The following is a 50912-nucleotide window of genomic DNA, read 5'->3' as shown; positions in this document are numbered from 1 at the left end:
GCGCGCGGGGCGGGGGCGCGGCTCTCGCCGCCGGGGCGGGTGCGGGCGGGCGGGGGGACCGGGGCGGGCGCGGCCTCGCAGCGTTGGAGCGCGGTCTCGGGGGTGACGCCGCGCTCGGCCAGCGCCGGGGGGATGGTGCCGGAGAGGCGGAGGGTGCCGTCGCGCCGGACCTCGACGACGCGCGGGGTGCCGCCGCGGGGGACGAGGAAGACCTGGTCCCCCTGCGGGCCCTCGTGGCCGTAGATCTCGTAGCCGGACTCGCCGGGCAGGGGCCGGCCGCCGAGGAGGAGGCCGCGGCCGAGCCAGGTGAGGGTGGGCTCGGCGCAGGTCGTGAGGGCGTAGCTCTCCTGCAGCAGGGCGGGGAGGGCCGGGGACCAGAAGGCGCCGGCGGGCAGGCCGGGGGCCGGGGCGGGCGCGGGGCGCGGGGGCTCGGCGGCGGCGGCGGTGCGGGCGTCGAGGAAGCCGCTGGGGGGGAGGCCGGCGGCGCGCTGGAGGGCGGCGATGGCCTCGCGGCGGCGGGCCGGGGGCTCGGCGGGGATGCCGCGGGCGGCGAGGCGGCGGTCGAGGGCCTCGGCCTCGGCGGGGTCGCGGTCCGCCTCCTCGCGGGCCTCGGGCAGGAGCCAGCGGCGCAGGTCCTCGCGCTTGGCCGCGTGGGCGCGGGCGAGGCAGGCGGCGTCCGGGCCCTCGCGGGCGCAGGTGGCCGCGAGGAAGGCCGCGAAGGAGCGCGCGTCGGCCTCGAGGCCGGGCTTCTGGGCGGGGGGGAGCTGGTCGTGGAGGACGCGGTAGGCCTGGGCGCGGCGGCGGTCCGCGAGGCGGGCGGCGGGGTCGGCGCAGAGGGCCGCGGCGAGGGCGTCGGGGGGTGCTTCCGCTCCGGAGAGGGACGCGGGCGGGGGGCAGGCCGTTGAGGCGCCGGGATCGGAGGGAGCGGCGGCGGGGGTGAAGCTGGGGAGGGGGGCGGGCGGGGCCGGGTCGGGGGCCTCGCCGGCGGGGGGCATGGCGGGCTGGGCCCGGCCGGCCGGGGGGGCGAGGGCCAGGGCGGTGCCGAGCGCGAGGCCGAGGGCGGTGGCGAGAGAGCTGCGCGGCGGCCGGTTGATCACGGCCGGAGTGTCCCGGCGGCGGGCCGCCGGGTCAATGCCGGCGGGCGGCCCTCCCGGGGGAGGTCCGCCCGCCGGGGCGGCGCGGTCAGTAGCGGTAGTAGCCGTAGCCCGGGCGCGGCGCGTAGTAGCGGGGCGGGGGCGGCGGGACCGGCGCGTAGTAGACCGGCGGCGGCCGGTGCCAGTAGCGCGGGCGGTAGTAGGCGGGCGGCGGGGGCGGCGGCGGGCCGTAATAACGGGGCGGCGGGACGTAGTAGTACTGGACCGGCGTGGCCGTTAGCGCGGCCGGCGCGGGCAGGGCCGCGGGCGCCGCCGCGGCGGGCGCCACCAGGGCGGCGGCCCCGAGCAGGGCGAGGGCGCCGAGGGCCGCGGCGCCGGGCCGCGGGGCGGCGGCCGGGCGGGAGCGGTTGCGGGTGGGTTCGGTCATGGTTCCGGCCTCCTTCCTGCGCCGCCCTTCTGGCGGGATCGGCGCGACGTTGGGCTCGCTTCCCGGCAGAACGGTGGCGGGGGGCGCCGCATTGCGGCGGCCGGGCTTCACGCTTCCGCGAAGACGCGGGCGAGGGTGTCCCGGACATGGGTGAAGTCGCGGGCCGGGTCCATGACGCCGTCGAGGTCGGCGGGGGCGATGAGGCGGGTGACGGCGGGGTCCTGGAGGAGGTTGTCGCGGAAGCTGCGGCCGCCGGGCTGGCCGAGGTTCTCCCAGGTGGCCATGGCCGAGCGCTGGACGGTCGCGTAGCTGTCTTCCCGCGACATGCCGGCCTGGGTGAGGGCGAGGAGGACCTTGCCGCTGTGGACGACGCCGCCGAGGCTCTCGAGGTTGGCGCGCATGCGGTCGGGGTAGACCGTGAGCTTGTCAACCATGCCGGCCGCGCGGGTGAGGGCGAAGTCGAGGGCGATGGTGGCGTCGGGGCCGATCACGCGCTCGACGCTGCTGTGGCTGATGTCGCGCTCGTGCCAGAGGGCGACGTTCTCGAGCGCCGGCATGGCGTAGCCGCGGACGAGGCGGGCGAGGCCGGTGAGGTTCTCCGACAGCACGGGGTTGCGCTTGTGGGGCATCGCGGAGGAGCCCTTCTGGCCCGGGTGGAAGTACTCCTCGGCCTCGCGCACCTCGCTGCGCTGGAGGTGGCGGACCTCGGTGGCCAGGCGCTCGAGGCTGCTCGCGATGACGGACAGCGCGCAGAAATAGGCGGCGTGGCGGTCGCGCGGGATGACCTGGGAGGAGACGGGCTCGGGGCGGAGGCCGAGCTTCGCGGCCACGTGCGCCTCCACGGCCGGGGTGACGGAGGCGAAGGTGCCGACAGGGCCGGAGACGGCGGCCGTCGCCACTTCCTCGCGGGCGGCGAGGAGGCGCTTCCTTCCGCGCGCGAACTCGGCCCAGTGGCCGGCGAGCTTGAGGCCGAAGGTGGTGGGCTCGGCGTGGATGCCGTGGGAGCGGCCGATGGTGGGGGTCAGCGCGTGCTCCTCGGCGCGGCGGCGGAGCGCGGCCAGCAGCGCGTCGAGGTCGGCGAGCAGCAGGTCGGCGGCGCGGACGAGCTGGAGGTTGAGCGCGGTGTCCAGCACGTCGGAGCTCGTCATGCCCTGGTGCATGAAGCGGGCGTGCTCGCCCATGCCGGAGCCGTCGGGGCGGGTCTCGCCGAGCCAGGTGAGGAAGGCGATGACGTCGTGGCGGGTGACGCGCTCGATCTCGTCGATGCGGGCTAGGTCGGCCTCGGTCATGGCGGCGATGCGGGCGTCGCCCTCGCGCCGGATGGCGCGCGCGGATTCGGCGGGGATGGTGCCGCCCTCGGCCATGGCCTCGGCGGCGAGCGCCTCGATCTCGAACCAGATGCGGAAGCGGGCCTCGGGGGACCAGATGGCGGCCATCTCGGGGCGGGTGTAGCGCGGGACCATCGGGGCGTTCCTGGCGGGGCTTGCGGGCGGGGCTTGGGGCGGGGTTTGGGGGCGGCGGGGCGAGGGCGGCCGGTATCCGGGGGGCGTCCCGGCGTCAACCTCGCCGCGGCGGGCGGGGCGGGGCGGGCATCGAGTGTTGCCGTGGCATTGCGAATTGTTTAAGCGCGGCCTGCCGGGGCGGTGCTCCCGGCAGGCCGCGAGGGCGCGGCCGGCGCGTTGCCGGTCCGGCGGGCCGGGCTGGCGGGCGCATCACTCGGGACCGCGCCCGCGACGGGGCGGATGGGAGACGCAGCGGCGATGGGAGCGGATTGGTTGATCGCCCTCGGGCAGGTCCTTCTGATCGACCTTGTTCTGGCCGGCGACAACGCCATCGTGGTCGGCATGGCGGCGGCGGGGCTGCCGGCGGAGCAGCGGCGCAAGGCGATCCTCTGGGGGATCGGCGCCGCGACGATCATGCGCATCGGCTTCGCGGCCATCACGACGCAGCTTCTCGCGATCGTCGGCATCACGCTCGCGGGCGGCGTGCTGCTGCTCTGGGTGTGCTGGAAGATGTTCCGCGAGCTGCGGCGCCCGCACGGGCACGCGGAGGACCACGGCGCGCACGCGCCGGCCGCGCTGGCCGACGGCGAGGCGGCGGAGGCGGGGCCGCGGAAGAAGACGCTGCGCCAGGCGATCGTGCAGATCCTCGTCGCCGACATCTCCATGAGCCTCGACAACGTGCTGGCGGTGGCCGGCGCGGCGAAGGACCACCTCGAGGTGCTCATCGTCGGGCTCGCGATCTCGGTCGTGCTGATGGGGGTGGCCGCGAACTTCATCGCGCGGCTGCTCGAGCAGTACCGCTGGATCGCCTGGATCGGGCTGCTGATCATCCTCTACGTCGCGGCCGACATGATCCTGTCGGGCACGCACGAGGTGACGCAGAAGGTGCCGGACGCCTACGCCTACCTGCTGCTGCCGCTCGGCTACCTCGCGCTGCCCGGGACCTTCCCGGCCTGGCTCTGGGTGGGGGCGACGATCCTGCAGATCGTGGTCTTCTCGGCGGTGGTGGCCTTCATCACCGACCTCGTGCGGGGCGCGACGCGGGGCGGGGAGGCGGGACGGCCGGGGACATGACGCCCTGGTTACAGTTCATCCATGAGGCCGGGGGGCGCCCGCGCGGCGCCCTTCGGTTGCTTTGCCCCGCGGGTCGGCTGATCTAGGTTCCGCCGCGCCGGCCCGTGCCGCGCGGGAGCGTCCCGCGGCGGCGGGCCACTGCCTTGCGGGCGGCGATCGCCCAAGGGCCCTAGTCAACGAGAGGCCCCGGCCCGCGCGCCCCCCGGCGCTGCGGGCCGCGTTGCCCGCGCGTGGAGAGGTTCATGGAAGAGATCACCGGTGCGCTGCCGCAGCTCCTAGAGATCATGTGGCTCAACATCATCCTGTCGGGCGACAACGCGGTGGTGATCGGCCTCGCGGCGGCGGGGCTGCCGGAGAGCCAGCGGAACAAGGCGGTGCTCTTCGGCATCGCGGCGGCGGCGGTGCTGCGGATCGTCTTCTCGCTCATCGCGCAGCAGCTTCTCGCGCTCTGGTGGATCGACATCGTGGGCGGCCTCGCGCTGCTCTACATCGCCGTCAACTTCCTCATCGAACTGCGCAAGTCGGCCAAGGAGGAGGAGACCGAGGGGCACGCGCACCACGACAAGACGCTGATGGCGGCGCTGTGGCAGATCATCGTCGCGGACGTGTCGATGAGCCTCGACAACGTGCTCGCGGTCGCCGCCGTCGCGCGGTCGAACGTGACGCTGCTGATCGTCGGCCTCGCGATCTCCATCGTGATGATGGGGCTTCTCGGCGGGCTGCTGGCGCGGGTGCTCGATCGCTACAAGTGGATCGCCTACCTCGGCGTGGCGCTCATCGCCTATATCGGGCTCGAGCTGCTCTGGGAGGGGCTGGTGATCTCCAACGCCACGCTGAACCTCGGCCTGCCGCTGCCGGCGCCGCACAATGCCGCGGCGCACTGAGGGGATGAGCTTTCGCCCCGCCGGGAGCGAGGGCTTCCGCCCCGCCGGGGGCCTGCTCGGGCTGGCGGGCGCGGCGCTGATCGCGCTCGCGGGCTGCGCGGTGCCGGAGGGGCCGGCGGCGCCCTCCACCCGCGCGCCGGCGGAGGCCGTGCTGGCGCGGCTGCCGGCGCAGGCCGCGGGGTTCGACCGCTTCGGGGTGCAGGACGTGGCGCCCGAGGACCCCGGCGCGGGGAAGGTGGTGGAGTACGCGACGGCGCGGCGCGTGGCCGTGGCGCAGGTCTTCCTCTACGACCTCGGCCGGCCCGCGGTGGAGCCGGCGGATCTCGGGCCGGAGGCGGAGCGCGCGGTCTCGGAGGCGACGGCGCTGCCCTTCGACCGGACGGGGCGGCAGCTCGCCGTTGCGTCCCGCTCGCCGCTGGCGGTTCCGGGCGGGGACCTGTCCTGCGCGCTGCTGACGGGCACCTTCGGGCGGAACCAGGTGGAGCGGCAAGTCTGCGTCGGCGTGGTGGCCGGGCGCTTCCTGCGGGTGCAGGTGACGATGCCGCGGCGCGGGGCGCCGGTTGCCGATGCCCGCGCCTTTACCCAGGAGGTGGCCGCCGCGGCGCGGCGGGGCTGAGGGGCGCGCCTAGCCGAGGCAGCGGAGGAAGAGGACGGAGGGGTGGACGGCCTCGCCGACCTCCACGGCCGTGTGCGGGGCGCCGCTGCTGGCGGTGCGGGGGCGGACGCGGTTCTCGCGGAGGAAGCCGAGGACCTCCTCTCCCTTCACCGCGAAGTTCACGTTCTGCGGGATGTCGCCGATGCGCTGGGCCACGCGCTGGGCGTTGAGCTTGCTCGTGATGATGCCGACCACGTTTCCCGCGAGGTCGAGCAGCGGGCCGCCGGAGTTGCCGGGCTGCACGGGCGCGCTGATCTGGAAGTGCATGCGGTTGTCGGCGAGGCCGGCGAGCGCCGAGACGTCGCCGGTGGTGAGCGTCGGGCCCGAGGCGAGCATGCCGGCGAGCGGGAAGCCGTAGGTCATCACCGCCTCGCCGCGCCGCACGTCGGGGCCGCTGCGGAAGGTCAGCGGCGGGCCGGCGGCCTCGCGGAACTCGAGGAGGGCGAGGTCGCGGTTGGCGTCGCGCACGCGGACGGTGACGGGGATGTCGCGGCCCTCCGCGTTGCGGGCGCGGATGGAGCGGCAGTCGCGCACGACGTGGTCGTTGGTCAGCGCCTGGCGGTCGCCGATGATGAAGCCGGTGCCGGAGGAGACCTCGCGCTGCGGGGCGCCGGGGCGCTCGCCGGGGGCCAGCGGCGGGGGCTTGCCGGCGGGCGGGCGCGGGGCGGGGTCGCTGCCCGGCTGGGCGCCCGAGGGGGGCGCCGAGGGCGGGCCGGGGCGGGCGGGCGCGGGGTCCGGCAGGTCGTAGAGCGGCGGGGGCTTGCCGGCGAGGCCGGGGGGCTGGCCGGGGATCTGGCCCGGAATCTGGCCCGGAATCTGGCCCGGAGGCGCGGCGGTGGGCGGCGGGGCGCCGCGCGGGCCGGCCGGGGCGGGCTTGCCGGGGTCGGGCACGAGCTGGGCGAGGCCCGGCGCCGCGGCGAGGAGCAGGGCGGGGAGGACCACGGCGGAGAGGGCGCGCATGGTGGAAGGGTGGGGGCGCCTCCGGGGCTGGTCAATGCCGTCAGCGTAACGGTTAGAGGAGCCCCTCGCGGCGGAAGGAGACGTGGCGGCCGTTGCCGATGATCAGGTGGTCGTGGACGACGATGGAGAGGGTGGCGGCGCCCGCGCGGATCTCGCGCGTCATCTCGATGTCGGCGAGCGACGGCGTGGGGTCGCCGCTCGGGTGGTTGTGGACGAGGATGAGGGCGGTGGCGCCGAGCTCGAGCGCGCGCTTGATGACCTCGCGCGGGTAGACGGGGGCGTGGTTGACCGTGCCGTGGGCGAGGACCTCGTCGGCGATGAGGCGGTTGCGGCTGTCGAGGAAGAGGACGCGGAACTGCTCCACCGGCGCGCGCGCCATGGCCGCGGAGAGGTAGGCAATGAGGCGGTCGGGGTTGTTGAGCACGGGCTCGTCGCGCACCTCGGCGGCGAGGAGCTTGAGGGCGGCGGCCTGGACGAGGAGGAGGGCGGCGACGGCGGCCTCGCCGATGCCCTCCACGGCGCGCAGGTCGGCCTCGCGCGCGGCGACAGCGCCGGCGAAGCTGCCGAAGCGGGCGAGGAGGCGGCGGGCGTGGGGCTTGGTGTCCACGCGCGGCAGGGCGAGGAAGAGGAGCATCTCGAGCAGCTCGTAGTCGGCGAGCGCGTCGGGGCCGGCGCGGAGGAGCTTGGCGCGGAGGCGGGCGCGGTGGCCCTCGGGGCCGGCGGGCGCGGCCTCAGCGGGCTTGCGCGCGGCCGGGGATTTCGCGGGGGTGTCGGTTTCGGCCCGGGAGTTGGCGTCGGGGTCGGCGCAGGGATCGGCCTGCGCGTCGGACGGCGCGGGCGGGGTGCGGCGCGCGCGCGGAGGGCGCGAGAGGCCCTGTGTCTCCGGCAGGAGGTCGAAGCCGCCGCTCGCTTCCTCAAGGCCACGGCGGCGGGGCAAAGGAGTCTCTCCGTTACGGTTCATGGGAGAATGTGGGGCGGTCGCGCGGTTGTCCACGGGGGAGGGGCGTGTTTCGGACGGCGCGGGCGGGTTGCGCGGGGGCGGCTGGCGTCCGGGGGGTGGGGCGCGTCGGGGCATCGGTCCCGGAGCGTCGACCGGATGGGTTAGGAGGACGTTAACAGGGATCAAGCCGGCCTGGTGCCCGATGGGGCATGAGGCCGCGGGCCCGATCCGGGCGAGGAGAGATGGACGATGGCGGCCAGCACGCCCACCCGCACGCCGACCCTTCCGAGGATGGACCCGGCGACGCTGAGCGGCTCGCTCCGGCGCAACATCCGGGCGCTGGAGGAGCGGCGCCAGGCGGAGTTGGCGGCGGCGACGCGGGAGGAGCGGGTGGCGGCGGCGATCACCGCCTTCACCGGCAGCATGCGCTTCGTCTACCTGCACCTCGCGCTCTACGGGGCCTGGATCCTTGCGAACCTCGGCGCCGTGCCCTGGGTGCCGCGCTTCGACCCCTCCTTCGTGATCCTGGCGATGGCCGCCTCGGTGGAGGCGATCTTCCTCTCGACCTTCGTGCTGATCAGCCAGAACCGGATGTCGGCGGCGGCGGACAAGCGGGCGGACCTCGACCTGCAGATCAGCCTTCTGGCCGAGCACGAGCTGACGAAGCTGTCGGAGGTGGTGGTGGCGATCGCCGAGCGGCTGGAGATCCGGGTCGCGGGGGACCCGGAGATGCAGGAGGTGGGGCGGGACGTCTCGCCGGAGGCGGTGCTGGACGCGATCGAGGCCGAGCACCGGGAGTGAGGGGGCGGCGCTAGTCCGCGAGGGCGGCGAAGTTGCCGCTCGCCTCGTCGAGGACGCAGAGGGTGCCGTCGGCGACGTCGAACCAGAGGCCATGGAGCGTGAGGTCGCCCGCGGCCTCGCGGGCGGCGAGCCAGGGGAAGGTGCGGAGGTTGGCCAGCGACTGTCGGATGGCCGCGCGCTCCATCGCGGTCTGGTCCTGCAGCGGGTCCACGCCGTCGCAGGTCAGCGCCAGGCGGGTGGCGGGGGCGGCGATCTCCATCCAGCGGGCCACGAAGTCGCCGTCGCGGATGTCCACGTCGCCGAGGTGGTTCTGGCGGAAGGCGTTGATGCCGCCGCAGGAGGCGTGGCCGCAGACGACGATGTGGCGGACCTTGAGCTGGCGGACGGCGAACTCGATGGCGGCCGAGGTGCCGTGGTAGTTCGCGTCGGGCTGGTAGGGCGGCACGAGGTTGGCGACGTTGCGGACGACGATCATCTCGCCGGGGTCGGCGTCGAAGACGACCTCGGGGGCGACGCGGCTGTCGACGCAGGCGATCATCAGCGTGTCGGGCTGCTGCCCGGCCTCCGCAAGGCGGGCGTAGTGGTCGCGCTCGCGGCGGAAGCGGGTGTGGCGGAAGCCGCGGTAGCCCTCGGCGAGGCGGGGCGGGAGCTCGGCGCTCACGCCGCGTAGGGGGGCTTGTGCAGGCCGGCGGGGGAGAGGGTGAAGACCTCGCAGCCGGTCTCGGTCACGCCGACCATGTGCTCGAACTGGGCGGAGAGGGAGCGGTCGCGCGTGACGGCCGTCCAGCCGTCGTCGAGCACCTTCACCTCGGGGCGGCCGGCGTTCACCATGGGCTCGATCGTGAAGAACATGCCGGGCTTGAGGACGGGGCCTTCGCCCGGGCGGCCAAAGTGGAGGATGTTCGGCGGCGCGTGGAACTTGCGGCCGACGCCGTGGCCGCAGAAGTCGCGCACGACGGAGAAGCGGTGCTTCTCGACGTAGCTCTGGATGGCGTGGCCGATGTCGCCGAGCGTGTTGCCGGGGCGGACGGCCGCGATGCCGCGCAGGAGGCTCTCGTAGGTGACGTCCATCAGCAGGCGCGCCTTGGTGGAGGCGGTGCCGGCCACGTACATGCGCGAGGTGTCGCCGTGCCAGCCGTCGAGGAGGGGCGTCACGTCGATGTTGAGGATGTCGCCGTCGGCGATCACGCGGTCGCCGGGGATGCCGTGGCAGACGACGTGGTTGATGCTGATGCAGGAGGACTTCGTGTAGCCGCGGTAGCCCAGCGTGGCCGGGGTGGCGCCGCGCTCGACCATGAAGTCGTGGCAGAGTTGGTCGAGGGCGCCGGTGGTCACGCCGGGGCGGACGTGGGGGGCGATCATGTCCAGGCACTCGGCCGCGAGGCGGCCGGCGCGTCGCATGCCCTCGAAGTCCTCGGGCGCGTGGAGGGGGATGCGGCGGGATTCCCCGGCGGACTGGTCCATGGGCCGAAAATGCGCGCGCGGTCGGGCGGTTGCAAGACATGCCGGGCGGGCGGGGGGCGGGGTTGCGCGCGGCGCGGATGTCGGTCGCGGGAGGGGCGGTCAGGTCGCGAGGGCGGCGCGGACGGCGGCGGCGGCGAGGGCGGCGGTGGCGAGCAGGCGCTCGCGGCCCTGGCCGGCGCGGGCGGCGGTGGAGAGGCCGGTGAGGACGGCGACCGCGTAGTCGGTGAGGGTGTCGGCCTTGTCGGGGTGGCGGGCGGCGACGAAGGCGTGGATGGCCCCGACCGCCGTGGCGTTGAGGGCAGCGGCGGCGTCGCGGGCGGCAGGGTCGTTGCAGCGCTGGCCCTCGATCACGAGGCAGCCGGCGGCGCCGGGGTCCGCCGCGCCCGGGTCGGCGGCGCCGGCGGCGTAGCGGCGGGCGGCTTCCTCGAGGAGGGCGGCGAGGGCCTCGCCCACGGGGCGGCGGGGGTCGAGGAGGGCGTCGAGCGGCAGGCCGTCGCAGCGGCTGTAGCGCTCCAGCACGCGGGCGAAGAGGCCGGCCTTGCTGCCGAAGGCCGCGTAGAAGCTCGGCGGGTTGATGCCGAGCGCCTCGGTGAGGTCGGCGACGCCGAGCGCGTCGTAGCCCCTCGCCTGGAAGAGGCGCTGGGCGGTGGCGACGGCGGCGTCGGGGTCGAACTTGCGCGGGCGTCCCCGGAGGCGTTGCGGCTGGCGCGATGGGGGGCTCGGCAAATTTGTAGTCATGAATACAAAATGCCTTGACGGGTCGGGCGGGCGGTTTATGTAGCGCCCACTACATCCGAGATCAAGGAGAGGGCCTATGGCTGGACTAGGTGGAAAGCGCGCGCTGGTGCTCGGCGGAAGCCGGGGGATCGGGGCGGCGATCGTGCGGCGCCTGGTGGCGGAGGGGGCGGCGGTGACCTTCACCTACGCCGGCTCCCGGGAGGCGGCGGAGCGGCTGGCGGCGGAGACCGGCGCCGCGGCGGAGCGGACGGACAGCGCGGACCGGGACGCGGTGATCGCGCGGGTGCGCGACAGCGGGCCGCTCGACGTGCTGGTGGTGAACGCCGGCGTCGCGCTGTTGGGCGACCCGCTGGAGATGGACCCGGACGTGGTGGACCGGATGTTCCGGGTCAACGTCCACGCGCCCTATCACGCGGCGGTGGAGGCGGCGCGGCGGATGCCCGACGGCGGGCGGATCCTCGTGATCGGCTCGGTCAACGGGGACCGGGCGGGGTTCCCGGGGGTCGCGGCCTACGCGGCGACGAAGTCGGCGGTGCAGGGGATGGTGCGCGGCCTGGCGCGAGACCTGGGGCCGCGGGGGATCACGGTGAACGCGGTGCAGCCGGGGCCGTTGGACACCGACATGAACCCGGCGGACGGGCCGCTGCGGGACATGCTCTACGGCCTCATGCCCATCCGGCGGCACGGGCGGCCGGAGGAGGTGGCGGCGATGGTGGCCTATCTCGCGGGGCCGGAGGCGGGCTTCGTCACGGGCGCGATGCACACGATCGACGGCGGCTTCGGGGCCTGAGGCCGAGCCCGCCGGGGCGGGGTTTTTGGCGCCCGCCCCGCCGCGCAGGGTTTCCCGCGGGGCGGGGCGGGCGCAATACGGACCCTGTTGAGGCGCGGCCCGGTGGCCGGGCGGCGCGCGGGGGCGGCGGGGTGGCGGTTTCGGGGTTGGACGCGGCGGAGGGCGTGGCCGCGGCGGGCGGCCCGGGGGCGGTGCCGCGGCCGCCGACGAACACGCGGCTGGTGGCGGTGATCGTGGCCTCGGCCCTGCTGATGCAGAACCTCGACTCGAGCGTCATCGCGACGGCGCTGCCGACCATGGCGCGGGAGCTGGGGACGGAGCCGCTGCATCTCTCGGCGGCGATCACCTCCTACCTCGTGGCGCTGACGGTGTTCATCCCGGTCTCGGGCTGGGTCGCGGACCGCTACGGCGCGAAGCGGGTCTTCATGGTGGCGATCGCGGTCTTCGCCTTCGCCTCGATGCTGTGCGGGCTGTCGCGCGGGCTCGGGGAGCTGGTGGCGGCGCGGGTGCTGCAGGGGGTGGGCGGCGCGATGATGGTGCCGGTCGCGCGGCTGCTGCTGATGCGGCGGATCCGGCCGGAGGAGATGGTGCGGGCGACGACCTGGCTGTCCATGCCGGGGCTGCTCGGGCCGATCCTCGGGCCGCCGGTGGGCGGGCTGCTGACGGACAACGTGTCCTGGCGGGCGGTGTTCTGGATCAACCTGCCGATCGCGGCGATCGGGCTGCTGATGGTCTGGCGCTTCGTGCCGGCCTCCGACGAGGCGCGGCCGCCGCGGCTCGACCTGGTGGGGGTGACGCTGATCGGGGCCTCGCTCGCCTGCCTCATGTTCGGGGCGGAGACGGTGGGGCGGGGCGTTGTCGCGGAATGGCTGCCGGTGCTCGGCTTCGCGATCGGCGCCGCGCTCGGCTGGGCCGCCGTGCGCTGGGCGCGGCGGGCGCCGCACCCGGCGCTGGACCTCGGGCTGTTCTCGATCCCGACCTTCGCGGTGGGGGTAGGGGCGGGGAGCCTCTTCCGGGTGGGGGCGGGGGCGGCGCCCTTCCTGCTGCCGCTGTTTCTGCAGCTCGGCTTCGGGGCCTCGGCGACGGTGTCGGGGATGGTGACGCTGGCCACCGCGCTCGGCGCCTTCCTGATGAAGCCGATGACGACGATGGCGCTGCGGCGCTTCGGGTTCCGCAACGTGCTCATGTGGAACGCGGTGGTGGTGGCGGCGACGCTCGCGGCCTGCGCGGCCTTCGACCCGTCCTGGCCGCTGGCCGCGGTCTTCGTCGTGCTGGCGGCGGGGGGGCTGGCGCGGAGCCTGCAGTTCACGGCGTCGAACGCCATGAGCTACGTGGACGTGCCCGGGGGGAAGCTCTCAGCGGCGACCTCCATCGCGGGGACGGCGCAGCAGCTCTCCATGGCGCTCGGCGTGACCTGGGGGGCGTCGTGGCTCGCGGCCTCGGCGGCGCTGGCGGGGCGGGCGGCGCCGGGGGTGCCGGACTTCGCCATGGCCTTCCTCGGCGCGGCGCTGCCGCCGCTGCTGGCCGCGCCGATCGCGGGGCGGCTGGCGCGGGACGCGGGGGCGGCGGCCTCGGGGCACGGGGCGGGGGGCGGGGCCGCTCGCTGAGGGCCGGTCGCCGGGGCCCCGGCGTCAGGCGGGGCGGCGGAAGGCCCGCAGGATGGCGGCGGCGGCGAGGATGACGAGGGCGTCCTCGACGAGGCCGGTCCGCGTCTGGCCGTGGCGGGGGATGGCGGCGATGCGGGCGCGCCAGCCGGGGTAGGAGGCGAGCACCGCGGTGGTGCCGCCCAGCGCGGCGGCGAGCCAGCGCTGCCGGCGCGGGGCGAGGGCGGCGCCGGCGATGGCCGAGGTGGCGAAGCGCGCGGCGAGGCCGACCGGGACGATGCGGTCGGGGGCTGTGCGCATCTTGTCGCCGGCCAGCTCGGCGGCGGCGAGGGCGAGGGCGCCGGCCGCGGCCAGGGGGCTGGCGAGGAGGGAGGGCGCCCCGTTGCCGGGCGGGAGCGCGCCGCGGGCGGCGGCGAGGGAGACGGCGGCCAGCGGCGTCAGGGCGCGCTGGCCGCCGACGAGGCCGATGAGGAAGGAGGCGAGCATGCGGATCGTCCGGAAGGGGCGGCGGGGCAACTCGCGTCGCCCAGAGTTGGTTTCCGGCGCCGGTTTCCGGGCGGCTCAGTCCTGGGGCGGCAGGGAGCGGAGGTAGGCGAGGACGTCCCCGAGGTCGCCGGGGGTCATGCCTGCCCAGACGGGCGCGCGGGCGCCCATGGGGGCGGCGAGGGGGCGGCCGTCGGCGGCGACGCCGCGGGTGATGGCGGCGATCACCTGCTCGTCGGTGCGGCGGCCGATGCCGTGCTCGGGGTGGCTGCTGAGGTTGGCGGCCTGGACCACGCCCCAGGGCCCCTCCAGCACGAGGCCGCGGGCGCCGCGGCCGTTGGGGTCCGCGCGGCCCTCGGAGAGCTGGGCGGAGTGGCAGTCCATGCAGTGGGCGAGGTTGACGGCGATGTAGCGGCCGCGCGCGACGGGGGTGTCCTCGGGCGGCGCGACGCTCGCCACGGGGCCGCCGTGCGGGCTGAGGGCGAAGGGGTAGGCGGAGCGCTCGGCGACCGCGTGGCGCACCGGGGGCACGGTGCGGAGCCAGGCGACGAGGGCGGCAAGGTCGCGGTCGGCGATGCCGCGGTAGGATTCGACGGGCATGGGCGGGCCGATGAGGGAGCCGTCGGGGCGGTGGCCCTCGCGGATGGCGGCGGCGATCTGCGCGTCGGTCCAGTCGCCGATGCCGGTCTCGCGGTCCTGGGTGATGTTGGGGGCGACGGCGCGCATGCCGCGCTCGGCGAAGACGCGGCCGCCGGCGAGCTCCATGCCGGCGATGGGCTGCATGCGCGGGCCGAAGGCGTGGTGGCAGCCGCCGCAGAAGGCGACGGTCTCGCCGAGGTAGCGGCCGCGGGCGAGGAGGTCGGGGTCGGGCGGCGGGGTTTGGGCCTGGGCCTGGGCCGGGGAGCGCGGGGAGAGGGCCGCGAGGAGGGCCGTGAGCAGGAGCGCCGGAAGGATCGGGCGCGCGTGGCGTGGACGGCGCATGGCCGTTCTCCCGGTTCGTGCGGGGGTGACGCTAGGCAATGGTTGCGGGCGCCGTTGTAACGATTGCGTGATGACGATGGGGAAGGGCCGTTCCGGTAGGCGGCGCCGGGGGGCGGGCGGTGAAACGGGGCGGGGGCTGTGCCAGGGTCGCGGGCAGACAGCCCTCGGATGGTTCCATGCGCGCGATCGGTTTCCTGGCGGTGCTGCTGGCCCTGCTGGGGGCGCCCGGGCCGGGGGCGGCGCAGGATTTCGGGCTGCCCGGGCTTTCGGCCGAGGCGTCGCGCTACGCCTCGGGGCTCGCGCGGCGCTTCCCGGCGGGGGGGACGCCGCAGCAGCGGGCGGCGGCGGAGGCGCGGGCGGGGCAGGCGGAGGCGCGGGGCGACGCCGCCGCGGCCGCCGCGGCCTGGGAGGAGCGTCTGGGCATGGGCGCGGCCCGGCCGGAGATGTGGCTGTCGCTGGCGCGGGCGCAGATGGCGCGGGTGCCGCCCGATCCCGCGCGGGCGCTCTTCGCGGCGCGGCGGAACTTCGATTCCGTGGAGGCCGGGGCGGCCGAGGTGCCCTCGCTGCGGCTGATGGCGGACGCGCTGCGGGCGCAGGAGCGCTGGGCGCTGGCGATCGGCGTGCTGGAGGCGGTGGCCGAGCGGCTGCCGGGGGACGCGGGCGCGCGGGCGCAGCTGGCGGAGGTGCGGCGCGCGGCGGGGATGCTGCTGCGGGCGGTGCGGACGGAGCCCGAGGCCGAGCCGGCGCGGGCCTGCCTTTCCTTCACCGTGGCCCCGCAGGCGGGCGGTCGCTGGCAGCCGGAGGACTGGGTGCGGGCGGAGCCGCCGCTTCCGGGCCTGGCGGTGACGCGGGAGGCCGACGGGCTCTGCGTCGCGGGGCTGCCCTGGGGGCGGCGGACGCGGCTGGTGCTGCGGGCGGGGCTGCCGGGCGAGGACGGGGCGAATCTCCGCGCCGACCTGCCGGTGGAGGTCTCGATGCCCGACCGGGCGTCGCGCATCGCCTTCGAGGGGGGCGCCTTCCTCCTGCCGCGGGGCGCGGCGCCGCGGGTGACGGTGGCGACGACCAACGTGGAGCGGCTCTCGCTGCGCCTGGTGCGGGTGAGCGAGCGGAACCTCGTCCCGCTGACGCGCGACGTCCGGCTGGGCAGCGCGATGAACGGCTACCTCGCGGAGGAGCTGCCGGAGACGCGGGGGCGGGTGGTCTGGGAGGGGAGCGCGGAGGTGCCGGGCTTCCGGCGCAACGCGACGCAGCGGGTGGCGCTGCCGCTGCCCGACGCGCTGACGGGCTCCGGGCCCGGGCTCTTCGTGCTCGTTGCGCGCAACGCGGCGGAGGGGCGGGGGGGCGAGGCGGCGGCGCTGCCGGTGATGGCGACGGACCTTGGCCTCACGGCCTGGCGGGGGGCGGAGGGGCTGGCGGTGCAGGCGCGGGGCCTCGGGGACGCGCGGCCGCGGGCGGGGGTGCGGGTTTCGCTGGTGGCGCGGAACAACGACGTGCTGGGGGAGGCGGAGACGGACGCGGCGGGGCTCGCGCGCTTCGTGGGGCCGTTGCTGCGGGGCGAGGGGGGCGTCGCGCCCGTCGCGCTGCACGCGCAGGCGGGGGAGGACCTCGTCTCGCTCGACCTCGAGGCGGCCTCCTTCGACCTCTCGGACCGGGGGGTGACGGGGCGGGCCTGGCCGGGGCCGGTGGACGCCTTCCTTTGGCTCGACCGCGGGGTCTACCGGCCGGGCGAGACGGTGCGGCTCTCGGTGCTGCCGCGGGATGCCGCGGGGCGGGTGGTGGAGCTGCCGATCCGGCTGCGGCTGCGGCGGCCGAACGGGCAGGTGGCGCTGGAGGCGGTGCCGGAGCGGGGGCCGGAGGGGGTGGTGCTGTGGTCGCCCACGATTTCGCCCGGGGCGCCGGCGGGGGGCTGGACGATCGAGGCGCTGACCGACCCGAACCGGCCGCCGGTCGCGAGCATCGCCTTCCAGGTCGACGCCTTCGTGCCGGAGCGGCTGGAGGTGACGGCGGGGCCGGCGCCGGGGCCGCTCTCGGCCGGGGCGCCGCTGGTGCTGCCGGTGGGGGCGCGCTTCCTCTACGGCGCGCCGGGGGCGGGGCTGACCGGGAGCGCGGAGATGCGGCTGGCGGTCGATCCGGAGCCGTTCGAGGCCTGGAAGGGGTGGCGCTTCGGGTTGGCGGAGGAGCCCTTCGACGGGGGGCTGCAGGCCTTCGAGATCGGGGAGACGGACGCGGCGGGGCGGGGCTCGGTCGCGCTGGCGCTGCCGAACCTGCCGGACGCCTCGCGCCCGCTGCGGGCGGAGGTGACCGTGACCATGGCCGAGCCGGGCGGGCGGGGCAGCAAGGCGGCGGCGACGGTGCCGGTGCGGTCCGCCTCCCCCTTCGTCGCGCTGCGGCCGGCCTTCCGGGACGGGAGCGTGGACGACGGGGCGGAGGCGGTGGTGGAGGCGGCGCTCGTCTCGCCGACCGGCGAGGCGCTGGCGGGGACGCTGCGGATGCGGCTGGTGCGGGAGCGCCCGTCCTGGCGGATGGCCGTGGTGGGGGGTGCCGCGCGCTACGAGACGGTGTGGCGGGACGAGGCGGTGGACGAGGCGGCGCTGGCCGTGGCGCCGGGCGCGCCGGGCCGCTTCGCGCGGCGGGTGGGCTTCGGGCGCTACCGGCTGGAGGTGTCGCAGCCCGGCGGGCTCGCGATCGCCTCGATCCGCTTCCGGGCGGGCTGGACGGGCTCGGACGACCCGGCGGTGCCGGACAAGGTGGACGTGGCGGCGGACCGGCGGGCCTTTGCCGCCGGCGAGGTGGCGCGGCTGCGGGTGAGCCCGCCCTTCGCGGGGCGGGCGAGCGTCGCCGTGCTGACGGACCGGGTGCTCTCGGTGCGGGAGGTGGAGGTGCCGGCGGGGGGCGCGGAGCTGGAGGTGCCGGTGGAGGCCGGCTGGGGCGCCGGGGCCTGGGTGGCGGTGACGGTGTTCCGGCCCGGCGATACGGCGAGCGCGGGGCCGCGGCGGGCGCTGGGGCTGGCCTGGGTGGGGCTGGACCCCGCGGCGCGGCGGCTGGAGGTGGCCCTGGAGGGGGAGGCGCTGCTGCGGCCGCGCGGGCGGGCGGAGGTGCCGGTGCGGGTCATGGGTGCGGCGGGGCCGGCCTGGCTGACGCTGGCGGCGGTGGACGAGGGCATCCTGCGGCTCACGCGCTTCGCCTCGCCGGACCCGGCCGCGCATTTCCTCGGGCGGCGGCGGCTCGGGCTCGACATCCGCGACGACTACGGGCGGCTGATCGCGCCGGCGGAGGGGGAGCCGGCGGTGCTGCGCCAGGGCGGCGACGACAACTTCGACACGGCGGGCGTGCAGCCGCCGCAGCGGATCGTGGCGCTGTTCTCGGGCGTCGTCGCGCTGGGGGCGGATGGGCGGGCGGTGGTGCCGATCGACCTGCCGGACTTCAACGGGGAGCTGCGGCTGATGGCCGTCGCCTGGTCCGGGGAGCGGGTGGGCTCGGGCGCGCGGGCGGTGACGGTGCGCGACCCCGTGGTGGCGGAGGCGCTGCTGCCGCGCTTCCTCGCGCCGGGGGACGAGGCACGGCTGCCGGTGCTGCTGCACAACCTCGACCTCGGCGCGGGCGGCGTGCGGGCGGCGGTGACGGCGGAGGGGCCGCTGGCGGTGGACGGGGGCGCCTCGCTCGGCGGGGAGCTGGCGCCGGGGCAGCGGGCGCTGCCCTTCGCCACGCTCCGGGCGACCGGGGCGGGGGAGGGGGTGGTGCGGGTCTCGGTCAGCGGGCCCGGCGGCTACGCGGCGGTGCACGAGAGCCGGATCACGGTCCGCTCCCCCCGGCCGCTGGCGCGGGAGGTCGTGACGGCCTCGCTGCCGGCGGGCGGCGCGCTGGCGGTGGCGCCGGACCTGTCGCGCTTCGTCCCGGGCACGGCGGTGGTGCGGGCGAGCTGGGGGCAGCCGGTGCGCTACGATCCCGCGGCGCTGATGCGGGCGAATGTCGACTTCCCCTTCCTCTGCGCGGAGCAGTCGGCGAGCCGGCTGCTCTCGCTGGTGGGGTTCGAGGCGGAGCCCGCGCGGGCGGAGGGGATGCAGCGCGCGGTCGCGCAGCTTCTCGACAAGCAGCGCTACGACGGGGCGCTCGGGCTCTGGAGCGCCAGCGGGGAGGCGGACGGCTTCGTGACGGCCTATGCCGCGGAGGCGCTGCTGCGGGCGCGCGCGGCGGGCGTGACGGTGCCGGAGGCGCCGCTCGAGGCCCTGCTGCGGAACCTGCGGGAGGAGGCGGACAACGGCGCGGTCTCGGAGCCGCTCGAGCGGGCGGTGCAGGCTTATCGGCTGCACGCGCTGGCCTTGGCGGGGCGCGGGCTGCCGGGCGCGGCGCGGCGGCTGTTCGAGGAGCTGGAGCGGCTGCCGACGCCGCTGGCCAAGGCGCAGCTCGGCGCGGCCCTCGCGCGGATGGGGGACGCGGCGCGGGCGGAGGAGGCCTTCGCGCAAGCGCTGGCGGCCCCGGCGCGCCGGCCCTGGCACGAGGACTACGGGAGCGCGGCGCGGGACAGCCTGGCGGTCGCGCTGCTGTTGAAAGAGAGCGGGGTGCTGGCGGGGCGGGTGGCGGAGGCGGTCGGGCGGGTGCCCGGGCCGGAGCTGACGCCCGAGGCGGCCTCGACGCAGGAGGCGGCCTGGGGGGTGCTGCTGGCCGGCGCGCTCGGGCGCGACGGGCGGCCGGTCAGCGTCTCGCTCGGCGGGCGGGCGCTGAGGCCGGCGCCGGTGGTCTCGGCGGCGGTGGAGGGGCGGGCGGAGGCGCGCAACCTCGGGGAGCGGGCGGTCGCGCAGTCGGTCTCCGTCACGGGGCTGCCGGTCGTGGCGCCGCCGGCGGGGCGGGCGGGGATGCGGGTGGCGCGGCGCTTCTTCAACCCGGACGGCACGGCGCTGAACCTCGACGCGCTGCGGCAGAACCAGGTGTTCCTCATGCAGGTGGAGGCGCGGGCGGAGACGGGGGAGACGCACCGGGCAATGATCCAGCAGGGGCTGCCGGCGGGGTGGGAGATCGTCGGGCGGCTGCCGGAGGGGGCGGTGCCGGGGATGGCGTTCCTCGGCGAGCTGACGGCGGCGGAGTCCTTCCCGGCGCTCGACGACCGCTTCGCGGCGGCGGCAGTGCTGACGCCCGAGGCGCCCGTCGCGCGCTTCGCGGTGCGGCTGCGCGCGGTGACGGCGGGGCGCTTCGAGCTGCCGGGGGCGGAGGCGCGGGACATGTACCGGCCGGGGGTCTTCGCGCGGCAGAACACGGGGCGGGTCGTGGTGGCGCCGGCGCCATGAGGAGGGGGCGGCGCGGCGCTTGCTTGGCGTCCCCGCGGCAGCGATGGAGGGCGCGATGAGCGCGACGGGGGCGGCGCCGAAGCCGCGGGAGATGATGCATCTCGGCGCGCGCTCCGACGCGCGCGGGACGGCGCGGGCGGCGCTGCATCTCGGGCTGGTGGCGGCGAGCGGGGCGCTGGTCGCGGCCTCGCCCCCGTGGCTGGTGGTGCCGGCGATGGTGCTGGCTGGCGTGGTGCAGGCCGCGCTCTTCGCGCCGCTGCACGAGACCTGCCACTACACGGCCTTCAAGTCCCGCCGCGCGAACGCGGTGGTGGGGTGGCTGGCGGCGCTGCCGGCGCTGCGGAACTGGCACTTCTACCAGGCCTTCCACCTCGCCCATCACAAGCACACGCAGGACCCGGAGCACGACCCGGAGTTGTCTCCGCCGCCGCCGGGGACCCTTCCGGCCTACCTGCTGCGGGTGGCGGGGCTGCCCTATTGGCGGGCGCAGCTCCTGGTCTGGGCGCGGGGGTGGCGGGGGGACCTCTCGGCCTATCCCTTCGTGCACCCGGCCGCGGCGCCGCGGGTGGTGGCGAGCATCCGGGCGGGGTCGGCGCTGACGGTCGGGCTGGCGGTGGCCGCGGGGCTGGCTTTCGGCTGGTCCTGGGTGCTGCTGCTCTGGGTGGGGCCACAGCTTCTCGGGCAGCCGCTGCTGCGGCTTTACCTGCTGACGGAGCACACGGGCTGCACCGAGGACGCGAACGGGCTGACCAACACGCGGACGATGCTGACGGCGGCGCCGGTGCGGCTGCTGATGTGGGAGATGCCCTTCCACGCGGAGCACCACCTCTACCCCTTCATCCCCTTCCACCGGCTGCGGGACGCGCATCTCGTGCTGCGGGACCGGCTGGCGCATGTGGGGACGGGGTATGCGGCCTGGCACGCGGGGCATGTGCGGGCGCTGCGGCGGGCGCCCCGGGGGTGATGCGCGGGTGACGCGGGCGGGTCAGGCCGGCGGGCTGACCGCGGGGAGCCAGGCGGCGATGGGGGCGGGGGGCGGGCCGGCGTCGCGGATGTCGTAGAGGCCGGCGGCGCCGAGCTGGACGCGGCAGACGGTGAATGCCTGGCGGGGCCCGCGGCTGTTGTCGGCGAGGATGGCGGCGTCGGCGACCCGGATGGCCTCGGCCACCGCACGGCGGGTGCGGGGGAAGCGGCGGCGCAGCGTCTCCTCGTCGATGCCGTGGCCGCCCCCGGCAACGCGGGTCTGGACGCGGAGGATGGAGAGCTCCGGGCTGTCGAGGCCGACGAAGAGGAGGAGCACGAAGTAGCCGGCGCGCTGCATGTCGCGGACGAGGTCGACCTTGGAGGCGATCGTGCCGTCGGGGCGCGGCTGCCAGTGGGAGAAGACGGTCTCCATGGCGAAGGGGACCTTCGCGCCCATGGCCTGGGCGACGAAGGCCTGCACGCCCTGCTGGGCCACCGCCATCCAGCCGCGGTCGGTGTCGCGCAGCGCCGCGGCCCAGGGGGTGAGGTGGCCGTCCGGGCCGGGCTCGGGGAGGATGGAGAGCATCAGCCGGTCGGCGTTGACCAGCGGGAGCTGCAGCCGGTCGGCGAGGTGGCGGTACCAGAGGGTGGACTTGCCGGAGCCGTTGTGGCCCGCGAGGACGACGGCGAGGGGCTTCCTCGTCCGGGCCTGGGCGAGGCGGACGAGCTCGGTCGCGGCGCGGAGGGAGGCCAAGCGGCGCGGTCAGTCCGTGACGGTGAAGCGCCCGCCCTCGAGGACGCCGCGCTCGGTCCGGCCGTTGAGGGTGCGGAGGAAGCGGCCGGGGTTCTCGGGGTCGGCCTGGAAGAGGGGGACGTCCTTGCGGGCGGGCAGGCGGATGCCGGGGCGGGCGAGTCGCTCGCCGGCGCGGCGGAGCGCCTCGGTGCTGGCCTCGACGGCCCGCTCGGCCTCGGCGCGGGTGGGGCGGCGGGTGGTGACGGTCGCGCTGCCGAAGGTGACGCGGGCGGCGCGCTCCCGCGCGGCCGGGGGGCGGCCGCCCTCCGCGCCGGGGGATGGCTGGGCCGGCGGGCGGAGGCGGGTGGCGCGCGGGGGCGCCTTCGCCGGCTTCGGCGGGGACGATGCGGCGGGGTGCATGTCCGGGGGCGTCATGGGGGGGAAGATAGGCGCGCGCGGGGCGGGGTGCCAGGGCCGAGATGCGGGGGCGGGTGTTGGGGCGGGACGCGCGGAAGGCTTTGCAGGGGCGGCGCGGCTGCGCGACGCTGCCGGCGGTCCCCCGCGGCGCGCGGGCGTCCGGGGCCGGTGCGGGAGGAAGCGATGGCCGAGAGCGCGATCCGGTTCGAGGACGGCGGCGCCTACGAGCGCTCCATGGGGGTCTGGAGCCGCCTGGCGGGGGAGGTCTTCCTCGACTGGCTGGCGCCGGCGCCGGGGCTCGGCTGGGTGGATGTCGGCTGCGGGAGCGGGGCCTTCACGGCGCTGGTCGCGGAGCGCTGCGCGCCGGCGGAGGCGGAGGGGATCGACCCCTCGGCGGCGCAGGTCGCCTTCGCGCGGGGGCGGGCGGCGGGGCCGGCGCGGTTCTCGACGGGCGACGCGATGGCGCTGCCCTTCGCCGACGGGCGGTTCGACGCGGCGGTGATGGCGCTGGTGATCTTCTTCGTGCCGGAGCCGGCGCGGGGGGTGGCGGAGATGGCGCGGGTGGTGCGGCCGGGCGGGCTGGTCGCGGCCTATGCCTGGGACATGCTGGGGGGCGGCTTCCCCTACGGCCCCGTGCAGGCGGCGCTGCGGGAGATGGGGATCGAGCCGCCGCTGCCGCCGAGCGTGGAGGCCTCGCGCGCCGAGGCGCTGCGGGCGCTCTGGGAAGGGGCGGGGCTGGTCGGCGTGGCGGGGCGGGAGATCCGGGTCTCGCAGCGCTTCGATGACGTCGACGCCTATCTCGAGACGGCGCGGATGTCGGGGAGCGTGTCGCAGCCCCTGTCGCGCCTCGGCCCCGCGGAGGCGGCGCGGCTGCGCGAGGGGGTGCGGGCGCGGCTCTCGCCGCTGCCGGGCGGGGGCGTCGGGTGGGAGGCGCGGGCGAACGCGATCCGGGGGCGCGTGCCGGGCTAGGGGCGTGCCGGCGTTGCTGCGGGGCCGCCGCTGGGCGCGGGGGCTGCTCGGGCTCGCGGGGGGGATCGTCGCTCTCGCGGGCGCGCTGCTCGCGCTCGACCGGGCCCTGCCGCCGGACCTGTCGCGGCTGGAGGCGGTCGGGCGGGTGGTGGTGGACCGGGAGGGGCGCGTGCTCTCGGCCCTGCCGGCGCCGGGGGGCGTCTGGCGGCTGCCCGTCTCGGCGGAGGAGGTGCCGCGGGCGCTGGTGGACCTGCTGGTGGCGGCGGAGGACCGGCGCTTCCGGTGGCACCCCGGGGTGGACCCGCTGGCGGTCGCGCGGGCGGCGCTGGGCGGGCTGCGGGCGGGGCGGGTGGTCTCGGGGGCCTCCACGATCTCGATGCAGGCGGCGCGGCTGCTGGAGCCGCGGCCGCGGACGCTGCGGAGCAAGGCGATCGAGGCTGCCCGCGCCGTGCAGCTCGAGTGGCGGCTGGGCAAGGCGGGCGTGCTGCGGGCCTGGCTGACGCTCGCGCCCATGGGGGGGAACCTGGAGGGGGTGCGGGCGGGGTCGCTCGCCTGGTTCGGGCGGCCGGTGGAGCGGGTGGGGGTGGCGGAGGCGGCGCTGCTGGTCGCCGTGCCGCGCCGCCCGGAGGCGCTGCGGCCGGACCGGCACCCCGCCGCGGCGCTGGCGGCGCGGGACGCGGTGCTGCGGCGGCGGGGGGCGGCCGCGCTGCCGGTGGCGGAGCGGGAGGCGGCGCGGGCGGAGGCGGGGCGGGCGGGCGATGGCGCGGTGCCCTGGGCGCGGCGGGCCATGCCGGGGCTCGCGCCGCACCTCGCGCGGGAGGTGGCGGGCGGGCCGATGGCGGGCGCGTCGGCCGGGGTGGTGCGGACCTCGCTGGACGCCGGGCTGCAGCGGGGGGTGGAGGGGGTGGCGGCGGCGGTGCTGGCCGGGCTGCCCGCGCGGGGGTCGGTGGCCGTGGTCGTGGCCGACCTGCGGACGCGGGAGGTGCGGGCGCTGGTGGGCGGGGACTGGCTGGCGGAGGGGCGGGCCGGCGCGATGGACCTGACGCGCGCGGTGCGCTCGCCGGGCTCGGCGCTCAAGCCGCTGCTCTACGCCATGGCCTTCGACCGCGGGCTCGCCGCACCGGGGACGGTGATGGAGGACCTGCCGCGGCATTTCGGGGACTGGGCGCCCGAGAACTACGCGCGGGGCTTCTCCGGCCGGGTGACGGCGGCGGAGGCGTTGCGGGGGTCGCTGAACCTGCCGGCGGTGGCGCTGATGGAGGCGCTGGGGCCGCTGCGCTTCGCCTCCGCCCTGAAGGCGCTGGGCGCGGTGCCGCGGCTGCCGCCGGGCACGGGGCCGGCGCTGCCGCTGGCGCTTGGGGGGGTGGGGATCACGCTGCGGGAGCTGGTGGGGGTGACGGCGGCGATCGGCGACCGCGGGCGGGCGGGGGCGCTGCGGGTGCTGCCGGCCGGGCCAGGGGGTGAGGGCGCGGCGCCGGTGCTGCGGGCCGGGGCGGCGGAGGCGGTGGCGGGGATCCTCGTGCAGGGCTTCCCGGGCGGCGGGCCGGCGGGGGTGGCCTGGAAGACCGGGACCTCCTGGGGCGGGCGGGACGCCTGGGCGGTGGGGTTCGACGCGCGGCACGTCGCGGGGGTCTGGGTGGGGCGGCCGGACGGGACGGCGATCCCGGGGGCGACCGGGCGGGGGACGGCGCTGCCGGTGCTCGCGCGGGTCTTCGCGCTGCTGCCCCCGGCGCCGCGGCCGGGGGAGGCGGGAGAGCGCGCGGTGGCGCGGGCGGGCGTCGTGGACGGGCTGCGGCTGCTGTTCCCGCCGGCCGGGGCGGTGATCGGCGAGGGGGCGGTGACGATCCGCGCGGTGGGGGGGCAGCGGCCGCTCGTCTTCCTCGTGGACGGGGTGCCGGTGGCGGCCGGCGGCGCGCGGCGGGAGGCGGGCTGGGTGCCGCCGGGGCCGGGCTTCTATCGGGTGACGGTGGTGGACGCGGCCGGGGCGGCGGCGAGCGCGCCGGTGCGGGTGGGCGGGGTGCCCGGGGTGGAGTAGGGGGGCGGAGTAGGGCGGCGGCGGGGGGCTCAGGCGGCGAGGGTGCCGTCGACGCAGGTGACGCAGGCGCCGCCGAGGCTCACCCGGCCCTCGGCGTCCACGCGCACCGCCACCTGCCCGTCCCGGCCGACGCGGCGGCCCTGGGTGGCCTGGTAGGCGGCGCCGCCCGGCGGCAGCAGGCCGGCCTCCCGCCGGAACACGGCCACGGCGCCGTTGCCGCTGCCGCAGACCGGGTCTTCCTCGATCCCGGAGGAGGGGGCGAAGGAGCGGACCTCGATGGCGCCGTCCTTCCCGGCCTCCGCGCCGCGCGGGCCGAAGACGGTGACGCCGGTGAGGCCGTGGCGCCGCTCGAAGGCGGCCGAGCGGGCGAGGTCGGGCTCGAGGCGCAGCACGGCGGCGGCGTCGGCGAGCGGAGCCACGGCCCAGACGGCGCCGATGTCCACGATGGCGGGGGTGGCGCGGGGGTCGAGGGGGTGGCCGAGGAGGGCCTCGAGCGCCGCGGCCTCGGCGGGGGGCAGGGGCGTGACCCGGGCGGGCGGCAGGTCGAGGGTCAGGCGCCGCGCCGGGCCCTCGCCCTCCACGGAAAGGCCGACGAGGCCGACGCCGCATTCCTGGACGAGGCGGCCGGCGCGAGGCGTCGCGCGGCCGGCCTCCAGCATCGCGTGGGCGGTGCCGAGGGTGGGGTGCCCGGCGAAGGGGAGCTCGGCGCGGGGCGTGAAGATGCGCAGGCGGTAGTCGGCCCCGGGCGCGGTCGGCGGGAGGACGAAGGTCGTCTCGGAAAGGTTGGTCCAGCGGGCGAGGGCCTGCATGGCGGCGGCGTCCAGGCCCTCGGCGTCGAGGACCACGGCGACGGGGTTGCCGAGGAAGGGACGGGACGAGAAGGCGTCCACCACCTTGTACGCGCGGCCCATGCGGTTCCCCCTCCGATGCAGGGGCGGAGGCTAGCGCGGTTTCCGGGGGCGTGCAGCCAGGGGGCTCGCGGACCGGCTAGGGGGCGGAGTCCCGTCGTCCGGGGCGGGAGCGGAGGGTGCTCCAGGCCTCCTCCAGCCGCGCGGCGTCGCGCAGGCGCGGCAGGAGCTTCGCCGCGACGCCGATGGCCAGGAAGTAGAGGGGCAGCCAGAGGGGCGCGAGGAGCACGATCAGGACGGCCGCGACCAGCCGCCCGCCGCGGCCGACGCCCGCCCTCTCGAGGAGGGAGGGCGGGGGCCAGGGGGCGGGGCTCTCCGGGGGAGGGGTGCCGGGGGCGGGTGAGGCGGGGCCGTTGTCCGTCATGTCGCCTCGCGGGGTGGGCCGGGAGCAAGGGTCGCACGCGGGCGGGCGGGGCGCGGGCACGTTCCCGCGAGGGGGCGGTCAGGCGAGGCGGCGGGGGCCGTCGCGCCGGACGTGCCCGTGCCCGCGGGCGGCGGCGGCGGCGCGGTCAGCTCATCGGCGGCGCGATGTGCTCCTGGAAGGCGGGGCGTTCCTCCAGGCGGGCGTACCAGGCCTCGACGCGGGGGATGGCGGGGCCGCCGGGCATGTCGATGCCGAACCAGCGGCGGGCGTAGGCGCCGAGGACGATGTCGGCGAGGGTGAGGTCCGGCCCCTCGACATAGGGCATGCCGTGGCCGAGCTGGGCCTCCACGATCGCCCAGAGCGCCGCCGTCGCCTCGAAGGAGGCGATGATGGCCTTGTGGTCGCGCCGCTCCACGGGGGTGCGGACCATGCCCCAGAAGAGGTTCCGCTCGGCGGGCTGGAGGGTGGAGAGGGTCCAGTCCAGCCAGCGCTCGACCCGCGCGCGGGGGGCGGCGCCGGCGGGGTAGAGGCGGGCGGCCGGGCCGTCGGGCGCGGCCTCGAGGGACTTGAGGGCGAGGTAGCGCAGGATCGAGTTCGATTCCCAGAGGACGACCTCGCCGTCCTCCAGGGTGGGCACGCGGCCGTTGGGGTTCATGGCGCGGTAGGCGGGGGTGTCCACCACGCCGTGCTCCATGCCGGCTTCGCGGCGCTCGAAGGGGAGGCCGAGCTCGCCAGCGCCCCAGAGGACCTTCTGGACGTTGACGGAGTTCCGGCGGCCCCAGATGCGGAGGGTGTTGCGGAGGGTGTCGGCCATGGCCCGGCCCTCAGGCCGCCGCGTCGGCGGGGAGGTCGAAGGCGTCGGGGTAGCCGAAGAGGCCGACGGCGCCGCCGGTGTGGATGAAGACGACGTTCTCGCCGGCCTTGAAGTGCCCGCGGCGGACGAGGTCGATCAGCCCCGCCATGCCCTTGCCGGAGTAGACGGGGTCGAGCAGCAGGCCCTCCTTCTCGGCGACGAGCTTCACCGCGTCGACCATGCCCTGGGTGGGGATGCCGTAGCCCTGGCCGACGTAGTCGCAGTTGGCGACGACGTGCTCGGCGCGGACGGTGCCGGCGGGGAGGCCGAGGTGGTCGGCGGTGCGGGTGGCGAGCGCGAGGACGTTGGCCTCCTGCTTCTCCCGCGGGGCGCGGACGCCGATGCCGAGGACGGGGATGGCGCTGTTGAGGCCGACGAGCCCGGCGACCAGCCCGGCCTGGGTGCCGGCGCTGCCCGTCGCGTGGACGACGTGGTCGATGCGCAGGCCCATCTCGGCGGCCTGGGCGACGAGTTCCAGCGCGCAGCCGACATAGCCGAGGGCGCCGGTCGGGTTGGAGCCGCCGCCGGGGATGACGTAGGGGCGGCGGCCCTCGGCGCGGAGCGTCCCGGCCAGGGTCTCCATCTCGGCGGCCATGTCGGCGCCGCCGGGGCGGCGGGAGACGGTGGCGCCGTGGAGCTTGTCCATCATGACGTTGGCGGACTGGGTGTAGGCGGGGTCGGTGTAGCCGGTGCGGTCCTCGAGGAGGATGTGGCAGGCGAGGTTGAGCTTCGCCGCGGCGGCGGCCGTCTGGCGCGCGTGGTTGGACTGGGTGGCGCCCTGGGTGATCACCGTGTCGGCGCCCTGGGCCATGGCGTCGGCCATCAGGTACTCGAGCTTGCGCGTCTTGTTGCCGCCGGTGGAGAGGCCGGTGCAGTCGTCGCGCTTCACCCAGAGGTTGGGGCCGCCGCCCGGGGCCGTCATCTCGCCCGCGAGGTGGCGGGAGAGGTTCTCCATCGGCTCGAGCGGGGTCGGCAGGTGGCCGAGGCGGATGCGGGGGAAGCGGGCGAGATTCATGCGGTTCGGGGCCTTGCCTGGACGTGCGGCGCGCAGGCTAGGACGGATCGGGCGGGAGCGGGAGGCGGGGGGGCGTCGCGGCCAGGGGCGCGCCGCAGCGGGCGAAGGCGGCGGCCATTTCGGGCGGCACGGGAGCCTCGGCGGCGAGCGGCGGGTCGAGGGGGAGGGCGATGGCGCGGGCGAGGAGGTGCATCGGGCCGCCCCTTTCCCGCCCCGCGCCGTAGAGGGGGTCGCCGAGGATGGGGCAGCCGAGGAGCGCGCAATGGACCCGGAGCTGGTGCGTGCGGCCGGTCTCGGGGCGGAGCTCGAGCCAGGAGAGGGGGCCCTCCCCGGTTTCGGCGCCCCCGAGGAGGCGCCAGGCGGTGCGGGCGGGCTGGCCCTCGGGATGGGCCTCCATGCGCCAGCCGGCCTCCCGCGTGCTGACCTTGCGGAGGGGGGCGTCGAGGGTGCCGGCCGCCGTCCTGGGGCGGCCGGCGACGACGGCCCAGTAGGTCTTCTCCGCCCGCCGGTCCGCGAAGAGGGCGCCGAGGAGGCCGAGGGAGGGGCGGGTGCGGCCGAGGACGAGGCAGCCGGCGGTGTCCGTGTCCAGGCGGTGAACGGGCTGGGGCGGGTGGCGGCGGCCGAGCTGGAGGAGGGGCAACCAATCGGCGAGGCTGGGCTTGGTTCCCCGGGCGGGCTGCCCTTTGCCGCGGGGGGTGTTCCCTCCGCCGCCGGGGGCGTTCCGCCCGGGGCGGGCGGCCAGGGCGGTGGGCGTGGCGGCGGGCGGGCGGCCGGGGTCGATGGGCAGGCCCGCGGGCTTGTCGATGACCAGGACGTCCGGCCGGATGTGAAGGACACGCGCGGCGAGCCAGCCGGGCAGGGAAGAGGGGTCGCGCATGGCGGGTCGGGGCGTTTCCGGTGGGGCGGGTGGGGACGATGCGGGGGCGCTGGTGGTCTGCGTGGGGCAGGTGGTGACGGACCATACCTTCCGCGTGGACGAGGTGGAGCCGCCGCCGTCGAAGACGACCGCGCGGTCCTACGCGCTGAGCGTCGGCGGCTTGGCGGCGAACGCGGCGATCGCGGTCGCGCGGCTCGGCGGGCGGGCGGTGTTCTGGGGGCGCGTGGGGCGGGACGAGGCGGGGGAGGAACTGCGCCAGGCGCTCGAGGCCGAGGGGGTGGACGCCACCGGCCTGGTGATGGCCGAGGGGGCGCGGACGCCGCTCTCGGCCGTGATCGTGGACAAGGTGGGGGAGCGGAGCATCGTGACCTACCGCGGCGAGCGGCTGTCGAGCGACCCCTCCGCCCTGCCGCTGGAGCGGCTGGGGGAGGCCGGGGCGGTGCTCTGCGACCCGCGCTGGCCGGAGGCGGCGGAGCTCGTGTTCCGGCGGGCGCGGGAGATCGGTCTGCCGAGCGCGATGGACGCGGAGAAGAGCGAGGAGCGGATCCTGCGGCAGCTCGTGCCGCTGACGGACCACGCGATCTTCGCCAAGACGGGCCTCTCGATCTTCGCGCCGGGGGTTCCGCCCGAGGAGGGGCTGGCGCGGGCGCTGGCCGCGGGGCCGCTGAAGCTGGCCGCCGTGACGCTGGGGGAGAAGGGCACGCTCTGGCTCGCGCCGGGGATGGAGGCGCCGGCGCGGCGGCCGGCCTTCCCGGTGGACGCCACGAACACGACGGGCGCGGGGGACGTGTTCCACGGCGCCTTCGCGCTGGCGCTGGCGGAGGGGCAGGGGATGGAGGAGTCGCTGCGCTTCGCCTCCGCGGCCGGGGCGCTGCGGGCGCGGGACGGGCGGACGCCGGACCGGGCGATGCTGGAGGAGCTGCTGGCGGGCGAGACGGACGTGCCGCCGCTGCGGGTGCGGCGGAAGGCGTAAGGGGCGCGTTCAGGCGGGCGTAAGCTTGTTGCGGTAGCGGTGGCGCCCTCTTGAGGCGGGGCGCGCATGGCCGAGACCGAATCGCGGGGGGCGGCGTCCCCGCAGGACTTTCCGCAGCCGGCGCGGGGTTCGGCGCCCGGCCCGGCGCGGTTCCGGCCGGGCGACCCGGTGCCGATGTTCCACGCGGCGGTCGACAGCAATCCCCGCTACGCCTTCCACAGCGTGGCGGGGCGCTACGTGGTGCTCGCCTTCCTGGGCTCGGCGTCGCACCCGGCCTCGGCGGGGGCCTCGGCGGGGGCCTGGGCGGCGCTGGGGCGGGCGCGGGCGGCGGGGCTGCTGGACGACGCGCGGGCCTGCGCCTTCGCGGTGACGGCGGACCCGGCCGACGCGGCGCCGGCGCTGGCGGACGCCCTGCCGGGCCTGCGCGTGATCCGCGACCACGACCGGGCGGTGAGCCTGGCCTATGGCGCCTGGGTGGCGGCCGGGGCGGGCGGCTACACGCCCTTCGCGCTGCTGCTGGACCCGATGCTGCGCGTGCTGGCGGCCGCGCCGGTGGGCGCGATCGAGCGGCTGCTCGGCCTGCTGGCGGGGCTGCCGGCGCCGGGGCTGCACGCGGGGATGGAGGTGCCGGCGCCCGTGCTGGTGCTGCCGCGCGTGCTGGAGCCGGATTTCTGCCGCGCGCTGGTCGCCCTCTACGAGGAGAGGGGCGGCCAGGAGAGCGGCTTCATGCGCGAGGTGGGCGGGCGGACGGTGCCGGTGCTCGACGCCGGGCACAAGCGGCGCAAGGACCTCGTCATCGAGGACGAGGCGGTGCGCGCCGGGCTGCGCGAGCGGCTGGCGCGGCGGCTGCTGCCGGAGATCGAGCGCGCCTTCGGATTCCGGGCGACGCGGATCGAGCGCTACATCGTCGCCTGCTACGACGCGGCCGATGGCGGGCATTTCCGCGCGCACCGCGACAACACGACGCGCGCCACCGCGCACCGGCGCTTCGCGGTCAGCATCAACCTGAACGAGGGGTTCGAGGGCGGCGACCTCCTCTTCCCGGAGTTCGGGCCGCGGCGCTACCGGCCGCCGCCGGGGGGCGCGGTGGTCTTCTCCTGCTCGCTGCTCCACGAGGCGGGACGGGTGACGCGGGGGGTGCGCTACGCGACGCTGCCCTTCCTCTACGACGAGGCGGGGGCGCGGGTGCGGGCGGAGGGGCGGCGCTTCCTCGGCGCGGCGGAGGGCTAGGCGCCGCCCCGGGCGCTCAGGCCGCGCGGGGCAGGATGCGGCTCTCCTCGGCCCAGTCGAAGTAGAGGCGGCGGGCCTCGGCGGCGACGGGGCCGGGCTGCATGTGGTTCTCGGCGTAGCGGGTGCAGGGCTGGACCTTGCCGAAGTTGCCCGTCGCGAAGATCTCGTCGGCGGTGTCGAGCATGGCGGTGGTGACCGTGCATTCCCGCACCTCGCGGCCGGATTTGCGCAGCAGGTCGATGATGCGGGCGCGGGTGATGCCCGCGAGGAAGGTGCCGTTGGGCTCGGGCGTCATCACCACGCCGTCCTTGACCATCATGATGTTGGCGGAGGCGAACTCGGCGACGTTGCCGGCCTCGTCCAGCACGACCGCCATGTCGAAGCCGTGCTTCTTCGCCCAGGCCGTCGCGCGGGCGGAGTTGGGGTAGAGGGCGCTGGCCTTGCTGTCCGTCGGCGCCATGTCGGCGGCGGGGCGGCGGAAGGGGGCGGTGACGGCGGTGAAGCCCGTCGCGGGCGGCAGGGGGGCGTCGTAGACGGAGAGGATGAACTCGGTGCTGTCGGGGTCGGGCTGGGCGGCGCCGAGCCCGCGGCGGACGAAGAACATCGGGCGGATGTAGAGCTCGGCGTCGGGCGGCATGCGGCGGACGCCCTCGCGGCAGAGCTCCTCGATCGCCTCCGCGGTCATGGTGGGCTCCATGAGCATGTTGCGGGCGGACTGGACGCAGCGGCGGCAGTGCAGGTCGAGGTCGGGCACGGTGCCGCGGATGGCGCGCGCGCCGTCGAAGATGACGGAGCCAAGCCAGAAGGCGTGGTCCATGGGGCCGAGGACCTTGGGCTCCTCGGTCGACCAGTTGCCGAGGTGCCAGAAGACGCCGGCCATGTGTTCTCTCCCGTGCCGTTGGTGGGGCCGTTGGTGGGCGGACCCTGCCATGGACGGGGGCGGGGGGTGAAGGGGGCGGCGGGGTCAGAAGGGGCCGAAGTTCTTGGCGGCGATGGCGGCGGCGACGACGAGGATGAGGGTGCAGCTCGCGACCACCAGCGCCGCCGCCCAGGCGGGGAGCGCGACGGTCGTGTTCACGACGACGTTCTGGTTCGCTTCCAGGGCAGAGGCGCCGTCGCCGCGACGGGCGCGGCCGCTCGGCAGCTCCATCGGGGAGCCGTCGGGCTTGCAGGGGACGACGATGCTGCGGGGGATGCCGATCAGGCGCTGGAGAGGGGAGTTCTTGCCCTCGGAGTAGCCGGCGAGCTGGATGTCGAGCGAGGTGCCGCCGTCGCCCACCGTGATGACGCTGCCCCACTGGCCGGCGCGGCCCATGGCGCCGTCGCCGCTCTCGTTCACGCGGAGGCGCACGAGGTCGCCGGGCTGGTAGCGCAGGACGTAGCCCTTGCCGTCGGTGCCGTAGCGGATTTCCATGGGCCTGGCCCCCGTCGATGGTCGCGTCGATGATCGCGATTTCGTTACATGATCCCACCGAGGGCTTAACGATCGGTTTGGCGCGCCGGGCGCCATGAAGCCTTGCCGGCGCGGCGTTCGTTCCCTGGTTTGCCTTCGGTTCTGGAAGTGGGTTGCCGCGATCGGCTAGGGGCTGCTCTACGGGCCCGCGCGCGCGGCGGCGTCCGGCGAGGGCGGGGCCTGGCTGCCGCGGTGCCCGCGCCGCGTCCTTGGGGGGATGATGCCGAGAGACGAGAGCCGCCCGGCGGCGGAGGGAGCGGGGCCGGGAGCGGCGCGGCGGAGCGTCGTCGGGGAGCTGCTGCTCCTGGCCTCGGTGGCCTTCCCGATGCTCGTCTTCCTCGGCGTCGCGGCGCAGGACTACCGGCGGACGCTGCAGGCGGCGCACGCGGAGCTGCTGGCCGCGGCCGAGACCATGGCCGGGCACGCGCGCAACGTGTTCCGCTTCGAGGCGCTGGCGCTGGGCGCGACGGAGGACTGGCTGCGCGGGGTCGCGGACAGCGACATCCTGGCGAGCCCGCGCCAGTACCACGCGCGGCTGGCGGCGCTGAAGCGCTTCGCGGGCGACGACCTCGGCATCACCGTCATCGGGGCGGACGGGCGGCCGCTGGTGGATTCCGACCGGGCGACGCCGCCGCGCGGGATCGACCTCAGCGACCGGGCCTATTTCCGCTGGCACCGGGACCATCCGGGCGGCGAGCCGCACGTCGCCGCCCCGCTGCGCAGCCGGGTGAGCGGCGAAACGCTGTTCTTCCTCTCGCTACGCCGGAACGGGCCGGGGGGCGAGTTCGCGGGGGTGATCGCGGCCGCGGTGCGGCAGAGCAGCTTCATCCAGTTCTGGGACCGCGCGGCCTCCGACCCGCTCGACGCGATCAGCCTGTTCCGGGACGACGGGCTGCTGCTGGCGCGCCGGCCGGCGATCGACCCCGAGGCGGGCACGCGGCTGGACCCGGACGGGCCGATCGGCCGCGCCGCGGCCTCGGGGGTGGAGGGGCGGGTCTTCGGCAGCACCTCGCCCATCGACGGGGTGGAGCGGATGAACGTGCTGCGGCGGATCGAGGGCTACCCGGCCTTCATCGTGCACGGGATGCCGCGGTCGGCGGTGCTGGCGCCCTGGCGGGACCGGCTGGTGGCCTATGGCGTGCTGGCCGGGGGCGCGACGGCGGCGCTGCTGTCGCTCTCGCTGCTGTCGCGGCGCCGGGCGCGGGCACTGGACCTCGCGAACGCGACGCTCGAGCAGCGGGTGGAGGAGCGGACGGCGGAGATCCAGGCCGGGGAGGCGCGGCTGCGCTTGCTGGCGCGGGAGGTGGACCACCGGGCGAAGAACGCGCTCTCGGTCGTGCAGGCGACGCTGCGGCTGACGCCGCGGCGGGACGCGGAGAGCTTCGCGGCCTCGGTCGAGGGGCGGGTGCTGGCCCTGGCCCGGGCGCAGACGCTGCTGGCGGCCGACCAGTGGCGGGGGGCAAGTCTCGGGACGCTGCTACGGACGGAGCTCGCGCCCTTCGTCGCGCGCGAGGGGGAGGGGCCGCTGGCGGAGCTGCGGGGCCCGGCCGTGCTCGTGCCGCCGGTCGCGACCCAGCCGCTCGCGATGGTGGCGCACGAGCTGGCGACGAACGCGGTGAAGCACGGGGCGCTCTCCGCGCCGGGCGGGCGGGTGCTGGTGACCTGGGAGGTGGCAGGGGACGTGGGGGCGGCGCCGGAGGGGGGCGCGGGGCGGCTGCGGCTGCGCTGGGAGGAGCGGGGCGGGCCGCCGGTCGCGGGGCCGCCGGCGCAGCGCGGCTTCGGGTCGCGGGTGCTGCAGTCGGTGGTGCGGGGGCAGCTCGGCGGGCGGCTCGACCTGCACTGGCATGCGGGGGGTCTGGTGGCGGAGCTCGAGGTGCCGCTCTCGGCAGTGGCCCGGGCGGGGATGGCCGGCGCCGGGTGAGGGCGGGCGCGGGCCGCCGGGGCGCTTGACCCCCGCGGAGGAGCGGTGTGGATGCGGGGGATGGAACCAGCGCCGCCCCCTTCCGCCGTCCGGCCCAAGCGGCCGCCGGAGCCGGACCGGCTCTGCGGCCTGGCCGCCGTGTCGGCCGTCTTCGCGCGGCGGCCGCGGGACGTGCTGCGGCTGTTTCACCTGCCGTCCCGCCGGCGGGAGGCGAATCCCTTCTGCGCGGCCATGGCGGCGGCGCGGAAGCCCTACCGCGAGGTGGGGGAGGAGGAGCTGGCGCGGGTGGCGGGCACGGTCCACCACGGGGGGATCGTGGCCGTCGCGACGCGGCGGCGGGTGCCGGTGCTGGCCCTGCCGCTGGCGCCCGCGCTGCGGGTGGCGCCCGTGCTGCCCGTGCTGGACGGGGTGTCGAACCCGCACAACCTCGGCGCCATCGCGCGCTCGGCGGCCTTCTTCGGCTGCATCGGCATGGTGCTCTCGGGCGACCCGCGCCAGGCGGGGCTGTCGGACGCGGCCTTCCGGACGAGCGAGGGGGGGCTCGAGGTGCTGAGCCTCTGGCAGGCGCCGGACCTGCTTGCGGTGCTGCCGCGGCTGGGGGTGGCGACGGTGGCGGCGGTCGCGGCCGGGGGGGTCGCGCCGGAGCGGCTCTTCGCGGGCGGGGCGCGGCCGGGCTGCGTCGCCCTCGTGCTCGGCAACGAGGAGGCCGGGGTCTCGGAGGCGGTGGCGGCGGCCTGCGACGCGCGGGTGACGCTGCCGGGCTCGGGGCGGGTGGAGAGCCTGAACGTCTCGGTGGCGGCGGCGGTGCTCATCCACGCGCTGTCGGCGCGGCGCTAGGGCGGGGGGCGCCGAGGGGCGCCAAAGGGCGTCAGTCGTCCTTGCGCTTGCGCCGGCCGGCCGCGGGGCCGGTGACGTGGCCCTGGGCCGAGAGGGCCTCGAGGCGCGGGGGCAGGGAGGCGCGGATGGTGGCGCGGTAGGCGGGGGCGCGCTTCCAGGCCTTTCGTTCAAGCTTCGTCATGCCGCAGCCGAGGCACCAGCCGGTGGCGTCCTCGTGCTCGCAGATCTTGATGCAGGGGCGTTCGTCGGGGGCGGGCGGCTGGGGCAAGGGCGGCTGGGTCACGGGCGGGTTCTCGCGGGGTTCGCCGGAGGAAGGGGCGAGGGCGCGCGGGGTTGCCCCGCCGGGCGAGGGGCCTGCCCTGCCGGATGGGCGTTGCTCCGCCGGGCGGGGGTCTCCCGCCGGGCGAGGGCCTTGCCCCGCCGGGCCTGCGGGGCGACATGCGGGCCGCAACCGTCCGGAGACCGCCCGCCCATGACCCTTCGCCGCCGCACCCTGGTCGGAGCCGCCGCTGCCCCGGCGGCCGCGCCCCTCGCCGCCCTCCTGGCCGCGCCGGCGCGGGCGCAGGCGCCCTTCCCGAACCGTTCCCTGCGCGTGGTGGTGCCCTTCGCGCCGGGCGGCGCGGTGGACATCACGGGGCGGCTGCTGGCCGAACGGCTGCAGCCGGTTCTCGGGCAGACGGTGGTGGTGGACAACCGGGGCGGCGCGGGCGGGAACATCGGGGCGGAGTTCGTCGCGCGGTCCGACAAGGACGGCTACACGATGCTGCTCGGCTCGGTCTCGATCATGGCGGCCAATAAGTATCTCTACCGCCGCTCCATGCCGATCGACCCCGTGAAGGATCTCGCGCCGGTGACGCGGGTGACGACGGGGACGGTGCTGCTGGTGGTGAACGCGCAGCGGCCCTGGCGGAGCTTCGCGGACCTGGTCGCGGCCGCGAAGAAGGACCCGGGCAAGATCACCATGGGATCGTCGGGCACGGGGACGGTGAGCCACCTGACGCTGTCCTCGGTCTGCCGGGCCGCGGGGATCGACATCACGCACGTGCCCTATCGCGGCGGCGGGCCGGCCATCTCGGACCTCGTCTCGGGCAACATCGACATGATGTTCGACGTGATCCCGGCGCTAATGCCGCATGTGCGCGAGGGGCGGTTCCGGGCGCTGGCGGTCGGCAGCGCGGAGCGCGTGGCCTACGTGCCGGAGATCCGGGACGTGCCGGGCATGAAGGAGCTGCTGCCGGGCTCGGGCATCGACATGCAGAGCTGGTACGCGGTGAACGTGCCGACGGGCACGCCGGCACCGGTGGTGGAGCGGCTGCACGGGGCGATCCGGCAGGTCGTGGGCTCGGACGACTTCCGGTCGCGGCTGGAGCCGCTCGGCTTCACGCCGGTATCCGACGAGACGCCGGCGGCCTACGCGGCCTATCTCGCGCAGCAGGACGCGCTGTGGAAGGGGCTGGTGGAGCAGTCCGGCGCGACGCTCGACTAGCGGCCGCGCACGGGGCGGCCGCTCGCGGGGCGACCGGGCACGGGGGTGCCGCCGGGGTGCCCGCCTGGGGCGCCGCCGCGGGATCGGACAGGCCCGGCCGGAGGGTTCCGGCCGGGAGGGGGATCAGCCGCCCTCGGCGGGCGCGATCAGGCCGGCGAGGTTGGTGAGGAGGCCCCGGAGGCCGGAATGCGCCTCCTCGTCGGCGAAGAGGGCGAGCTGCATGATGACGAGCGCCGCGGCGCGCATCGCATCGGCACCCCTGGGGTCGGTGACCGGTTCGGCGCTCAGCTTGCGGTCCTTTCCTGTCGCGCGTCGGCGCGGTTTCGCTCCTTGTCGGGCCGGCGTTCTCGGCCAGCTTCTCGCCGGCAGCCCGGCCCGCGGCGTCCGCCGCGCGCCGGCCGCCTCGGCGGGGCCTGACGGTGCCCCGCGATGACGATCCGCTGATCTATCTTTTATCGAAACAATTAATGATACGTAAACACGTTTCCGTGATCATGCCTTGGGCAGGGGGTGCCGAAGGCATGAGCAGGCGCGCTGTGTCCTTTTTGCTCAGGCGGCCCGGCGCCTAGGCGCCGAGGAGCTGGCCGCCGTCCACCACGAGGCTCTGGCCGGTGATCCAGCCGGCGCGCGGGGAGGCGAGGAAGAGGACGGCCTCGGCGATCTCCTCCGGGCGGCCCATGCGGCCGAAGGGGATGGAGGCGAGGGTGGCCTCGTAGAGGGCGGGGTCCTCGGTGCGGCGCCGCTCCCAGGTGCCGCCGGGGAACTCGACCGAGCCGGGGGCGACGGCGTTGGCGCGGATGCCGTGGGCCGCGAGGACGCGGGCCTGGCTCGCGGTGTACTGGATGACGGCGGCCTTCACCGCGGCGTAGGGCGGGTTGCGCTTGGTGGCGCGCATGGCCGAGATCGAGGCGATGTTGACGATGCTGGCGCCGCCGGCGGCGCGGGCGCCGGAGGCCTCGAGGAAGGGGCGGGCGGCGCGGCTCGCGCGCACCACGGCCATGACGTCGACCGAGAGGGAGGCGGCCCAGCTCTCCTCGTCGTCGGCGCGGCCGAAGCCGGAGGCGTTGTTCACGAGGACGTCGATGCCGCCGAGCGCCGCCGCCGCGGCGGGCACGAAGGCCTCGATGGCCGCGGCGTCGGCGAGGTCGCAGGGGGCGGCGTGGACGGTGCCGCCGAGGGCCGCGAGCTCGGCCCGCGTCGCCTCCAGCGGGCCGGTGCCGCGGGCGCAGATCGAGACGGCGGCGCCGGCTCCGGCGAGGGCGAGGGCGATGGAGCGGCCGATGCCGCGGCTGCCGCCCATGACGACGGCGCGGCGGCCGGTGAATTCCCCGTTGGCGGGCATGGTGCGTTCCTTGTTCTCTTGGGGATGCCATGATGCCCGCGCCCGCTTGCGCTGTCGCGAGGGGGCGGCGGCGGGGAGAGCGCGCGATGCAGGGACGGCGGGACCTTCTGGGCGATATCCTCGGCGGAGGGCTGGCCGCGCTGGCGGCGGGCCCGGCCGCGGCCCAGCCGGTGGGGGGCGGGCGGGCGGTGCGGGTGATCGTGCCCTTCCCGCCGGGCGGGGCGATCGACCTGCTCGGGCGGCTGGTGGCGGAGCGGCTGGGGCCGGCGCTGGGGCAGAACGTGGTGGTGGAGAACCGGGGCGGGGCCGGGGGGATCCTGGGCACCGACGCGGTGGCCAAGGGGGCCCCGGACGGCACGGTGATCGGGGTGATCGGGGGCGTGACGCTGACCGCCTATCCCACCCTCTACGAGCGCCTGCCCTTCGACCCCGCCCGCGACCTGCAGCCGCTGACGATGATCACCTCGGGCGCGCTGCTCTGCGTGGTGAACGCCGCGGAGGCGGCGCGGCGGGGCTGGACGGACTTCCGGGCGCTGATCGCCTGGTCGAAGGCCAACCCGGACCGGGTGAAGATGGGCTCCTCCGGCCCCGGGACCTCGTCGCACCTCATCATCGAGGCGATCAACGCCATGGCGGGGGCGCGCATCCTGCACGTGCCCTACCGGGGCGGCGGGCCGGCCATCACGGACCTTCTGTCGGGCACGATCGACCTGATGTTCGACGTGACGCCCGCGCTGATGCCGCAGGTGCAGGCGGGCAAGTTCAAGCCGCTGGCGGTGTCGTCGCGCGCGCGGATGGACTTCGCGCCGGAGGTGCCGGGGATGGGGGAGTTCGCGGACCTCGGCCTCGGCGAGCTCGACCTGCTGTCCTGGAACGCGCTGATGCTGCCGGCGGGCACGCCCGCGCCGGTGGTGGAGCGGCTGCTGGCGGCGGTGCGGCAGGCGGCGGCGGACCCGGCGCTGGTGGAGCGGCTGCGGCCGCTCGGCTACGACGTGGTGCTGAGCGAGAGCCCGGCGGCGCTGGCGGCCCAGGTGGAGCGGGAGACGCCGGCCTGGAAGCGGCTGGTGGAGATGTCCGGCGTGAAGCTCGACTAGGGGGCGCAACCGACGATGGCGCTTGCGTCGGAATGAAACAGTGCCGGTCCAAGGGTGGCAACCCCGGCGCGCAGGACCCATTAGCACGGCATGGACGTGGGCGAGCTTGATCTGCTGGTGGTGGGGGCCGGGGCGGCCGGCCTCGGGGCGGCGCGGGAGGCGATGTCTCTCGGGCTCTCGGTGCGGGTGCTGGAGGCGCGGGGGCGGGTCGGCGGGCGGGCGCGGACGGACCTCTCGCTCGGGCACCCGATGGACCTCGGCGCGACCTGGCTGCACGCGGCGCAGGCGAACCCGCTGGTGCCGCTGGCGGAGGCGCGGGGGCTCGCGCTGTTCGACCACGACGCGGTGCGGAGCGCGCGGGTCTGGCTGGGCGACCATTGGGCGGGCGAGGCGGAGGCCGCGGATTACGAGCGGGCGGAGCGGGACTGGGGGATCGCGGTGCGGCTCGCCGCCGCGCGCGCGCGCGCGCGCGAGGGCGGCCGGGCGCCGAGCCTGGCGGAGGCGGCGCCGCGCGGCGGCTTCTGGGACGCGACGCTGACGCATTGGGAGGGGCCGGTGATCGCGGCCGCCGAGGCGTCGGCGATCGACCTCGACGACTACCTCGCGACGCTGCTCAGCGGCACGAACCTGCTGCCGCGGGAGGGCTGCGGGCATCTTCTGGAGGCGCTGGCGGAGGGGCTGCCGGTGACGCTGGGCGCGCCGGTCTCGCGGATCGACTGGGGCGGGAAGCGGGTGCGGGCGGAGGGGGATTTCGGCGCGCTGGAGGCGCGGGCCGCGGTGGTCACGGTCTCGACGGGCGTGCTGGCGGGGGGCGGCATCGCCTTCTCGCCCGCGCTGCCGGCGGCGGTGGAGGAGGCGGCGCACGACCTGCCGATGGGGCTGCTGGAGAAGGTCGGCCTGCCCGCGGCCGGGGCGGACCGGCTGGACACGCCCGCCTTCGGGGGGATGGAGCGGCGGCTCGAGGAGGGGGAGCGGGCGATGACCTTCGTCGCCTGGCCCTTCGGGCGCGGGCACCTCGAGGGCTTCGCGGGCGGGTCGCTGGCCTGGGAGCTGTCGCGGGCGGGCGAGGCGGCGATGGTGGAGTTCGCATTCTCCGAGCTCAGGCGGATGCACGGGGCGCGGGCGGACCGGGCGCTGCGGCGGGAGGGGGCGGTGGTGTCGGCCTGGGGGCGGGACCCCTGGGCGCGGGGGGCCTACGCCGCGGCCCGGCCAAGCCGCGGCGGCGCGCGGCGGGCGCTCTCGGCGCCGGTCGGGGGCGGGCGGCTGCGGCTGGCGGGCGAGGCCTGCCACCCGAGCCTTGCCGGGACTTTGGCAGGCGCTTGGCTAAGCGGGGCGGAGGCGGCGCGGGAGGTGGCGGCGCTTCGCCCGGCCGCGGGCGCGCGGGCGTGACGGCCCCGGCGATGACGACACCGGACGGGGAGGCGGCCGCGCCGGCGGTGCGGCGCGAGGGGGAGGTGCTGCGCTTCTCCGGGGCGCTGACGAGCCTGACCGCCGGGCGGGTCTGGCGGGAGGCGCTGCGGGCGGCCGAGGGGGCGGGGCGGATCGACCTCTCGGGGCTCGCGGTGCTGGACACGAGCGGGGCGGCGCTGGTGATGGCGGCCCAGGAGGCCGCGGGCGGCGGGGTGCCAGTGGAGGGGGCCTCGCGCGCGGTGGGGGCGGTGCTGGAGCGGTCGCGGGGCGCGGTGCGGGCGCCCGCGAAGCCGGCGGCGGCGCCGCGGCGGCTCGGGCTGGTGCGCTCGGTCGGCGCCTGGGGCGTCGGGCGGATCGGGAGCGCGGGCGAGGGGGTCGCCTTCGTCGGCGAGGCGGCGGCGACGGTGGTGAACGCCGCGCGGCGGCCGCGGGACCTGCGGGTGGCCGACGTGCTGCGGCACCTCGACGAGGTCGGCACGCGGGCCTTCGGGCTGGTGGCGCTGCTCGGCGTGCTGATCGGTGTGATCCTCGCCTTCCAGTCCTCCATCCCGATGCGGCAGTTCGGGGCGGAGATTTTCATCCCGCGGCTGGTGGGGCTGTCGCTGCTGCGCGAGCTCGGGCCGCTGCTGGCGGGGGTGGTGCTCGCGGGGCGGACGGGCTCGGCCTACGCGGCGGAGCTCGGCACGATGACGGTGAACGAGGAGGTGAGCGCGCTGCGGATCATGGGGATCGACCCCATGGTGCTGCTGGTGCTGCCGCGCCTGGTGGCCGCGACGGTGGCGATGCCGGTGCTCGCGCTGCTGATGGACCTCGCGGGACTGGTGGGGATGGGGGGCGTGATGCTGAGCCTCGGCTTTCCCGTGCGGCTCGTGCTGAACCAGCTGCAGGTGGGGGTGAACCTCGGGGACCTCGTCGGCGGGCTCGGCAAGGCCGCGGTCTTCGGGCTGGTGATCGCGGGGCTGGGCTGCCGGGCCGGGCTCTCGGCCGGCAGCGGGCCGCGGGCGGTGGGCGACGCCGCGACCTCGGCCGTGGTGGGCGGGATCGTGGCGCTGGTGGTTCTCGACGGCATCTTCGCGGTGCTGTTCTTCCGGCTGGGGTGGTGATGAGCGCGGTGATGGAGAGGGGCGCGCGCGCCGGGGCCGGGCAGGGGGCGGGCGAGGCGGTGATCGAGGTGCGGGGCGTCGCCATGGGCTTCGGCGGGCGCACGCTGTTCCGGGAGGTGAGCTTCGACGTCGCGCGGGGGGAGGTCTTCGTCATCCTCGGCGGCTCGGGCTGCGGCAAGTCGACGCTGCTGAAGCTGATGATCGGCCTCCTCGAGCCGACCGCGGGGGAGGTGACGATCCTCGGCGGGCATCTTGCGAGCGCCACGGGGGAGGCACGGCGGAACCTGCTGCGCCGACTCGGCGTGATGTGGCAGTCGGGCGCGCTGTTCGGCTCGATGACGCTGCTGGAGAACGTGATGCTGCCGCTCGAGGCCCATACCGACCTGCCGCGCGAGGCGCGCGAGAGCGTGGCGCGGGTGAAGCTCGGGCTGGTCGGGCTGTCGGACGCGGAGGCGCGGCTGCCGGCGGAGATCTCGGGCGGCATGGCCAAGCGGGCGGGGATCGCGCGCGCCATGGCGCTCGACCCGCCGATCCTGTTTCTCGACGAGCCGAGCGCGGGGCTGGACCCCGTGACCTCGGCGGGGCTGGACGAATTGATCAAGGACCTGGCGCGCGACCTCGGCACGACCTTCGTCGTGGTGACGCATGAGCTGCAGTCGATCCTCGCGATCGGGGACCGCTGCATCATGCTCGACAAGGAGGCGCAGGGGATGATCGCCGAGGGCGACCCGCGGCGCCTGCGGGACGAGCCGCCGAACGACACGGTGCGGCGCTTCTTCCGGCGCGAGGTGGCCTGATGCCCGCGCAGTCCCGGCGGCTCTACCTTCGCGTCGGCGTCCTCATCCTGGTCGGCCTCGCGCTCGGGCTCGCCTTCGTCCTCTTCTTCACGGCGGGCAAGCTCGGGCGGAAGACGCAGACCTTCGAGACCTACGTGCGCGAGAGCGTGACGGGGATGGATGTCGGCGCCGCCGTGCGGTTCCGCGGCGTGCAGCTCGGGCAGGTGACGGAGATCAACCTCGTCGCGACCTCCTACCCGCCGCCGAAGGACAACTTCACCGCGGCCTACCAGCGCGTCATCGTGCGCTTCGCGCTCGACCTGACGCGGCTGCGCGACACGCCGGACGTGCAGCAGGCCGTCGACAACGGGCTGCGCGCGCGGCTGGCGACGACGGGCATCACGGGGGTGGGCTACATCGAGCTCGACTTCGTGGACAAGGACCGCTTCCCCGCGGAGGTGCCGCCCTGGACGGCGGAGTACGCGGTCATCCCCTCCATCCCGAGCACGGTGGCGCAGGTGACCTCGGTGGCCGAGGCGCTGGCGCAGCGGGTGAGCGACCTGCCGATCGAGCAGATCCTGGGCGACATGTCCGGCCTGCTGGCGGACCTGCGGCGGCAGGTGAACGAGGGGGACCTCGCCCGCACGGCGCAGGCGGCGACGGAGACGCTGGCGACGCTGCAGCGGACGGTGGCCGACCTCAACCTGCCGGAGCTGTCGACGGAGCTGCGCGGCACGATCGCCGAGGCGCGCGGGCTGCTCGCGGGGCCGGAGGTGCGGGGGACGCTGCGCAACGCGAGCGCGGCGATGGAGCGGCTGCAGCAGGGCATGCAGCGGCTGCCGGCGGCCGTCGCGCAGGTGGAGGCGGCGGCGCGGTCGGTCACGAACACGGTGGGCGACATCAACGGCGACCTGGCGCCGACGCTGCGGGACCTGCGGGCGGCCTCGGGCAGCCTGCGGGAGACGACGGACGGGTTGCGGCGGGCGCCGGCGGCGTCGCTGCTGGCGCCGGCGCCGCCGGTGCCGGACTGGGCGAGGGGGAGGCGGTGATGCGGCGACGGGGTCTTCTGGCGGTGCCGGGGATGGCGCTCCTCGGGCTGGGCGGGTGCTCGGTGATCAGCCCGGCCTACGTGGAGCCGCGGCGCTACCTGCTCGCCCCCGTGCGGCCGGCGGGGGTCGCGCGGCGGCGGGGGACGAAGACCATCCTCATGCGGCTGACGCGGGCGGCGCCGGGGCTGGACGGGCGGGGGCTCCGCTCCATCCGGGCGGACGGGACGGAGGCGGTGGAGTACTACGCGGAGTGGACCGCGCCCCCGGCCGAGGCGGCGGAGGCCGCGCTGCGGCGCTGGCTGGTGGACGCCGGCGCCTTCGCGGCCGTGCTGGCGCCGGGGACGCGGGGGAACGCGGACCTGGTGATGGAGAGCGAGCTGCTGGCGCTGCACGTCGACCTCGGGCGCGGGGTGGCGGTGGCGGCGATGAGCGCGGTGCTGATGCGCGAGACGAGCCAGTTCGGCACGCGGGTGGTGGCGCAGTTCAGCGTGCAGGGCACGGCGCCGGTGCCGCCGGACCGGCCGCTTGGGCCGGACGCGCAGGCGGCGGGGATGGTGGCGGCGCTCGGCGTCGCGCTGGGGCGGCTGGAGGCGGAGCTGTCCCGCCTCGCCTGAGGACGGGCGGCCCTTCCGGCAGGCGGCCCTTCCGGCGGGCGCGACGGCGTATCACGGTTTTGTTGTTGTCTCACCGTGCGCGACATTAACGCGCTGGTGAGATACGTGGGTCCAGTCTCAAAAACAGGGACGAGGGCCGAATAACGGTACCTGTCCCGGTTTGATGGGACAGATGCCATGAACGCCGCGCAGCGGGCCGATGCCTGGGACGAGGTCTGGGCCGACTACGATGCCCGCCAGGCGCAGCGCGCGCCGGAGCGGCCGCGGGAGGCGGCGGTGCTGGCCCGGGCGGGGCGGCGGGGGCGGATGCTGGTGCCGGTGGCGGCGGGGCTGGCGGCGGGGCTGCTGCTGCTCGGCCTCTGGCTGGCGCTTCCCTGGGTGCTGGCGGCGCGGCTCTCGGCGCCGCTCGGCCGGGGGGACGCGCCGGGGCTGATGGAGCAGTTCGACGCCGGGCCGGCGCTGGCGAGCCTTCGGGACGCGCTGCGGGCGGAGGTGCCGGAGGAGGGGGGCGCGGGCGCGCGGCGCTTCCTCTCGGGCATGGCGGAGCGGATGGCGGATTCCTGGGAGCGGCCGGAGGCGGTCTCGGCCTGGCTGGCGCTGCGGGCGCGGGGCGGTCGGGGCGAGGGGAGCCCGGTCGCGCTCTCCCACCTCCGCTCGGCGCGGCCGCTCGGGCTCGCGGCCTTCCGGCTGGAATACGGGCCGCCGGACGAGGCCTCGGGGGTGTCCTTCGACCTCGCCTGGGGCGGGGACGGGTTCAGGGTGACGGCGATGCGCTTCCTCGGCGCGCCGGCCGCCGCGTCCGGGGGGATGCAGGTGGCGGCGCGCTGAGGGGAGGGGCGCCGCCCCCCGGGGATCCGGGAGCGGCGCCCCTCGTTCGGGGTCAGGCCGCCCGCGCGGTCTCGAGGGCCTTCCACACCGTCTCGGGCGTCGCCGGCATGTCGAGATGGGTGATGCCGTCGCTCGAGAGGGCGTCGATGAGGGCGTTCATCAGCGCGGGCGGCGAGCCCACCGCCCCGGCCTCGCCGGCCCCCTTCACGCCCAGCGGGTTGGTGAGGCAGGGGATGGCGACGAGGGAGACCTCGATGGGCGGGAGGTCCCCGGCGCGGGGGAGCGCGTAGTCCATGAAGGAGGCGGAGAGGAGCTGGCCGCTCTCCTTGTCGTAGACGGTGTGCTCCAGCATCGCCTGGCCGATGCCCTGGGCGACGCCGCCATGGACCTGGCCCATGACGATCATCGGGTTGAGCGCGTGGCCGACGTCGTCCACCACGAGGTAGCGGGGGATGTTGATGTGGCCGGTGTCGGGGTCCACCTCGACCTCGGCCACGTGGCAGCCGTTGGGGAAGGTGTGGGCGGGGATGGCCGCGACCTCGGCGGCGTCGAGCAGCGTCACGGTTTCGCCGCGGGCGGCGCGGGCGCGCTGGGCCTGGGCGAGCTCGAGGATGCCGATGCCGCGGTCGGTGCCGGCGATGGAGAATCGGCCGGTCGAGAACTCGATGTCGCCCGGGGAGGCCTCGAGCGCCTCAGAGGCGGCCTGCTTGCCCTTGTCGATGACGGTCGCGGTGGTGGCGAGGATGGCCGTGCCCTCGGAGTAGAGGGAGCGGGCGCCGCCGGTGCCGCCGCCGGTCGGGATCTCGTCGGAATCGCCCTGGACGATCCGGATCTTCTCGATGGGGATGCCGAGCTCGTTGGCGGTGATCATGGCGTAGGCGGTCTCGTGGCCCTGGCCGGTGGACTGGGTGCCCACCAGGACCTCGACCGTGCCGTTCTCGGCGAAGCGGACCTCGGCGCGCTCGCTGTCCGAGCCGCCGGTGGCCTCGAGGTAGTAGGCGAGGCCGATGCCGCGGCGCTTGCCCTGGGCTTCCGAGGCGGCGCGGCGGGCGGGGAAGCCCGGCCAGTCGATGGCGGCGAGCGCGTGGTCGAGGACCTGGTTGAAGTCGCCGGAGTCGTAGGTCTGGCCGACCGGCGTGGTGTGCGGCATGGCCGAGGGGGGCACCATGTTGCGGCGGCGGAGCTCGACCCGGTCGATGCCGGTCTCGCGGGCGGCGGCGTCGATCAGGCGCTCGACGAGGTAGTTCGACTCCGGGCGGCCCGCGCCGCGGTAGGCGTCGACCGGCACGGTGTTGGTGACGACGCCGATGACGTTCGCGTGGATGGCGCGGAAGCCGTAGACGCTGGCGAGGACCTTCGTGCCGGCCGCCGTCGGGATGAAGGGGCCGTAGGTCGAGAGATAGGCGCCCATGTTCGCGATGTTGCGGGTGCGGAGCGCGAGGAACTTGCCGTCGCGGTCGAGGGCGATCTCGCCCGTCGTGATGTTGTCGCGCCCGTGGGTGTCGGAGAGGAAGGCCTCGGTGCGCTCGCTCGTCCAGCGGACGGGGCGGTGCAGGCGGCGGGCGGCCATCATGCAGAGGGCGTATTCGGGGTAGGTGAAGATCTTCATCCCGAAGCCGCCGCCGACGTCGTGGGTGACGACGCGGATCTTCTCGGGCGCGATCTTGAAGGTGGCGCCGGCGAGCGTGCTCTTGAGCGGCCAGGAGCCCTGGGTGCCCGCGTGCAGCGTGAAGCGCTCGGTCGCGGGGTCGTACTCGGCCAGCGCCGCCCGGCCCTCCATGGAGGCGACGACGACGCGGTTGTTCACGATGGTCAGGCGCGTGACGTGGGCGGCCTCCGCGAAGAGGCGCTCGGTCTCGGCGCGGTCGCCGGTCTCCCAGTCGAAGACGGTGTTGTCGGCGATCGCCGGCCAGACCGGGGGCTGGCCGGGGGCCGTCGCGGTCGCGAGGTCGGTGGCGGAGGGGAGGGTCTCGTAGTCGACCTCGATGGCCTCCGCGGCGTCGCGGGCGGCCTCGTGCGTCTCGGCGACGATGAAGGCGACGGGGTCGCCGACGTGGCGGACCACGCCGTCGGCGAGCGCGCCGCGGGGGGTGTTGCCGCGGGGGGTGCCGTCGCGGTTCTTCATGGGGACGGAGCAGGGGATCTCGCCCAGGCCCTCGGCCTTCCAGTCCTCGGCCGTCAGCACGGCCAGCACGCCGGGCAGGGCCTTGGCCGCTGTCGTGTCGATCGAGAGGATGCGGGCGTGGGCGTGGGGGGAGCGGAGGATGGTGCCGATGGCAGCCCCGGTGGCGACCCCGTGGGCGGTCAGGTCGTCGGTGTAGCGGCCGCCGCCGATGAGAAGGCGGGGATCCTCGATGCGGCGCAGCGGCTGGCTCAACCCGAACTTCGCCATGATGCGATCCTCCTGATGCGGTGTTCGGGGGATCATGTGCGATGGGACGGGGGCTCGGGAAGGGGGCCACCCCGGCGGCGCGGCCTGGTTCGGGCCGGGGGCGCCCTGGCGGGGCGGCCGGGCCGGGCCTCCGGGGGGAGGCCGGCCCGGCGACGCGCTACTCCGCGGGGCTGCGGGCGGGGGTCGCCGCCGCCTCGCGCGGGCGGTGGCCGAACCAGCCCTTCACGCGCTCCCGCGTCGACTGGAAGACGACGTAGAGCATCGGGATCATGAAGATGCCGATGAGCGAGGCCGCGAGCATGCCGCCGAAGACCGGCGTGCCCACCGCGCGGCGGGAGACGGCGGCCGCGCCCTCGGCGGTGATGAGGGGCACGAGGCCGAGGACGAAGGCGATCGAGGTCATCATCACCGCGCGGAACCGCAGCCGCGCGCCCTCGGCCGCGGCCTCGCGGATGGGCATGCCGCGCTCGCGCGCCTCCTTCGCGAACTCGATGATCAGGATGCCGTTCTTGGCGGCCAGCGCGATGAGCACGACGAGGCCGATCTGGGCGTAGATGTCGAGCGAGAGCTTGGCGAGGAGGATGGCCACGAAGGAGCCGAGCACGCCGACCGCGATGGAGAGGAGGACGGGGATGGGGATCGTCCAGCTCTCGTAGAGGGCGACGAGGAAGAGGTAGGCGAAGAGGACGGCGAGCGCGAGGATGTAGGCCGTCTGCCCCGTGGCGAGCTTCTCCTGGTAGGCGGTGCCGGTCCAGGCGTAGCCGTAGCCGTTGGGGAGCACGCGGTTGGACAGCGCCTCCATGGCGGCGAGCGCCTGGCCCGAGGAGATGCCGGGCTTGGGGGCGCCGTTGATCGAGATGGCGCGGTAGTTGTTGTAGCGGAAGATCGTCTGCGGGCCGAGGGTGGTGCGCAGGTCGGCCAGCGCGCGCAGCGGCACCATCTCGCCGGAGTTGCTGCGGATCTGGATGCGCCAGATGTCGTCGACGTCGTTGCGGTCGGCGGCCTCGGCCTGGATGTTCACCTGCCAGACGCGGCCGTAGAGGTTGAAGTCGTTGACGTAGATGCCGCCGAGCGCCGCCTGGAGGGTGGAGAAGATGTTGGCGATGGGGACGCCGAGCGCCTGCGCCTTGTCGCGGTCGACCTCCAGGTAGAGGGAGGGGTTGTTGGCGGCGAAGGTGGAGAAGACCGCCGTCAGGTTCGGGTCCTGGTTGGCGGGCACGATGAGGCCGAGCATGGCGGCGCCCAGCGCGTTGATGTCGCGCCCCTCGTAGTCCTGCAGGATGTACTCGAAGCCGCCGCCGGTGCCGAGGCCGATGATGGGGGGCAGGTTGAAGGCGAAGACGTTGGCGGTGCGGATGCCCTGGGTGGTGCCGAAGACGCGCCCGATGGCGGCCTGGACGGAGTTGGCCACGCCTTCCCGGTCCGCGAAGGGCTTCATGCGGATGACCATGAAGGCGGAGTTGGACTGCGCGCCGCCGTCGATGAGCGAGAAGCCGACGATGCCGAGCGTGCCCTGCACGGAGGGGATGGGGCGGACGATCTCCTCGATCTGGCGCACCACCTCGCGCGTGCGGGAGACGCTGGCGCCGGGTGGCAGCTGGGCCTGGACGAAGAAGGCGCCCTGGTCCTCCTGGGGGAGGAAGCCCGTCGGCGTGATCTTGCTGATGGACCAGATGCCGAAGCCGAAGCCCGCGGTCAGCAGGAGGGAGAGGAAGGAGACGCGGACCAAGCGGCGCACGCCGCCGGCGTAGCAGTCCCGCGTCCAGTCGATGCCGCGCAGCACGTAGCCGATGGGGCCGCGGCGGGGCCCGTGGTGGGGCTTGAGGATGATGCCGCAGAGCGCCGGGGAGAGGGTGAGCGCGTTGATGGCCGAGATGACCATGGCGGCGGAGATCGTCACCGCGAACTGGCGGAACAGCTCGCCCGAGAGGCCCGGGATGAAGGCGATGGGGACGAAGACCGAGAGGAGGACGAGGGTGATGGCGATGATCGGCGCGGTGATCTCGTCCATCGCCTTCTTGGTGGCCTCCTTGGGCGTCATCTCCGGGTGGTCGGCCATCACGCGCTCGACGTTCTCGACGACGACGATGGCGTCGTCGACCACGATGCCGATGGCGAGCACCATGGCCAGCAGCGAGACGGTGTTGGCGGAGTAGCCGAGGCCGAGGAGGACGATGAAGGCGCCGACGAGGGAGACCGGGACGGCGATGGTCGGGATGATGGTCGCGCGCCAGGAGCCGAGGAAGAGGTAGACGACGATGACGACGAGGGCGAAGGCCTCGAGCAGCGTCTTGATGACCTCGTGGATGGTCTCGTTCACGAAGTCCGAGCTGTCGTAGAAGACGGTGTAGTCCACGCCGGCCGGGAAGCGGGTCTTGAGCTGCTCGAGCTGCTGCTTCATGGCGGTGGAGACGGAGACGGCGTTGGCGCCCGGCGCGAGGTAGACGCCGAAGGCGATGGCGGGCTGGCCGTTGAAGCGGTTCTCGGTGTCCATGTTGGCCGCGCCGAGCTCGACGCGGGCGACGTCGCGCACGCGGAGCACCGAGCCGTCCTGGTTGGCGCGGACGACGATGTTGCCGAATTCCTCGGGGGTGGTGAGGCGGCCCTTGGTCTCGAGGTTGATCTGGAAGGACTGGTCGTCGCCGATGGGGCGGCCGCCGAGGCGCCCGACGGCGGCCTGGACGTTCTGCGCCTGGATGGCCGCGATGACGTCCTGCGGCGTCATGTTGAGCGAGATGAGGCGGTCCGTCTCGAACCAGATGCGCATGGAGTAGTCCTGCGCGCCGAAGACGTTCACCTGGCCGACGCCCCCCACGCGGGCGAGGTCGTCGAGCATGTTGATGGTGAAGTAGTTCGACAGGAAGAGCGGGTCGAGGTTCGTCGTGGAGTAGACGAAGCCGAACATGAGGACGGCGGAGGACTGCTTGCGGACGACGACGCCCGTGCGCTGGACCTCCTGGGGGAGGCGGGCGAGCGCCGCCTGGACGCGGTTGTTGACGTTGACGGTCGCGAGGTCCGGGTCGGTGCCGAGGGAGAAGGAGACGTTGAGCGTGTAGGTGCCGTCGTTGGCGGAGTTCGAGCGCATGTAGATCATGCGGTCGACGCCGTTGATCTGCCCTTCCAGCGCCTGGCCGACGGTCGATTCCACCACGGCCGCGGAGGCGCCGGGGTAGCGCGCGGTGACGGAGACCTGGGGGGGCACGATGTTCGGGAACTGCGAGACGGGGATGCGGAGCATCGAAATCGCGCCCGCGATGAGGGTCAGGATCGCGATGACGATCGCGAGCCGCGGGCGGTCGACGAAGGTGCCGGAGATCATGGTTCTCTACCCGGCTCTCTAGCGGGCCGTGCCGGACTGGCTGGCGGGCGGGTTGGCGGCGGCGGGCTGGCTGGTGCCAGGGCTGCCGGTGGCGGGGGCGGCGGGCGCGCCGGGCGGCGAGGCGCCGGCGCCGTCGGGGGCGCCCTGGGCGCGGCCCTGGTTCGCGCCGCCGGGCGCCGCGCTCGCGGGGCTGTTGCCTCCGCTCGCGGGGCTGTTGCCGCCGTTGGCCCCGCCATTGGGCGCGGGCGCGGCGCCCGCCGGGCTGCCGCCGG

The 50912-nt window shown here is 76.2% G+C and carries 45 protein-coding genes and 2 pseudogenes; 22 read left to right on the top strand and 25 right to left on the bottom strand.

Annotated features, from left to right (window positions below; genetic code table 11):
• The 3 genes from EAH89_RS24560 to purB all read right to left on the bottom strand — a co-directional run.
• The coding region (locus tag EAH89_RS24560) for a peptidoglycan-binding domain-containing protein (protein ID WP_140886347.1) at positions 1–1097 on the bottom strand (1097 nt) is incomplete at its 3' end.
• 85 nt (positions 1098–1182) lie between these two features.
• Positions 1183–1521: a hypothetical protein gene (locus tag EAH89_RS24555; RefSeq protein WP_140886346.1), complete on the bottom strand. Its 339-nt coding sequence runs from the start codon at positions 1519–1521 to the stop codon at positions 1183–1185.
• Between the two features lie 107 nt (positions 1522–1628).
• Positions 1629–2984 (bottom strand): adenylosuccinate lyase, encoded by a 1356-nt coding sequence (purB, locus tag EAH89_RS24550; protein ID WP_140886345.1) that lies wholly within the window; start codon positions 2982–2984, stop codon positions 1629–1631.
• 279 nt (positions 2985–3263) lie between these two features.
• Between purB and EAH89_RS24545 the strand changes: the two are divergent.
• The 3 genes and pseudogenes from EAH89_RS24545 to EAH89_RS24535 all read left to right on the top strand — a co-directional run.
• A pseudogene (locus EAH89_RS24545) lies at positions 3264–3914 on the top strand (TerC family protein); the annotation flags it as partial.
• A gap of 425 nt (positions 3915–4339) precedes the next feature.
• Entirely contained in the window at positions 4340–4981 is a 642-nt protein-coding gene (locus EAH89_RS24540; RefSeq protein ID WP_140886344.1) for a TerC family protein, read from the top strand.
• Positions 4982–4985: 4 nt separating this feature from the next.
• Positions 4986–5597 carry a hypothetical protein gene (locus EAH89_RS24535; protein ID WP_140886343.1) on the top strand — a complete coding sequence of 204 codons (612 nt, stop codon included), beginning with the start codon at positions 4986–4988 and terminating at the stop codon, positions 5595–5597.
• Between the two features lie 9 nt (positions 5598–5606).
• On the opposite strand, the gene EAH89_RS24530 is transcribed toward EAH89_RS24535, so the two are convergent.
• Together EAH89_RS24530 and radC are read right to left on the bottom strand one after the other, a co-directional pair.
• A complete protein-coding gene (locus EAH89_RS24530; RefSeq protein ID WP_140886342.1) occupies positions 5607–6596 on the bottom strand; it encodes a S1C family serine protease in 990 nt (329 codons plus the stop codon).
• Between the two features lie 52 nt (positions 6597–6648).
• Positions 6649–7533 (bottom strand): RadC family protein, encoded by an 885-nt coding sequence (gene radC, locus EAH89_RS24525; protein ID WP_241667196.1) that lies wholly within the window; start codon positions 7531–7533, stop codon positions 6649–6651.
• A 252-nt stretch (positions 7534–7785) separates the two neighbouring features.
• On the opposite strand from radC, the gene EAH89_RS24520 reads away from it, so the two are divergent.
• Positions 7786–8337 (top strand): DUF1003 domain-containing protein, encoded by a 552-nt coding sequence (locus tag EAH89_RS24520; RefSeq protein ID WP_140886340.1) that lies wholly within the window; start codon positions 7786–7788, stop codon positions 8335–8337.
• Positions 8338–8347: 10 nt separating this feature from the next.
• Here EAH89_RS24520 and EAH89_RS24515 read toward each other — a convergent pair whose 3' ends face one another.
• From EAH89_RS24515 to EAH89_RS24505, 3 genes are all read right to left on the bottom strand, one after another.
• Positions 8348–8998 carry a carbonic anhydrase gene (locus EAH89_RS24515; protein WP_140886339.1) on the bottom strand — a complete coding sequence of 217 codons (651 nt, stop codon included), beginning with the start codon at positions 8996–8998 and terminating at the stop codon, positions 8348–8350.
• Entirely contained in the window at positions 8995–9801 is an 807-nt protein-coding gene (map, locus tag EAH89_RS24510; RefSeq protein ID WP_140886338.1) for a type I methionyl aminopeptidase, read from the bottom strand. The genes EAH89_RS24515 and map overlap by 4 nt, the downstream gene beginning before the upstream one ends.
• 99 nt (positions 9802–9900) lie before the next feature.
• Positions 9901–10527 carry a helix-turn-helix domain-containing protein gene (locus tag EAH89_RS24505; protein ID WP_241667195.1) on the bottom strand — a complete coding sequence of 209 codons (627 nt, stop codon included), beginning with the start codon at positions 10525–10527 and terminating at the stop codon, positions 9901–9903.
• Positions 10528–10615: 88 nt separating this feature from the next.
• Between EAH89_RS24505 and bdcA the strand changes: the two genes are divergently transcribed.
• Positions 10616–11329 carry an SDR family oxidoreductase gene (gene bdcA / locus EAH89_RS24500; protein ID WP_140886336.1) on the top strand — a complete coding sequence of 238 codons (714 nt, stop codon included), beginning with the start codon at positions 10616–10618 and terminating at the stop codon, positions 11327–11329.
• Between the two features lie 146 nt (positions 11330–11475).
• A complete protein-coding gene (locus EAH89_RS24495; RefSeq protein ID WP_241667194.1) occupies positions 11476–12936 on the top strand; it encodes an MFS transporter in 1461 nt (486 codons plus the stop codon).
• Between the two features lie 24 nt (positions 12937–12960).
• Here the strand turns inward: EAH89_RS24495 and EAH89_RS24490 are convergent, their stop codons facing one another.
• Positions 12961–13449 (bottom strand): hypothetical protein, encoded by a 489-nt coding sequence (locus EAH89_RS24490; protein WP_206667666.1) that lies wholly within the window; start codon positions 13447–13449, stop codon positions 12961–12963.
• Positions 13450–13494: 45 nt separating this feature from the next.
• Positions 13495–14397: a c-type cytochrome gene (locus tag EAH89_RS24485; protein ID WP_140886335.1), complete on the bottom strand. Its 903-nt coding sequence runs from the start codon at positions 14395–14397 to the stop codon at positions 13495–13497.
• 176 nt (positions 14398–14573) lie between these two features.
• Here EAH89_RS24485 and EAH89_RS33190 point away from each other — a divergent pair, with 176 nt between their 5' ends.
• On the top strand, positions 14574–19679 hold the full coding sequence (locus EAH89_RS33190; RefSeq protein ID WP_140886334.1) for an alpha-2-macroglobulin family protein: 5106 nt from the start codon (positions 14574–14576) through the stop codon (positions 19677–19679).
• Positions 19680–19734: 55 nt separating this feature from the next.
• Positions 19735–20643 (top strand): fatty acid desaturase, encoded by a 909-nt coding sequence (locus EAH89_RS24475; RefSeq protein WP_161993737.1) that lies wholly within the window; start codon positions 19735–19737, stop codon positions 20641–20643.
• Positions 20644–20664: 21 nt separating this feature from the next.
• Here the strand turns inward: EAH89_RS24475 and EAH89_RS24470 are convergent, their stop codons facing one another.
• The gene (locus EAH89_RS24470; RefSeq protein ID WP_140886332.1) at positions 20665–21396 is read right to left on the bottom strand and encodes a toxin; all 732 of its coding nucleotides are present in this window, start codon (positions 21394–21396) and stop codon (positions 20665–20667) included.
• Between the two features lie 9 nt (positions 21397–21405).
• Positions 21406–21795 (bottom strand): hypothetical protein, encoded by a 390-nt coding sequence (locus EAH89_RS24465; RefSeq protein ID WP_140886331.1) that lies wholly within the window; start codon positions 21793–21795, stop codon positions 21406–21408.
• Positions 21796–21975: 180 nt separating this feature from the next.
• Between EAH89_RS24465 and EAH89_RS32775 the strand changes: the two genes are divergently transcribed.
• Both EAH89_RS32775 and pbpC read left to right on the top strand, forming a co-directional pair.
• The gene (locus EAH89_RS32775) at positions 21976–22761 is read left to right on the top strand and encodes a class I SAM-dependent methyltransferase (RefSeq protein WP_140886330.1); all 786 of its coding nucleotides are present in this window, start codon (positions 21976–21978) and stop codon (positions 22759–22761) included.
• 4 nt (positions 22762–22765) lie between these two features.
• Complete coding sequence (gene pbpC, locus EAH89_RS24455; RefSeq protein WP_140886329.1) at positions 22766–24796, top strand: penicillin-binding protein 1C; 2031 nt, start codon at positions 22766–22768, stop codon at positions 24794–24796.
• A 29-nt stretch (positions 24797–24825) separates the two neighbouring features.
• Here pbpC and EAH89_RS24450 read toward each other — a convergent pair whose 3' ends face one another.
• The 5 genes from EAH89_RS24450 to EAH89_RS24430 all read right to left on the bottom strand — a co-directional run bounded on the left by EAH89_RS24450 (position 24826) and on the right by EAH89_RS24430 (position 28813).
• Positions 24826–25707 (bottom strand): PhzF family phenazine biosynthesis protein, encoded by an 882-nt coding sequence (locus EAH89_RS24450; RefSeq protein ID WP_140886328.1) that lies wholly within the window; start codon positions 25705–25707, stop codon positions 24826–24828.
• A gap of 76 nt (positions 25708–25783) precedes the next feature.
• Positions 25784–26068 (bottom strand): hypothetical protein, encoded by a 285-nt coding sequence (locus EAH89_RS24445; RefSeq protein ID WP_140886327.1) that lies wholly within the window; start codon positions 26066–26068, stop codon positions 25784–25786.
• A 145-nt stretch (positions 26069–26213) separates the two neighbouring features.
• On the bottom strand, positions 26214–26882 hold the full coding sequence (locus EAH89_RS24440; protein WP_140886326.1) for a glutathione S-transferase family protein: 669 nt from the start codon (positions 26880–26882) through the stop codon (positions 26214–26216).
• Between the two features lie 10 nt (positions 26883–26892).
• Positions 26893–27936 carry a D-cysteate sulfo-lyase gene (gene cuyA, locus EAH89_RS24435; protein ID WP_140886325.1) on the bottom strand — a complete coding sequence of 348 codons (1044 nt, stop codon included), beginning with the start codon at positions 27934–27936 and terminating at the stop codon, positions 26893–26895.
• 37 nt (positions 27937–27973) lie between these two features.
• Complete coding sequence (locus EAH89_RS24430) at positions 27974–28813, bottom strand: RluA family pseudouridine synthase (RefSeq protein ID WP_140886324.1); 840 nt, start codon at positions 28811–28813, stop codon at positions 27974–27976.
• Here EAH89_RS24430 and EAH89_RS24425 point away from each other — a divergent pair.
• Both EAH89_RS24425 and EAH89_RS24420 read left to right on the top strand, forming a co-directional pair.
• Positions 28812–29786 carry a PfkB family carbohydrate kinase gene (locus tag EAH89_RS24425; RefSeq protein ID WP_140886323.1) on the top strand — a complete coding sequence of 325 codons (975 nt, stop codon included), beginning with the start codon at positions 28812–28814 and terminating at the stop codon, positions 29784–29786. The two genes, EAH89_RS24430 and EAH89_RS24425, sit on opposite strands and share 2 nt — an antisense overlap.
• Before the next feature lie 66 nt (positions 29787–29852).
• Entirely contained in the window at positions 29853–31016 is a 1164-nt protein-coding gene (locus tag EAH89_RS24420; protein WP_206667664.1) for a 2OG-Fe(II) oxygenase, read from the top strand.
• 16 nt (positions 31017–31032) lie between these two features.
• Here EAH89_RS24420 and EAH89_RS24415 read toward each other — a convergent pair whose 3' ends face one another.
• On the bottom strand, positions 31033–31896 hold the full coding sequence (locus EAH89_RS24415) for a branched-chain amino acid aminotransferase (protein ID WP_140886322.1): 864 nt from the start codon (positions 31894–31896) through the stop codon (positions 31033–31035).
• A gap of 84 nt (positions 31897–31980) precedes the next feature.
• Entirely contained in the window at positions 31981–32430 is a 450-nt protein-coding gene (locus EAH89_RS24410; RefSeq protein WP_140886321.1) for a hypothetical protein, read from the bottom strand.
• Between the two features lie 259 nt (positions 32431–32689).
• On the opposite strand from EAH89_RS24410, the gene EAH89_RS24405 reads away from it, so the two are divergent.
• Complete coding sequence (locus EAH89_RS24405) at positions 32690–34390, top strand: HWE histidine kinase domain-containing protein (protein ID WP_140886320.1); 1701 nt, start codon at positions 32690–32692, stop codon at positions 34388–34390.
• A 51-nt stretch (positions 34391–34441) separates the two neighbouring features.
• Complete coding sequence (locus EAH89_RS24400) at positions 34442–35227, top strand: TrmH family RNA methyltransferase (RefSeq protein ID WP_241667193.1); 786 nt, start codon at positions 34442–34444, stop codon at positions 35225–35227.
• Between the two features lie 31 nt (positions 35228–35258).
• On the opposite strand, the gene EAH89_RS31505 is transcribed toward EAH89_RS24400, so the two are convergent.
• The gene (locus EAH89_RS31505; RefSeq protein ID WP_161993736.1) at positions 35259–35510 is read right to left on the bottom strand and encodes a DUF1289 domain-containing protein; all 252 of its coding nucleotides are present in this window, start codon (positions 35508–35510) and stop codon (positions 35259–35261) included.
• A gap of 189 nt (positions 35511–35699) precedes the next feature.
• Between EAH89_RS31505 and EAH89_RS24390 the strand changes: the two genes are divergently transcribed.
• Positions 35700–36713, top strand: a complete 1014-nt coding sequence (locus EAH89_RS24390; protein WP_140886319.1) for a Bug family tripartite tricarboxylate transporter substrate binding protein — start codon at positions 35700–35702, stop codon at positions 36711–36713.
• A gap of 123 nt (positions 36714–36836) precedes the next feature.
• Here the strand turns inward: EAH89_RS24390 and EAH89_RS33185 are convergent, their stop codons facing one another.
• A complete protein-coding gene (locus EAH89_RS33185; protein WP_277753889.1) occupies positions 36837–36959 on the bottom strand; it encodes a hypothetical protein in 123 nt (40 codons plus the stop codon).
• Positions 36960–37278: 319 nt separating this feature from the next.
• On the bottom strand, positions 37279–38055 hold the full coding sequence (locus EAH89_RS24385; RefSeq protein ID WP_140886318.1) for an SDR family NAD(P)-dependent oxidoreductase: 777 nt from the start codon (positions 38053–38055) through the stop codon (positions 37279–37281).
• A gap of 86 nt (positions 38056–38141) precedes the next feature.
• On the opposite strand from EAH89_RS24385, the gene EAH89_RS24380 reads away from it, so the two are divergent.
• The 7 genes from EAH89_RS24380 (at position 38142) to EAH89_RS31795 (ending at position 44929) form a co-directional block, all read left to right on the top strand.
• Positions 38142–39149: a Bug family tripartite tricarboxylate transporter substrate binding protein gene (locus tag EAH89_RS24380; RefSeq protein ID WP_161993735.1), complete on the top strand. Its 1008-nt coding sequence runs from the start codon at positions 38142–38144 to the stop codon at positions 39147–39149.
• Between the two features lie 90 nt (positions 39150–39239).
• Positions 39240–40538, top strand: a complete 1299-nt coding sequence (locus EAH89_RS24375; RefSeq protein WP_140886316.1) for a flavin monoamine oxidase family protein — start codon at positions 39240–39242, stop codon at positions 40536–40538.
• Between the two features lie 11 nt (positions 40539–40549).
• Positions 40550–41662: an ABC transporter permease gene (locus EAH89_RS24370; protein ID WP_140886315.1), complete on the top strand. Its 1113-nt coding sequence runs from the start codon at positions 40550–40552 to the stop codon at positions 41660–41662.
• On the top strand, positions 41662–42459 hold the full coding sequence (locus EAH89_RS24365; protein WP_408906321.1) for an ABC transporter ATP-binding protein: 798 nt from the start codon (positions 41662–41664) through the stop codon (positions 42457–42459). The genes EAH89_RS24370 and EAH89_RS24365 overlap by 1 nt, the downstream gene beginning before the upstream one ends.
• Positions 42459–43487: an MlaD family protein gene (locus EAH89_RS24360; RefSeq protein ID WP_140886314.1), complete on the top strand. Its 1029-nt coding sequence runs from the start codon at positions 42459–42461 to the stop codon at positions 43485–43487. The genes EAH89_RS24365 and EAH89_RS24360 overlap by 1 nt, the downstream gene beginning before the upstream one ends.
• On the top strand, positions 43487–44101 hold the full coding sequence (locus EAH89_RS24355) for an ABC-type transport auxiliary lipoprotein family protein (RefSeq protein WP_140886313.1): 615 nt from the start codon (positions 43487–43489) through the stop codon (positions 44099–44101). The genes EAH89_RS24360 and EAH89_RS24355 overlap by 1 nt, the downstream gene beginning before the upstream one ends.
• Before the next feature lie 177 nt (positions 44102–44278).
• The gene (locus tag EAH89_RS31795; RefSeq protein WP_140886312.1) at positions 44279–44929 is read left to right on the top strand and encodes a hypothetical protein; all 651 of its coding nucleotides are present in this window, start codon (positions 44279–44281) and stop codon (positions 44927–44929) included.
• A 52-nt stretch (positions 44930–44981) separates the two neighbouring features.
• Here EAH89_RS31795 and EAH89_RS24345 read toward each other — a convergent pair whose 3' ends face one another.
• The 3 genes and pseudogenes from EAH89_RS24345 to EAH89_RS31500 all read right to left on the bottom strand — a co-directional run.
• Positions 44982–47321, bottom strand: coding sequence for a xanthine dehydrogenase family protein molybdopterin-binding subunit (locus EAH89_RS24345; protein ID WP_140886311.1), 2340 nt, complete (start codon positions 47319–47321; stop codon positions 44982–44984).
• 157 nt (positions 47322–47478) lie between these two features.
• Positions 47479–50640, bottom strand: a complete 3162-nt coding sequence (locus EAH89_RS24340) for an efflux RND transporter permease subunit (RefSeq protein ID WP_140886310.1) — start codon at positions 50638–50640, stop codon at positions 47479–47481.
• Between the two features lie 18 nt (positions 50641–50658).
• Positions 50659–50912, bottom strand: a pseudogene (locus EAH89_RS31500) (hypothetical protein); the annotation flags it as partial.

This window comes from Muricoccus nepalensis (assembly GCF_006438825.1).
Classification (GTDB): Bacteria; Pseudomonadota; Alphaproteobacteria; order Acetobacterales; family Acetobacteraceae; genus Roseomonas; species Roseomonas nepalensis.
This window is presented reverse-complemented; position numbering and strand designations above follow the sequence as displayed.

What these genes read in the sequence shown, in the direction of transcription:
- EAH89_RS24355 (WP_140886313.1), top strand. Translation starts at nt 43,487, where the DNA reads ATGCGGCGACGGGGTCTTCTGGCGGTGCCGGGGATGGCGCTCCTCGGG.
- EAH89_RS24385 (WP_140886318.1), bottom strand. Translation starts at nt 38,055, where the DNA reads ATGCCCGCCAACGGGGAATTCACCGGCCGCCGCGCCGTCGTCATGGGC.
- EAH89_RS24415 (WP_140886322.1), bottom strand. Translation starts at nt 31,896, where the DNA reads ATGGCCGGCGTCTTCTGGCACCTCGGCAACTGGTCGACCGAGGAGCCC.
- EAH89_RS24365 (WP_408906321.1), top strand. Translation starts at nt 41,662, where the DNA reads ATGAGCGCGGTGATGGAGAGGGGCGCGCGCGCCGGGGCCGGGCAGGGG.
- EAH89_RS24380 (WP_161993735.1), top strand. Translation starts at nt 38,142, where the DNA reads ATGCAGGGACGGCGGGACCTTCTGGGCGATATCCTCGGCGGAGGGCTG.
- EAH89_RS24390 (WP_140886319.1), top strand. Translation starts at nt 35,700, where the DNA reads ATGACCCTTCGCCGCCGCACCCTGGTCGGAGCCGCCGCTGCCCCGGCG.
- EAH89_RS24530 (WP_140886342.1), bottom strand. Translation starts at nt 6,596, where the DNA reads ATGCGCGCCCTCTCCGCCGTGGTCCTCCCCGCCCTGCTCCTCGCCGCG.
- EAH89_RS24340 (WP_140886310.1), bottom strand. Translation starts at nt 50,640, where the DNA reads ATGATCTCCGGCACCTTCGTCGACCGCCCGCGGCTCGCGATCGTCATC.
- EAH89_RS24465 (WP_140886331.1), bottom strand. Translation starts at nt 21,795, where the DNA reads ATGCACCCCGCCGCATCGTCCCCGCCGAAGCCGGCGAAGGCGCCCCCG.
- EAH89_RS24400 (WP_241667193.1), top strand. Translation starts at nt 34,442, where the DNA reads ATGCGGGGGATGGAACCAGCGCCGCCCCCTTCCGCCGTCCGGCCCAAG.
- EAH89_RS24475 (WP_161993737.1), top strand. Translation starts at nt 19,735, where the DNA reads ATGAGCGCGACGGGGGCGGCGCCGAAGCCGCGGGAGATGATGCATCTC.
- EAH89_RS33190 (WP_140886334.1), top strand. Translation starts at nt 14,574, where the DNA reads ATGCGCGCGATCGGTTTCCTGGCGGTGCTGCTGGCCCTGCTGGGGGCG.
- bdcA (WP_140886336.1), top strand. Translation starts at nt 10,616, where the DNA reads ATGGCTGGACTAGGTGGAAAGCGCGCGCTGGTGCTCGGCGGAAGCCGG.
- EAH89_RS24370 (WP_140886315.1), top strand. Translation starts at nt 40,550, where the DNA reads ATGACGACACCGGACGGGGAGGCGGCCGCGCCGGCGGTGCGGCGCGAG.
- EAH89_RS24485 (WP_140886335.1), bottom strand. Translation starts at nt 14,397, where the DNA reads ATGCGCCGTCCACGCCACGCGCGCCCGATCCTTCCGGCGCTCCTGCTC.
- EAH89_RS24420 (WP_206667664.1), top strand. Translation starts at nt 29,853, where the DNA reads ATGGCCGAGACCGAATCGCGGGGGGCGGCGTCCCCGCAGGACTTTCCG.
- EAH89_RS24450 (WP_140886328.1), bottom strand. Translation starts at nt 25,707, where the DNA reads ATGGGCCGCGCGTACAAGGTGGTGGACGCCTTCTCGTCCCGTCCCTTC.
- EAH89_RS24440 (WP_140886326.1), bottom strand. Translation starts at nt 26,882, where the DNA reads ATGGCCGACACCCTCCGCAACACCCTCCGCATCTGGGGCCGCCGGAAC.
- EAH89_RS24345 (WP_140886311.1), bottom strand. Translation starts at nt 47,321, where the DNA reads ATGGCGAAGTTCGGGTTGAGCCAGCCGCTGCGCCGCATCGAGGATCCC.
- map (WP_140886338.1), bottom strand. Translation starts at nt 9,801, where the DNA reads ATGGACCAGTCCGCCGGGGAATCCCGCCGCATCCCCCTCCACGCGCCC.
- EAH89_RS24520 (WP_140886340.1), top strand. Translation starts at nt 7,786, where the DNA reads ATGGCGGCCAGCACGCCCACCCGCACGCCGACCCTTCCGAGGATGGAC.
- EAH89_RS24425 (WP_140886323.1), top strand. Translation starts at nt 28,812, where the DNA reads ATGGCGGGTCGGGGCGTTTCCGGTGGGGCGGGTGGGGACGATGCGGGG.
- cuyA (WP_140886325.1), bottom strand. Translation starts at nt 27,936, where the DNA reads ATGAATCTCGCCCGCTTCCCCCGCATCCGCCTCGGCCACCTGCCGACC.
- EAH89_RS24375 (WP_140886316.1), top strand. Translation starts at nt 39,240, where the DNA reads ATGGACGTGGGCGAGCTTGATCTGCTGGTGGTGGGGGCCGGGGCGGCC.
- EAH89_RS24410 (WP_140886321.1), bottom strand. Translation starts at nt 32,430, where the DNA reads ATGGAAATCCGCTACGGCACCGACGGCAAGGGCTACGTCCTGCGCTAC.
- EAH89_RS24555 (WP_140886346.1), bottom strand. Translation starts at nt 1,521, where the DNA reads ATGACCGAACCCACCCGCAACCGCTCCCGCCCGGCCGCCGCCCCGCGG.
- purB (WP_140886345.1), bottom strand. Translation starts at nt 2,984, where the DNA reads ATGGTCCCGCGCTACACCCGCCCCGAGATGGCCGCCATCTGGTCCCCC.
- EAH89_RS24540 (WP_140886344.1), top strand. Translation starts at nt 4,340, where the DNA reads ATGGAAGAGATCACCGGTGCGCTGCCGCAGCTCCTAGAGATCATGTGG.
- EAH89_RS33185 (WP_277753889.1), bottom strand. Translation starts at nt 36,959, where the DNA reads ATGCGCGCCGCGGCGCTCGTCATCATGCAGCTCGCCCTCTTCGCCGAC.
- EAH89_RS24430 (WP_140886324.1), bottom strand. Translation starts at nt 28,813, where the DNA reads ATGCGCGACCCCTCTTCCCTGCCCGGCTGGCTCGCCGCGCGTGTCCTT.
- EAH89_RS32775 (WP_140886330.1), top strand. Translation starts at nt 21,976, where the DNA reads ATGGCCGAGAGCGCGATCCGGTTCGAGGACGGCGGCGCCTACGAGCGC.
- EAH89_RS31795 (WP_140886312.1), top strand. Translation starts at nt 44,279, where the DNA reads ATGAACGCCGCGCAGCGGGCCGATGCCTGGGACGAGGTCTGGGCCGAC.
- EAH89_RS24445 (WP_140886327.1), bottom strand. Translation starts at nt 26,068, where the DNA reads ATGACGGACAACGGCCCCGCCTCACCCGCCCCCGGCACCCCTCCCCCG.
- EAH89_RS24405 (WP_140886320.1), top strand. Translation starts at nt 32,690, where the DNA reads ATGCCGAGAGACGAGAGCCGCCCGGCGGCGGAGGGAGCGGGGCCGGGA.
- EAH89_RS24535 (WP_140886343.1), top strand. Translation starts at nt 4,986, where the DNA reads ATGAGCTTTCGCCCCGCCGGGAGCGAGGGCTTCCGCCCCGCCGGGGGC.
- EAH89_RS24360 (WP_140886314.1), top strand. Translation starts at nt 42,459, where the DNA reads ATGCCCGCGCAGTCCCGGCGGCTCTACCTTCGCGTCGGCGTCCTCATC.